The sequence below is a fragment of the Entomoplasma ellychniae genome (assembly GCF_002930155.1).
Classification (GTDB): domain Bacteria; phylum Bacillota_I; class Bacilli_A; order Mycoplasmatales; family Mycoplasmataceae; genus Entomoplasma; species Entomoplasma ellychniae.
Genome location: NZ_PHND01000001.1, coordinates 807396 through 865066, shown reverse-complemented (window position 1 = coordinate 865066; position 57671 = coordinate 807396). Strand labels below are relative to the sequence as shown.

Here is a 57671-nt window from a genome sequence, read left to right as displayed (position 1 = left end):
ATAACATCTATTTGAGAGTTATTATTTCTAGCATATTTTTTTCATTTTATTTTTTTATTTGAATTAGAAATGTTTTTTATTTTATCATTAGTATCATAGTCTTTAATATTTGTGGCTAAATACATTCAATGTAAATTAAATTGAGGATTATTTAATATTTTTTTTATAGTTTTTCATTCATATGAACCTTTATCTTCATTTGAAATTTGAACTATCATACATGGGTTAATATTGAAGGTTTTTATGTATTTTTCTTTCACACTTATAAAGTGTTTTATAGCTAGTTCAAATTCTTCAATACCTCCATTTCCCATTTCTTTAACTTGTTTAATTAATCCAAATCTTTCAGCATCATATTCAGATATTTCAACATCAATCAAAAATTTTGTAGTTTGAGGTGTAGCAGAAATATTAAGAATTTTATCAAAAAAATGATTTAGTTTTGACAAATTAGTTGTTTCAATATGACATTCATCTCTAATCAAAATTATTTTTTTTCCCTTTAGTTTTATATTATTTAAAAATGATTCCAAAATTCCTTTGAATAATTTACCGTGTTTATTATACAAATTTGTAGGCAACGAATAAACGTTATATTCACAAGGAATTTGCAAAGATGCTTCCTCTGAAGTCTCAGAATTTATATAAAATGGTTTAATAAGCGGGTTATCCACTGAGAAATTAAAAAAAGTTTCATGATTTTGAAGTGCTAATTCACTTTTTGATAAAGAAGAAACTAAAAAAATTAATTCTGAATTTTTGCTTATCATCGAATTAATTAATTTACATAGCATTATAGTTTTACCAGAACCTGTTGGAGATTTAAATGTCACAATATTTTTTACATCAAGTGTTTGTTCAATCTTATTTATAGCAAATAATTGTAATTTTTCTATTTCTGGATTCATTTTATTTTAGCACCTTTGCAGTTTTCTCAAAATTTTCACATACTCATTTTATTTTTTCTTCTAAAGACATTTTTTTATAACCGTAATTTGTTTCATCTATTTTATTAAAAATATCAATATCTTTATTATCAGCAAAAAATATTTCAAAAACTTCCAAATTACCCCCTAATTTTTCATTGTTTTTTATTCATTTAAAATTGGAATTACCAGATGTTGCTATTCCTGTCATCACTCTCCTCAATCTTTCAACAGTCACATCGTAAGCAATTCCTCTTGGATGCAATTTAACGTCCTTTTCATTATTTGTACACAATATGAATTTGTACTTTTTCCCCAATTCTTTATTTATTTCACAAACCGCTTGCCCCGTTGTTCCTGAACCTGCAAAAAAATCTAAAACAATTGTATTTTCTTCTTCTGGTATTATCTTTATTAAATATTTAATTAAATCAACAGGTTTTGTAAATTTAAATACTTTTTTCCCAAAAATATCTTTTATTTCTGAAGAAGATTTCTGATTTGTTTTAACATATTCTTTAGGAAGGGAAGAGGTTGGCGCACCCATTCCATCACCCAAATAATCTTTAACAGATATTGTTCATTCTGTATTAGAACCATCTAAATTAGAAAAAACTGATTCTTTAGTTTTTTTAAAAACTATAATTCCATTATCATTTCACTTATTAAATGTTTCTTTTGTTGTTCTGTAAATATATCCTTCTTGTGGTATTATTTCTGTTCCATCTGGCGTAGTGATTGGGTATTTTTGATTTAGTCCTTCAGATTCATTTTGTCAAGCAAATTGTTGTAATCTATAAAGTTTGCCTCTATCATCTTTAAGTTTATAGCTTGATATCGCAGAAGGCGATAAAGGCGCTCATAATTCCTCAATATTTTTTTTATTTTTACTATAAAATAAAATATACTCGTGTGTTTTATTAACGTGTTTAGATCTTATTCCCCCACCAGTTGTATTATTTCAAATGAAAGTTGAAATGTAGTTTTCTTCACCAAAAACCTCATCAAATAAACATTTTATATATGCATAATTTTTATCATCAATTGAACAATATATTACTCCATCATCTAAAAGTAAAGTCCTAGCTAAAATCAATCTTGGGTGTAACATTGACAATAAATTATCTCTAGAAATAGCATTTTGATAATTAGTATCAGCAAACTCTCCTAAATCGTTTGAACCATATGGTGGATCAATATATATTATTTTTATTTTTGACAAATATTTAATTTGCAAATTCAATAAAGAATCGTAATTATCTCCTATTAATAATTCATGCTGAATTTCTCCAGATTCAACAAATGAAAGAATATTATTTTTGCTTAAGTATTTTATATTATTCTCTATTTTTTCTGTTTTTTGATCATAAACTAATCCTGTATTTTTAAATATCATACCCATAGAAGCTAAAGCAAAAACTTCTTGACTATTATCTGCTTTTAAAATTATTTTCTTTAATATTCTAAAATTACTTTCCTCTAAAGAACCTTCAGAAACTCTTTCTTGTAGTAATGATATTTGTTCTAGTTTAACTTTATTTAATTTTTCCATTTTCATACACCTTATTTCTTAATTTCTGATTCAATATATCCTTCAACAATATCGCCTTCTTTAAGGTCGTTGAAGTTTTTAATAGTTAATCCACCTTCTGAATTAATTTTGGCTTCTTTAATATCATCTTTTAAATGTTTTAAACTTGATAACTCTCCAGTATAAACAACAATCGAATCTCTTATTAGTCTAACTTTTGATTTTCTAGTTAAATATCCATCAGTTATATGAAATCCACCAATAACACCAACATCAGTATGTCTGAATAGTGCTCTAATTTCTGCTTGTCCTGTAATTTTTTCTTCAAATTCAGGATCTAGCATACCTTGTGCTGATGCTTCAAGTTCTTCAATTAGTTTATAAATAATATTATAAAATCTTATTTCAATTTTTTCCTCTTCAGCTTTTTTTCTAACAATAGCATCTGGTCTTACATTAAATCCATAGATTAATACAATCCCTTCAGTGACAGTTGATGCTAAAGTAACATCACTTAATGTAATTCCTCCAACACTTGCTCTAATAATATTAATTTTAACTCCATTAATTTCAATTTTAGCTAAACTACCTTTAATAGCTTCAACACTACCTTGTGTGTCAGCTTTAATAATTAAGTTAATAGCTTTTAATTCACCATCATCAATATGCTTTTTAATTGAAGCTAAACTAAATGAATTATTTTTTTGACGTTCTGCATTTAATTTCTTTTCAGCTTGAGCTTCAGCAATACTTCTAGCAGTTTTTTCATCATTAATAACAATGAATTTATCACCAGCTGAAGGTACTTCGTTTAAACCATATATAACAACTGGTTTACTCGGACCTGCTTTTAATACTTTTTTAGCATGTTCATTTTCAATTAGTTTAATATTTCCATAAGTAGTACCAGCAACTATCATATCTTTAATTTCTAAAGTTCCATCTTTAACTAAAATTGAAGCAACTGGTCCTTTTGCTTTATCTAAGTGTGCTTCTAAAACAACACCAGATGCTAATTTATTTGGATTAGCTTTATAATCTTGCATTTCTGCAATAAATAAAAGTGTATCTTGTAATTCTTTTAATCCAGTTTTGGCTTTAGCTGATCCTAGTACAAATGGAATATCCCCACCATACTCTTCAGCTAATAAACCATATTTCATTAATTCAGATTTAACTCTTTCAGGATCTGCTCCTGGTTTATCACATTTATTAACAAATACAACAATTGGAACATTTGCTAATTTAGCATGATCAATAGCTTCTTCTGTTTGAGGCATAACACCATCATCAGCTGCTACTATTAAAATAACTATATCAGTTACATTAGCTCCACGTGCTCTCATTTCAGAAAAAGCCTCATGACCTGGTGTATCAATAAAAGTTATTCTTCGACCATCTTCAGTTTTAATACGATAAGCACCAATTGCTTGAGTAATACCCCCAGCTTCACCAGCAACAACATTAGTATTTTTAATTGAATCTAATAAAGTTGTTTTACCATGATCAACATGACCCATAATTGTTACTATTGGGTTACGCATAACTAAATCTTCTGGTTTATCTTCAACAGTTAAGTCTAGAGCATCAAAAAAGTTTTCTTTTGATAAAGATTCTTCTTTTCTAAAGTCAAATCCTAATTCTAAAGCAAGTTCTGCCATTTGTTCTTCTGATAAAATTGCATTTTGATTTAGCATTAGTCCTTGTGCGAAGAAATGTTTTAAAATCACAGCAACACTTTGCCCAATTTGAGTGGCAAATTCTAAAACTGATAATGTTTGAGTATATACAAATACTCCATCAATTAATCCAGTTGCTACTGTTTCATTTAATTGTTGTTTAATTTGTTTTGTATGATCTTTAGACATTTGTTTTTTGTTTGCATGTGCTGGTCTATTATTTGTTTTTTTAGCCATAAAAACCTCCTTCTTTTATTTAAATTATATTCTTATATATTTGATTTAATTAATTTAATAAAGTTAGGATCATTAACTCCTAATGCAACTACATTTTTATTTGCAAAAGATGTTATCATCTCTTCAACTGTAATTAAATTTGTATAATATTCAATATTATAAAAAGTACACTTATCAATAAATTTCTTTTTTTGACTACTTCCCATATTACTTGATAAAATAACTAGTTTTACTTTATTTTTTTTAATTGCGTCCAAAAGTTGTTCACCTTTAATAATTTTATTAGCAGCATAACACATGCCAATAGCATTTAATAATTTGCTTTTATTCATTAATTATCTTTTCTAGTTCATCATAAATAGACATATCTATTTTAGTTTTAAAACTTTTTGCTAGCAAATGTTTTTTTCTAGCTTGTTCAATAGAATCTAAATCTTTTAAAATATAAGATCCTCGACCATTTGCTTGATAAGTATGATCAACAAATACTTTATTATCTTTAGTCAATACAACTCTAAATAATTCAAATTTATTGATCATTTTTTTACTAACTATTTCTTTTCTTAAATTATTAATCGTAGTATTCTTCATAAAGATCTTCTTCATCTTCATCAATTTCTTCAACAACTTTTTCTTCAATAACATTATTAAATGATTCTAATTCAGCTTGAATTTCTTTTAAATCAATAGCTGGCGAATCAACTGCATTGATTGCTGCTAATAATTCTTCATCAATTTCTTCTACTCCTGAATTGTATTCTTCACCAATTTCGTCTTGAAATGCTGATAAAGCTTCTCTATCAATGTTGTATTGAGGTTTTTTAGCAACATAGTTATCTCTTGGGGAAAAATTTTCTCTTGAAGTAGCATCAGTTCTAGTTTTTCTCTTGTTAACTTCACTTAAGAATGCTGGATCATTTACTTGTTCTTCTGTAATGTTTCCATTTCATAAAACAGAAACATTTGCTTCTTTAGCACTTTCTAAACTATAAATATTAATTCTTCTTTTTAATAAGTTAGCAACTAATTTAGCAGCCATTCCAAATTTACCAATAGCTAATGACAATTGCTCATTTGGAACAACAATATCATATTCACCAAATACTTCATTAACTGAAATAACCTTAACTGGTGCCATTGCGTTGATTAAATATTCAGTGAAGTCTTCACTATATCTAATAACATCAATTTTTTCACCATTTAATTGTGCAGATATTTGATTAATTCTAGCACCTTTAACTCCAACAATAGCTCCAATTGGTTCTACATTCATGTCGTGTGATAATACTGAGATTTTAGCTCTTTTACCAGCTTCTCTTGATGCTGAAACAATTTCAACAACTCCATCATGTACTTCACTAATTTCTCTTTCTAATAATTTAATTAAAAAATTTGGAGCAATTCTTGATACTGATAATTGTGAATATTTATTTTCTCTTGAAACTTCTTCAATTAAAACATCAACAAATTGATCAATTTTAAATGTTTCCCCATTAATACATTTTTTGTTTCATAGTGATGTTTGCACACCTTCAATGTCTAATAGGTAAGAAGTTTGATTATCATTAGTCCCAACAATCTTACCAGTTACAATTTCATTTTCTAATCCAGCAAATCTTCTATAAATGCTTTCTCTTTCAGTCGCTTTTAATTTTTGTTGAAATATTTGACGTACTTGTCCAACAGCCATTCTTGAGAATTCATCACCAAATTTAATTTCTTTGTAAACATTTTCTCCAACAATAGCTGTCTTGTTAATTTGTAATGCTGCTTCTAATTCAATTTCTAATCAATCATCTTCAATATCATTAATTGTTTTAACAACTTTTAATTGTTGTAATAATTTAATATCACCTGAGTTGTCATCAATTTCAACTCTAATAATAGCATCTGTATCATAAAATCTTTCAAATGCTTTTTGAAATCCTTCTTTGATTCCTTCTAAAGCAATTTCTCTATCAATTCCTTTTTCATTTTCAATTGAAGCTAATGCTTCTAATAATTGCGCTCCGTTTACCATTATATCTCCTTAAAACTTTACTGCGTATCTAATAGTCTTAACTTCATTAAATGTGAAGTTGTGTTTTTTCTTTTGACCTTTTAAAAAGTATCCCAGTATAAATGAGTCATTAACTTCATCATAACTTAGCAATGTGCCTTCAATTGCATTTTGATTATTTACACTTTTATTTAATTCTAAATGTATGTAATCACCAATTGCTTTAATAAGTTGGTCTTTATCTTTAATGGGCTTTTCAGCCCCAGCACTAGCTATTTCTAACATATATGCATCACTTAGTTCTTCTAATTGATCTAATGCTTGTGAAATTAACTCATTGCTTTTAGTAATATCATCAAAATCTAATGGTTTATTAGGTTTTGCTAAATCTTCTACTAATATTTGTAAGATGTCACTATCAAAATCAAAATAATTATTTATCTCATAAATTTTTAATCCAGATTCTTTTAGAATTGGTTCTACAATTTTAATTATTTGATCTTTTACAGTTGTGAAATTTCTCATTTATCTCCTTTCGCAATAAATAAAGCAAGACGGTTAAGCCTTGCTCAATTACTTATTGATATTTAAATGATATCACATAAAAATACATTAGTTAAAGATTTTAGTTATTTTTTCAGTAGCTATTTTTAATATTCATTTTTTTGTTGAATTAGGAATTTTTATGAAACTTTTATTTTTACCCTTTGAATATACCGAAATTATTTGAGAATGATTAATTCTTAAAATCGAATCAAACATTAAGTAAGAAATTTCCAAATCAGAAATTATTATTTTTTCTCTTATTATTTTATGTACTTTACTATTTCTTATTTTTTTCGTAGTGAGTGGTATAACTAAATATTCACCATTTTGAAATGATTTTAAAATTATTGCAGGCCTTTTCTTAATAAACTTTTTTTTTACTAAAATCTAAAATCTTTTTATCCTGAGAAATACTTCTAAAAATTTCATTAGCATGTATTTTACTTATTTTTACTATATCAAATTTTCTATAAACAATTTTGTTTTCCATTTTTATTCCTTAAAAAAAGTCTCCCAATTTTAAAATTGGGAGGGACGTGCCTCTAGGGCATAGAAAGGAGGAAATACAGCGATAACACTATATTGTAATATCCAATTATTATAATTGAACCCTCACATATATTATTACATAAAAAATATAAAAAATTATGTTTTTGATTGGTGTCTAGTGAAATTTTTTGTTTTAGTTTTCAAATTTTTTAATATATCATTAACACCAAATTGTTGTTCATAATAAAGTATTTCATTTAATATAATTTTAGTTGGCTTTATTTCAGTACCAATTGTTGAAACAAAAGTGGTAGTATGTTCATGTGTTCTCATTTATTTTGTTTATAAAATTTATGAAAAATATTATAATAAAATATAATTTAAATAAAAGGGGTAATATGTTTAAAAAGAAAAAAGATATAGATTTTATTTATGATAAAACAGATTATGTAAATCGTATTGCTAATACTGAATTTAACAATTTAGAAGAAGTTATTTCTTCTCCTATTGGTTTAGATAATAGAATAGATAATGTAAATAAATTTGGAACTAATACAGTAGTTGTTAAAAAGTTTAATTGATTAAAAGAATTTATTGGTTCTTTAACTGAATTATTTAATTTACTTTTATTAGCTATTGGTACATTAGAGTTAATTATTTTTTTAACTTTAGAAACTGGGTTTATCACTTTAGTTTCTGCTTTAATTATTTACTTTATGGTTATATTAGCAGCATGTGTTGATTTTCAACAAGAGTATAAAGCATATAAAGAATCAATTCAATTACATCATGAAATTGAAAATGAAATATATATATTGACAAATAGAATAGTTGATATAAATACATTAGATAATCAAAAACAAAATTTAGTTAAAATTAAACAATCTGAATTAACAATTGGGGATGTTATTTATCTTTCACCAGGAGATATAGTTCCAACTGATTGTAGAATTATTAAAAGTAATGATCTATATATGGATCAGTCAACACTTAATGGTGAAACTGAATATATTTTAAAAAGTATTAATAACACTAAAGAACGTTTATTAGATTTAGAAAATATCTTATTTGCTCACACAATGGTTAAGCAAGGTAATTGTTATGCAGTTGTTATTAATATTAGTGTTAATAACTATAGTGATTCAATTGGAAACACTATAGAAGATATGGATGATGAAAGTGATTATGAAAGATCACTTAAAAAGATATCACAAATTTTAATAGGTTTTATTTTAATAATTACTCCAATAATTTTTGTTATTTCTTGATCAACAAGTGGTTTTGCTAAAAATGATTTTGTAGATCCATTAGTCTTTGCTCTTTCAATTGCAGTAGCATTAGTTCCAGAAGCACTACCAGCTATTATTTCAGCTAACTTAAAACTTGGAAGTAAAGTTATATCTAAAAATAAAGTTATTATTAAAAACTTAGCATGTATTCAAAATATGGGAAGTGTTAATGTTTTAACAACTGATAAAACTGGAACATTAACTTTAAATGAATTTGAAGTTAATAACATAGTTGATTATAGTTTTAACCAATCAGATTGATTAAACACTATAACTTCAATTAACGCACATGCTTCTAATATGTTAAATAATAAAATTGATTCGGCCATAAATAATCACTTCAAAGATTTAAAGATTAAGTATGAACTTATTTCTACAATTGACTTTAGTCATGAAAATAAATTATCTGGGGTTATTGCTAAAGTTAACAAGCAAAAACTATTAATTATAAAAGGAAGTTTTGAAGAAGTTATTAAACTTATTTCTAAAGTTAGAAATAATAATAAAGTTGAGGATGTAAAACCTGGTTTTGTAGAAAAACTAAATGAGTTTAATAACCAACAAGCTAATTTAAATAATAAGATTCTTATTGTCGCTTCTAAAGTTGTTGATTCCAAAGATAATTCTGTTAGTGAATTAGTATTTGAAGGTTTTGTTGGATTAGAAGAAAAACTAAAACAAGATGTTATTAGAATAATCAAAATATTTCAAAATTATGGAATTGATATTAAGGTTTTAACTGGTGATAATGAAAAAGTTAGTGAAAATTTAGTTAAAAAAATTGGATTAGACGTTAAAAAAATAAGTGGTGAACAAATTGTTTCAGTCAGTGAAGAACTTATTAAGAGCTTTAATTTATTTTATGAACTTTCTCCCTTAGATAAAGCACAAATTATTTCTATCTTACAAAAAGATAATGTTGTGGCATTTTTGGGTGATGGGGTTAATGATGCTATTGGACTTAAAAAAGCAGATGTTGGGATTTCAGTTAATGATGGTTCAGCTTTAGCAAAACAATCAGCTGATATTATTATGTTAGAAAAAGATTTAGATGTATTAGAGCAAGCATTCATTCAAGGTCGTAAAACATTTGCTAATGCTGTTAAGTTTGTGAATATAACAATCGCTTCTAATTTAGGATTATTAATTACTTTATTAATTTCAAGTATTTGATTTTCATTAACTTATAAAGCAAATGATTTTATATTTTTACCAATGTCTCCAATACAATTGTTATTACAAAACTTAATCTTTGATTTTGCAAATTTAGTATTTGTATTAGATAGTGTTGATGATAATAGTATTAAATCACCATCAAGGTGATCAACTAAAAGTATTATTCCTTTTGCTTTATGAAATGGAACAGTACATGTTATTGTTAGTTGTATTAACTTTTTAATTATAGGTTATGGGTTTAAAATGTTTCAACAAATTACAAATGGTAATGTTGAAACTTTACATCAATTTCAGACTGCATTCTTTATTGAAGTGGTAATCACTCATATTATATTGATAATGGTTTATAGAACAAGCAAGTTTAGTCTCACAGGGCCAAAAAGCAATAGTTTATTTAATGGATTAATGTTAATGTTTGCTTTTATACCTTTTTTAATCATTTTAATAGATCTACCAATACACAAAATGGAGTTAGAATTTATAAAAAATGTTTTTTGATATTTAACATTGCTAGGTTTAATAACCTTATCTTTTGGATTAGCTGAATTATTTAAGTATAGTTATATTAGAATCAATAATAAATGAATATAAAAAATCAAAAATTATAATTGTTCACTTCTTAAAATTTTTATCATTTCATCAAAACTTATATTTTGCTTTTTGTAAGTTTCAAAAAAATTTCACATTTCATCAATTAAGTCTACATGGTAGAGAATAACATCATAGAATAAATGACAAAATTTTTGGTTATAAATTAAATTTTTTTTCTCTTTTTCTAAATTTTTGGGATTTGTACCTTCTTTAGTTGTTATTAATTTAAGAGATTTTCGAACAATAGGAAAACTGAAAGATGCACTCATTTTAAATCCATCTAATTCAGTGGAAAATTTTTGATTAAACATTTGACAAATTTCAGTAGCTTTTTTATAAAATTTAGTTTGTTCTTCACTTACTCTATTAGTGTTTTTGTCGCTTATAATACCAATGATTTGTTTTGAAATAGAATTACCTTTTTTATTGTATTCTACATTAATAAAATCATTTGAAGTGATGTACATATTTTGGAAATTAATTATTTTCTCATTTATTACAAGTGAAGTACTGTATGATCGGATTATATCATTAAAAATTTCCACTATACAACACGAAAATATATAATTATCTTGTAAATCACTTTCACTGTATTTTGGGAGTTTGTGTGCTATATTGTTTCTTTGATGATTTAATTCAATTAACTTATCTCGTTGATTGTTATTTATCACTTGTATAGAGTGTAACTCATTTAATAATATTGAAAAATCTAAAATATTTCCATTTTTTGAATTTATATATACTTTGTTGTATATTTTCATAAAAAAAACTATCAATCTATTTAGAGCTATATGTGAAAAAATAACAAAATTTTCATATCGATTAACATCTAATATATTATTATAACTTACGATTGATTGCCTCATCTTTTCAATAGATGTTTTCAAAAATGGATCAGCTTCTATAGATACATGCTTTTTTAAAAGCTCTCTTTTTTCATCAAAAAGTTTTTCAATTATTTGTGAGGCAAAATCAATTGTGTAATTTTCTTTTTGTTCCAAAATTAAAAGAAAATCTATTTTCTTTGAATCATCTAATATAAGTATTTCTTGTATAAGTTCAGAAATTAAATTAGCTTGTGGTGTAGAAATTTTCATATAGTCTCCTGAATTTTAAATATTAACTATTTTCTTCTTATAAAATATTTTCATTACTCAAAATTTCTTGTCAACTTTTTTAGCATATCAATTGGTTATTGATAATTGTATGGTAGAATATCATATCATTTAATTAATAATTCGATTTGTAACTTTAGTACCAAGAAATTTAAACATATTTTTTACATAATCATTAAACGGTTCATTTAATTTTCTCATATAAACTTTAATTGCAAGTATTTGAACGTTTTTAATATTAGTATCTTTTAAATAACTCTATCATCAATTAATCCTTTATAAGTAAAATTCATGTTATCAATTGTTACATGAGCAAAATAGTTTTTTATATTTAAGGAATACCTAAATTTACCATTCAAAAAATTTATAAATTTTTTGAATTGGTGTAATTGATCAAGAAAACTAAATAATCTTTTTAATAAAAATAACTTGCAATGTTATTTCTTGATAGTAACTTTTGATACATTCAGATTTGTGTTAAATCTAAAAGAACGAATTCATCATTTAAATAAGTTTTTTATATTCTTTTAAGAAAATTGAAATTACTTTTGAGTCATAATGATCCAGTTTTTATGTACTGGAATTTATAACCAAAATTTTACTCATTTTCTTTTAATATAGATAATGAATTATTTTCAAATTACAAATTCATCTTCTTCTAATCTTAATTTTTCACCAGTAAATCTAATTGATTTTCCACATACCATTGATATGTATGGTGATTCATTTTCATTAATCATTTTTCTCTCAACTAAATATGATTGTAATTTTTTAGTATCATATCCTTCAATGATACATGTGTCAATACCAAGATTAGCAGCAGCCACTGTTGCGACCCCAGAACTAATAAAAGATTGTTTTATACTATACTCATTTTTAATTTGATCACTAACATCATTATCAACTAAGTTTTTAGTAACATTGATAGTAAACTTTTCTCTCATTTCACTTTCAATACCAACACCAAACTTTTTATCTAAAGTAATTTGTACTTGTTGGGCTAAACCATTTGGTGTTGTTCCTATAAATAATAATATTGCACTAGCAGTTACAAAATTTACTTGATTTCAAAATAAAGGCGCAAGTTCTTTTTGAATGTTTTTATCTTGAATAACTACTAATCTTTGGGTTAATAATCCAAAAGCACTTGGAGACATTCTAATCGAAGTAACTAGATCTTTTAAATCTTGCTCTGGTATTTTATAATTTGTATCAAATTCTCTTGCGCTTCTTCTTTGAAGCATTAATTCATTAACTCTTGTCATTTTTTCTCCTTTTTAAAATAATTCAAATGATAATTGATTATCTTCTGCTAGTGAATCTAAAATTTTTAAATCACCAAATATTTTTAATTGTGTTTTAGTAACAATTGTTCTTGATTCTAAGTCTTGCACTGAAACAATTGGTTTTTCTTTTCTAGCATTAACAATAGACATGGCCACTGCTTCTCCTAATGAATCAATAATATTAAAAGGAGGAACTAAGTATTTATCATTTGTTTTTTCATCTATATCAATTCTAAATTTAAAAGCCTCAGATTTTTCAAAATGAATATTTTTAATTTTAATATTTCTACTATACATTTCTAATCCTATTTCTAAAATAGGAATTAAATTTTGTTCTTTAGCACTTATTGGCATATTTCTCTTTTTCATAGATGTTAGTTCATTTAATTTTTCTTTAATTGATTCTAAACCACCTAAAAAGACTTTTAAATCAAAAGCTTCAGCTCTTGTTGATAAAAATGTTGCATAATATTCAGCAGGATAATAAACTTTATATCAAGCTATTCTATAAGCCATTAAAACATAAGCAGTTGCATGTGCTTTAGGAAACATATATTTTATTTTTTCACATGATTCAATATATCATTGTGGGATATTATAATCTTTTAACATTTGTTTAAATTTACTAGGAACTCCATTCCCTTTACGAACAGATTCCATAACTTTAAAAGCAGAAGTTGCATCAATTCCTTGGCGCATTAAATAAACCATAATATCATCACGACAACCAATAACTGTAGAAATATCTGCAATTTCATTTTTAATTAGTTCTCTAGCATTTCCAATTCATACATCAGTTCCATGCGATAGACCTGATATTTGCACTAAATCTGCAAATGATGAAGGTTTAGTTTCACTTAACATTGTTCTTACAAATGTTGTACCAAACTCTGGAAGCCCAAAAGCTCCTGTTGTTTCACCATTAATTTCATTTGAATTAATACCTAATGCTGACAAATCTCTAAATAACGAATAAACTTTCTTATCATTTGTTGGGATTTTAATTGGATCAACTCCAGTCAAATCATACAACATTTTTAAAGCCGTTGGATCAACATGACCTAAAATATCCATTTTTAATAAGTTATCATGAATTGAATGAAAATCAAAGTGTGTGGTTAATCATGAACTAGTCGTATCATCAGCTGGATAGTTAACTGGAGTAAAATCTTCTATTTCATATTCTTTTGGTAGAATAATGATTCCCCCAGGATGTTGTCCAGTTGTTCTTTTAACACCTTCAACTTGACTAGCTTGTCTTTCAATTTCAACTTTTCTTGGCATGTTTGATTCATCATAATCATTTTCTTCATAAAAGGCCTTAACATATCCAAAAGCTGTTTTTTCAGCCACAGTTGAAATTGTTCCAGCTCTAAAAACATTATAATCACCAAACATTTGTTTAGTAAAGTTATGCGCAATTGGTTGATATTCACCAGAAAAGTTTAAATCAATATCAGGAACTTTATCTCCGTCAAATCCTAAAAATGTTTCAAAAGGAATATCATGTCCATCACCAACTAATTCAATATTGCAATTCGGACAATTGGCAACTGGTAAATCATATCCACAAACAATTTCTTTTGGTGTATCAAAGTTTGAATACTTACATTGTAAACAACGATAATGAGCTTTTAATGGATTAACCTCAGTTATTTTACTTGTTGTAGCGACAAAAGAAGAACCAACACTACCTCTTGAACCAACTAAATATCCATCTTCATTAGATTTTTTAACTAATAAGTGTGATATTCAATAAACAACTGCAAATCCGTGCTTAATAATTGCATTTAATTCTTTTTCTAAACGTTCACTTACAATTTTTGGTAAATTTTCACCATAAAGATCATGAGCAGTTTGATAACATAAATCTTTTAGTTTTTGATTAGCATCTTCAATATTTGGTGTAAACAAACCTTGTCTAATAATATCAATGTTTGGTTCTATTTGATCAGATATTGCATTAGTATTTTTAATAACAATTTCATTTATTAACTTTTCATCATTTAATCATGAAAACTCTTGTAGCATTTCTTTGGTTGTTCTTACAAACTGATCAGGATGATCAATATTGTTAGATTTATTTTTAAAAGAAAATAGTGGGTGTCTGATTCCTCCTAATCCTTTAGCATTGATGTAAACATCTCTAATTTTTTTCATTTCAGGTCTTGTATAATGAGCATCACTTGTAGCAACCACTGTAATATTGTGTTTTTTAGCTAATTCTATTATTTTTAAAATGCAAGTTTTAAGTTGTTCAATATCAAGTGTTTCATTAACTATTAAATGCTTATAAACAGACAATGGTTGAATTTCTACATAATCATAAAATTTAATTTTTTCTTCAAGTTGTTGATATGTTCCTGTTTTAGCTAAATCAAAAATCTCTGAATTAACACATCCAGCTCCAATTAAAATATTATTATTCTTTCTAATTTCTAAAATTTTTTCTCTTAATATTTTTGGTTCACTAAAAAAGTTTTCAGTATGAGATATAGAAACTAATTTAAATAATTCTTTTAAACCAACTTGGTTTTTTACAAGTATGTTTATATGCATACCTCTAGATTTTTTTAAGTTATTATTTTCTTTATCATTAACTGGTATTAAATTATTTCAGTCATGATCATATATTATATTTAAACTTGGTTTTAAGTAAAAAACAATTTTTTGATACAAATTAAATAATACTTCAGCATCATAATCTGCTCTATGAGCAATAGTGTCATCATACATTATTCCAAATTTTTTACAAATAAACCCTAATCTAAAATATTTAAAATCTGTTCTTGCTAAACGTACAATAGCTAAGGTGTCAAAAATAGTATTTTGTATAGGACCAAATCCCGCTTTTATTGATGCATTATTTAAAAATCCTAAGTCAAAATTAGCATTATGCGCTACTAATATAGAGTCTTTAATTATTTCATGAATTTGACCATAATCTTCAATTATATCTTTTCCTTCTTTTTCTAACATTTCATCAGTGATTTTTGTCAAATCTTTAATAAAATTTTTTAAAGGCTGTTTGGGTTTAAAAAATATACTATGTTTTTTTTCAGTACGATTAACTGGATCATAAACAATAGCTCCAAATTCAATAATTTCATCCATTTCTGGTGATAAACCTGTTGTTTCTAAATCAAAAAACACAATTTTTGTTTCATTTAGTTTTACGCCTTTAGGATTTTTAACTAATCATAAATTGTTTTTATCAATCATATTCATTTCAAGACCATATATCAATTTAATTTTTTGATCCTCAGATTTTGTTTTATTTATTTTTTTTAATGCATTATACGCATCAGGAAAAACTTGTACATTAACATGATCAGTGATGGCTAAAGATTTTCACCCATAATTATCAACTAATTGTAAATAATCATGAATTGATGAAACACCATCCATTGCACTCATTTTAGTGTGAGTGTGTAGTTCAACTCTTTTGGTTTCATAATCATCAACAATCTTGTGATCTATTTTTTCAATTTTTCCTATTTTTTCAATAATAAAGTTCTGCTCTTTATCTCATTGTGAATAAGAAGTTTTTCCTTTAAGTGCCACCCAATCACCAACTTTAATTTTTTTAGCTTTAATGTCTTCAATTTTTGGTGAGTTTAATTCTTCTTCAGTCAAAGGTTCAAAAAATTCTAGATTATTACCATTGCTAAAATAAATAGCATTAATTGAAGAATGCTCATCACTAACCGCTATTTTATAGATTTTTCTACCTGGTGCCTTTGAATCTCTTATTTCATATTTGTTTACTTTTGCGTGAATAACAATATTTTGAGCATCATCTTCAATATCAGCTAATGAATCATATGTTGGTTTTTCTAAACTAACTGCATAAGCTTTATATTCTTGTTTAGTAATAGAATGATTTGTAGAATATTTGTTTTGAGATATTTGACGATATTGTTCTTTTGATTTTTGCTCAAATTCTAAAATGCTTTGAGTATATTGAGCACTATTATCTTCTATTTCAATATAGTATTTAAGATCTTCAAATCCGAATTGTATTAGTTTTGCAAAACAATATTTTAATTCATCTTCAAGTTGATCTTTCAATGAATTAGAGTCTACAACAAAATATAGACATTTTTCCTCTTTATTATATTTAACATCTCTATCACAAACAAATTCTCACACAACAGTCTTATTTTGAGCCTTATTTTCTTTAATAAAATTAATATATTCTAAAATAAGTTCTTTATCTAATCTTTGATTTTTAACTTCTAAAATTAACTTAAGTGGAATACTTGGGTTGTTTACAAAATTATGATGTACTTTATTTAAAATTCTTACAGGTAAAAAGTTTTTAACTGATATTTTACAATGAATTTTATTTTTCTGCGTTTTTAAAACTGGTTTTTGTAGGGTAGCTTTATCAAAGTATGCCATTTCAGTATCTTCAAGATTAATATTACATTTTGTAAATAAATCTATTAGTTTTGAGTCCATCTTATCCTTCTTTCTTTTTAAATTATAATATCTTTTATTGTAACAATTATCATTAGTCCCAATAAGAATATAGCCCCAACTATATAAACAATAGTTTTAAGTTTAGTATTCATCTCTTTTTTGGTAATTCATTCAATTAATGCTTCTCAAAACTTAAAACCATCAAGTGGTGGAAATGGCAGCATATTCAACATAAATAAATTAGCTGAAATACCTGCAATATACAAAGCATAATTAGTTTTAACAGATGTAGTTGCCCCAGAAGTATTAAACATCCCCAACGGCCCACTAATCGCGTTAAAATGACCAGTAAAAAATGATCCTAACCCTTTTATTAAAGATATTGCTTGATTTCATGTTTCAACAAAACTGTATCCAAAAGCAGACCAATTGTTTTTAAAATACTTGTGAGGTGGTTGAATCCCAATTCTCATAACTTTCTGGTTTTTTCAATTTTCAAGAATATCTTGATCAACTTCTTTTAAACCAGTGTCTTTAATTTCTCCATTAACTTTTTGTGTATATTTATCTATCTGTTGATAACTAAAAGCTAAGCTAATACTTGAAAAAAAATCAGGTTCAGTTTTGATTAATTTATTTGTTTCGCTTAAATAATCAGATACCTCTTGTACCATTATAGAATATTTAGTTGAAGTAAAATCTTTTTCTTTTTTTAAATCTTCATTTCACTTAATTTGTATTCCTGTTAAAACTATATTTTGAGCATCACTTTCAAGATTTGGTTCTAATTCTTGAATAATTTTTAATGCTACAGAATCTTTTGCAAATATTTGCCCATTTGAATTCATATCATTTGGTTTATATCCATTTGATAAAAATACTGACATTATCAAAATAAAAGCAATAAATAAATTGACTATTGGTCCAGCTAAAATAAATAATGCCTTTTTTCATTTAACAGCATAATCAATTTTGCGTTCATCAGGAATGGTTGCAAATTCTTCTTCCCTACCATTGGGTGGTGGGGAAAAATCACTAGCAATAGAAACAAAACCTCCAAGAGGTAATATTCTTACTGAATATCATGTTTCTTTGGTTTTAATAGTAAAAAGTCTTGGTCCAAAGCCAATAGAAAATTCAAAAACGTAAGCTTTAGATCATTTAGCAAATAAAAAGTGGCCTAATTCATGTAACGTGATAAGAACTAAAACTATTACAACGCCCACAACAATCATTAATAAAGAAAATAACACACTCATAAAATTACCCTATAAATGAATCAATTAATATTATAAAAAACATTAAAGAAAACACCACCATGAAAGAATCTAATCTATCCAAAATACCACCATGCCCAGGAATTATATTGGAAAAATCTTTTATACCCATTTTTCTTTTAATAAAAGAAAAGAAAAGATCCCCAAATTGACAAGTAATAGAAATTAGAACAGCAAATAAGACATAAAGCGTTATTATTTGACTTTGTGATAAAATTTCAGCAAAAACAAAAACGTTAAATACATTATAATCACTTTTTATAAGCAGTAGCATTACAGATAGTGAAATTAAAATAATAGTTGATGATAAAAATCCACCAATGGCTCCTTCCCAACTTTTTTTTGGACTTATTTTTGGTGCCATTTTATGCTTACCAAATTTACCACCAAAAAAATATGCAAAAGTGTCAGTTAATATAATGCCTATTCATATTCAAACCCCAGTTATATATCCCATATTAATGGCAGAGTATCCATTTTTATCAGTATAATCAACTGATAAACAAATTGTTGTAAAACCTTTTAATCCAAATACAATTACTAAACCTATAAATACAATTCACAAAGCATCAAGTGTTTTATAATTTATTATTTTCAGAACAAAAAACATTGCACCTATTAAAGTGAAAAAAACTGCAAATTGAAAAAATGGATTACCAAAAAAGATAATAGCTGCTTTATGAAAATTGTAGATAAATATACCGTCTGCTAAAAATGCTGCATCGCCTAATGGCATTAAATATAATAATGTACCAAAAATTATTAAAAAAAATTTAGCTCATACTTTTTTTAATTTAAATGTATTGAATAATTCAACAAAAGTAGCAGCTAATATTGCAATTGATGCAATTATAAATAACCAACCAAAAACATAACTTAAATTTTTTGAGCCTTGTTGAACCCACAATTCATTATTTAAAACTGCAAAAGCTACATAAAGACCAAATATTCAAAATAAAGCAGCACCGGAAATAACTCTTAAAAACAAATTATTATTTTTAATTTTAAAGTCTTTAATAGAATGCATTGTTACCTCTTATCTTATATTATTTATATTTTAACAAAATAAACTATCAATAGTTTTAATCTATTTTTTATTTTTTTTATTTCTTAACTTCTTTTCTTTTTCATTCATTTTTTTAAGTTTTTTATTAGAAACAAAAGTTTCATACTTATTATCAAATTGCATAATCATTAACTCATAACGATTGTTTTTTTCAATTATATCGTTATGAAACTTATTAGCTTTTTCTAATCTTTTTAGCTCTTGTTGAGTTAAATTTTTTTTATTATAATTTTCTATGAAAAATTTCTCATCTTCTTCTTCAATTAAAAATCTTCTATTTCTTAGAAATGTAGTTATGAAAACACCAATTAATATTCCAAAAAAAGCAAATATAAACATTAAAGCTAACCTAACTGGTCAAATAAATGACATTGAAACTTTGAATATTCAAATATCATTTACAATAAAACTAAAAAACATTAAAGAAATTGCTAGTGTAAATGTAAAACTATCTTCTTTTTGAAGTTTTAAATAGTATGAAATGAAATTAAGTAAAACTACAAACAAAATTGTTAAAAAAGTTATGAATATCAGTATAACTTCTCTAGCTGGTAAATTATCATAATAATTTTTAAACCTTGATGCTTCATTAACTGACAAGTTTCAAAAAGGGCCTATGCAAATTCATATAACTAAAAAAGGAATAATCACAAAAAAAGTTTCAAACAAAATACTTATAAATATATTTGTTCTTTCATGATCAAACTTTCTTAACTTTTCAAAATCTATTCTTTTATCACTATCTATTTTCATATACATATAATTATACTATTAAATAAAAAAACAACCCTAAGGTTGTTTGGATTTTTAATAAATGGAGCAGGTGAAGGGAATCGAACCCTCACAGTCAGCTTGGAAGGCTGAAGTTCTACCATTAAACTACACCTGCAATAAATAAACACATAAATATAATATTACATTTTACTATATGTGTCAATTAAATGCTTGATTAAAAATTATTATTATTTTCTTAAACCAAGCTTAGCAATAATATCTTTATATCTTTGTACATCGTTTTTAATTAAAAAATCTAATAAGTGTCTTCTTTGAGCAACTTTCTTTAAAAGTGTTCTTCTTGTTGGAACATCTTTTTTATGATCTTGTAAGTGCACTGTCATATTTTTAATATCTTCAGTCAATAATGCAATTTGAACTTCAGCTAAACCTGTGTTATTTGCATTACCTCCAAATTCACTAATAATTTCAGCTTTTCTTTGTTTTGAAATCATGTTTCCCCTTTGTTGTGATTTTTTTGTTGCATCATAGATAGATTTGGGAAAAAATCTTACCTCTGGTGAACTGTCACTTTAAAGATTATAAAACATTTTTAAAAATAAAACAATATCATTTATCCTTTTTTTATTAAGTTAATGTCAATTATATCAATTATATCTTGTGAATTATTTTGTTTAATTTTCTTTTTAACTTCACTGGTTGAGACTGAATTATTTCTTTGAAAAATAATTACATTGTCAATTCCAAACTCTTTTATTAAATAATTAACATCACCAGTTTGATTGTAAGCAAACTTAAAATCACTGCCCTCAACTATTTTGATAACACCTAACTTATTTTTTAGAATATTTACAAATTCTTCTTTTGAACTATTAGCTAACTGTTCATCAACTTCGATAATATATAAAAAGTCGATTTCAAATTTATTTTGAATATATTTTATTTTATCTTTCTCGTTTAGAAAAAAATCATAATCTTTTTTTCCTGGCTTTTTATTAAAAGTAAATATGATTCTAAACAAATTTTCTTTTGTTCCTATTTCAACTACTTTATTGATAATCATTTGATGATAAATATGTAAGCTATCAAACATGCCAACTGTAATAATTGAATTACTTGCTATTTTTTCTAAATTTTTTATTTTTGTTTTAATTACTTGCATCGTTTAACCCACCACGTCTACATTTATAAATATCGTTTTCTATTTTTTCATAACAAGCATAAACATTTTGATGACTATCGCTTATAAAAACTATTTTATCTTCTGAATCTAACTTTATTTTTTTACCATTATTTACATCAACTAATTCGTTTAAGTGAACAATTGATAATTTTGCTAATTTTAATGAGTCATATATATTTATAATATCTTTTTCATCAATTTTATCTAGTTCTTTTGAATCTTCAATTAAAAACTGACCAGACTGCATTCTTCTAAGTTCACTTACATAACCTATTGTTTTCAATGAGTTTGCTATATCACAAGCTAAAGATCTTATATAAGTGCCTTTTGAACAATTAGCTTGTAATTTAATTGAGTTATTTTTTTTGTCATAAGATAATAGTTTTAATTGATTGATTGTTATTCTTCTTTTTTTAATTTCAACTTCTTTGCCTTCTCTAGCATATTCATAAAGTTTTTTTCCATTAATTTTTATAGCAGAAAAAATTGGGGGTTCTTGGTCATAAGTTAAACCATCAAATTTTAAAATTACTTCATTCAGGGTTTGTAACTCTATTTCTCGAGTTTCTTCTTGATTAATGATTTCTCCCTCAGCATCATAAGTTGAAGTTGACTTAAAAAGAGTTATTTCAAATTCATAATTCTTGTTTTCATTTAAAAAATAATCACTTAATTTAGTTGCATTATTTAATAAACAAATAACTAAACCAGTAGCTAAAGGATCTAAGGTTCCTGCATGGCCAATTTTTTTGATATTCATTTTTCTTTTAAGCAATTGTATTAGTTTATTTGTAGACATTCCTTTTGGTTTGTCTACAATTATAATTCCTGATTTATTCATATTTATATTTTACTATTAAAAAAAATAATTAAACTTAATTAAGTCAATGGTAAAAGTAATTTTGTTATTTGTTTGTCTTTATATTTTTTATTTCAAAAATTATTTTTTATTTTTATTTTTTCAATACTTTTAAATTTTGATAATGCTTTAACCTGCTTTAAATAAATACCTAGTGTTTCTTTTTTGGGCCTTTTATCTCTTTTAAAAATTCTATAAGTAGCAGTTCAAAAACAAGTTTTGATCTCTATGTACAAATCTATATCTAATTCTAACTCTGGTAATAAAGCTGCATCAATAATAAAGTTTTTATTTTTATCTCCAACAGTTTTTATAAGATAATTTTTTAACTCAGGTCATACAATAGCATTTAATTTAACTCTTTCATTTTCATCATTAAAAATCAGTTTTCTTAATTCATGTCGTTGAAGTTTATTATCTTCAAAGCATTGAGGAAAAACTTTTTGTAAGGCCTTTTGAATATTTTTATTATTAACTATTTCAGATGAAATTTTATCACATTCCAATAAAGTGAAACCAAACTTTTCAAATCTTTTTGAAAATGTAGATTTACCACTACCTATTGTTCCATAAATACCAATAATCACTTTTACTAACCTCCATACAAACTTAACATTTTTTCAGGTGAAACTTTAGTAACTGTTATTAAAGTATTTGTGTTCATATCAATAACAAAATATATATCACTATTAGAAGCTGATACATAAACTGTGTTTTTTTGATCAAAAGATTTTGTAGAAGCTTGCATATGTTTTTTAATTGCTGCTTTCACTTCTCAATCTGGTTTATCTTTTAAATTTAATCTTTCTTTTGCTCTTTGTAGTGCATGAGACGTATAGTTGATAATAGGTTTATAATAATAACTCATCTCACACCACCTTTATAACAAATATTTTATATGTTTTTTACTTAAAAAACTTTACTATTTATAACCTCTTTTAAATCAATTATTATTTTTTGCAATGTAGATTTTGTTTTAGAAATAGAGATGTCCTCTTGTTTTGCTATTTTTGTTAAGTGCGTTCCATTAACATGCTCATTAAAAATACGCCTTTCTAAATCGGTTTTGAATTTAGAAAAATACTTATCTAACAAATCATTTCAACCAACATTATCTATCAATTCTGTTTGGTTTTCATCATGATAATTTATATTTAAATGATAATCATCATTTAATAAACTAGCATTCCTCATGCAATTATTAACTATTTTAAATTTATTATTTACATATTTTGAACATATATTTAATGTTTTTCAATAAACAGCATCAACCAAACAACTAGTAAAACTTTTACGCATTTTTCTTTTATAATAAATTTTTATTAAGTCATTATAAGCTTCTCAAGCATAATATTCCATATCTTCGATTTCCAGTGGAATAGAATCAAATTTATTATATGCTCTTTTTATAGCAAACAATACTACTGGTTTTAGTTCCTTAAAAAATTTATATTTTTCATCATCACTAAACTTTTCAATATTATACATATCTTTATTCATAATTACCTCCGGACATTTTTGTCCTTATTTAATAATTAAAACAAAAAAACAAAAAAGATGTTTTAGTCTATCACTTTAACATCTCTTTCACAATCTATTAAGTTGGCTAATGATTTAATTGATGCGATGATTTGATTTAATTGCTCAACTGATTTAACTTGCACAGTTAAAACCCCAGAAGCAATAAGTGTTTTAGGATCAACTCCCATTTTAATATTAATAGTTGTTGCTTTAGAATTAGTTAGCACTCTTGATATGTCATAAAGAAGATTAGGTCTATCTGTAGCAAAATAGCGGATTTTAGTTCTATAGGTATTATTAATTGTAACAGCTTCATTTCATTTAACTTCAACAAGTCTTTTATTTTGTTCTACTAATGAATTTAATGAAAAGCATTTGCGCATGTGAACTTTAATTCCGTTTCCAGATTTTGTAACATAACCCACAACATCTTCATAGGGAATTGGCAAACAACATATTGCAATTGATGTTTTAATATTTGTTATTCCCTCAATAACAATATCATTTTTTAGTGTTTTATCATTTATTGTTCTTGATGCAATTGTTCTAAGTGTTTCATCATCTTTAGAATAAGATTGATTAACATAATACTTATCTACAGCTTCAGCTATTGGAAATTCTCCACGAGCAATTGAAATTAAGAATTCTTCTAAACTTGCATATCCGTCTTTTTTAACTAATTCAGTTGTTTGATCTATACTTATTTTCTTTCATTTTCAATCTTTTTGATTTATAAATGAATTAATAATGTGCTGTGCTTTAATCGCAGCTTCTTTTCTTTCGTTTTCAAAACCTTTATCTTCATTAAACTTATTATTAAGATATTTTCTAATTCTATTTCTAGCATTCGTAGTGATCACGATTTTTAGTCATTCATGAGTTGGTTGTTGTTTGCTTGAAGTTTTAACTTCAATAACTTGACCAGATTTTAGAACTGTATTAATTGGTGAAAATGAACCATCAATTTTAGCACCAGTTGTTTTTTCACCAATTTCAGTATGAATTCTATAAGCAAAGTCTAAAACAGTTGCACCATAAGGCAAAGTAATAACTTGTTGATTAGGAGTTAGCACATAAATGGTTGAAGCAAAAATATCTTGTTGTAATTGTTTTTCTAAATCTTTATTATTTTCATTTTCATCAGCTTGATCTGTTATGTCTAAAATTCTAGTAAAAACATCAATTTGCTCGTCAATTTCTTTTTGCCTTTTAGCAACATCAACAATTTCGTTATCTTTATATCTTCAATGAGCTGCAGCTCCTGACTCAGCAACATCATCCATTTTATTAGTTCTAATTTGAACTTCAAAAATCATATTATTGTTATCAGCTACTGTGGTATGCAATGATTGATAAACCCCATTTTTAGGTGTTGCTATATAATCTTTAAACCTTCCAGATAAAGGAATATATTTTTGATGAATAAAACCTAAAACTTTATAACAATCATCAATTGACTTTGTAATTATTCTAATAGCAGTTAAATCGTGAATTTGTTCGAATTCTTTACCATTAACTGACATTTTTCTATAAATAGAATAATGAGTTTTTTCTCTTCCAAAAATAGCTAATATTTTTACATTTTTTTCTTTTGTTAAAAATTCATAGATATTATTAATTGTTTTTTCAACATCTTTTTCTCTTGTTTGTTTATTTTCATCAAGCAACTTAACAATGTATTGAAAATCTTTTGGCTGTAAAACAGCAAAAGACATATCCTCTAATTTAGATTTAGCATTTTTCATTCCAATTCTGTGCGCAATTGCAGAATAAATATTTAAAGTTTCTTGAGCTACTAACTTTTGTTTTTCTAAAGACATATTAGATATAGTTAACATATTGTGTAATCTATCAGCAATTTTAATAATAATAACTCTGATATCTTTTGCCATAGATATATAAAGCTTTCTTAAATACTCCGACTTAATTTTTTCTCTGTTATCTTCTTCAAAAAAACTTACTTTTGTTACAGAATCAACTAATTCAGCAACTTCTTCTCCAAACATATCAGAGATCTCTTTTTTAGTAATTGGGGTATCTTCTATTACATCATGCAACAATCCAGCAATTATAGTTTTTGGTCCCATTTCCAGTTGAGCTAAATAATAAGATGTTGATAAAGGGTGGTAAATATAAGGATCACCATTTTTTCTTTTTTGAGTTGCATGCATTTTTTCAGCAAAAATATATGCTTTATGAATGTCATTAATAATGTTTTCATCCTTAATATATTTTGAAACTTCTTGTTTTAAAACATCAAATTCTTTAATTTCAATAATATTAAGATTAGTTGAAGCTCTATTCGTATTTTTAATTTTTGAAGCGCTCATGAATTTACCTGGTTCTATATGTATTACATTATATAATATTTTTATCTATTTGGATAAAAAAATACTAAGTGATTTCTTAGTATTTTAATATTTTTTGTAAAGGGTATTGTTTGAATAACTCCTTTTGATGTAATGATTCTAAATCTATCAAAAACGATATGCCAGCAATTATTCCTTGCTCTTTTTCAACAAGTTCAATAATAGCTTCAGTGGTTCCCCCAGTAGCTAATACATCATCTACAATAACAACTTTATCACTTGGCTTGATATCATTTTTATGCAGTTCTAAAATATTTGTCCCATACTCTAAATCATATTTAACACTAATAACTTGTCTTGGTAATTTACCTGGTTTTCTTATTAGTACAAATCTTTTTTTAGTAGCATAAGCAACAGCACTTGCAAACAAAAAACCTCTAGCTTCTGGTGCTACTATCACATCAGCTTTAGTTTTAATTACAAACTCAGCCATTTGGTTAATAGCAAATTCAAAGGCTTTAGCATCATTTAATAAAGGCGTAACATCTTTAAAACCAACACCATCAATTGGAAAATTTTCAACATTTAAAATATAATCTTTTAAGTTCATTTAATTTCTTTCTAATCGTTAATGTCTTTTACGATTTGTTCTTCATGAGACGTGTTAATAGTTTTAATAAAATCGTGATAAGCAAATTTCTTAGCAATTCTTCTTTTTTCTAAACTAATAGTCAAAGGCACAGCAGTTGAAATAATAAATATATAAGTTGTAAATATACCAATTAAAAGTGTTAGTCCAACCCCCACAATGCTTGGAACTGTGATTGCTAATATTAACGCAAATAGTATATAAATTATTCCTATTATTAGTACTTTTTTAATTGCATACTTCATTGTTTCATTTAAAACTTCTAACATATATTTGTTTTCTTTAATAAGCTTATTAAATTCAATATTATTTTCTTGTTTTGAAAGTTCAATTTCTTTAGAAATTGGTTTTATATCTAATTTTAGTTGTTTTTTCAACATTTTAATTTTAGCTTTTAAAATTTTAACTTCAGGATTTTTAGATTGAATAATAAATAAAGACTTAAATTTATTAATGAACTTAAATTTACTTACTTTATTTAATTTAGCATTAATCATTTCTTTTGTTAAATCATTTTTACTTAATTGATAAGTTTTTTTTATATTTAAGATTTTGTTTTTAAGTTCAGCATTTGACTTATTAAACTTAGTTTTCAAATCAATTTCTGAAGCAAAAGAAGATGCTAATTGGTCTTTAGTTTTAGAACTAATTGAACTTCTAATTTTACCAAGCATCAATATTATTGATAGCAATGCAAAAGATATAACACCAATAAAAGTTGATAATAATTCATAACTGATAGGAACTCTAAATACAATTATTAATGATGCTGTTATTGCTGCAATAATAATTACCCCTAAAGCTAGAGCAACATAGTAGGTTCATTTGAATCTTATTATGATATAAACTAACAACCCCAATAACAATATAGCCATCGCAATTAAAATTTGTGTTATTTGACCAATAGCAGTATAAGGTGATTGATCCATCCCTAATATACCTTTATCAATCGTATTTTCAATTTCACCACCTTGTCAAATTGCATTAACGTCAAATAAAACCTTTTTCATTAATAGTCGGTTTTTTGCTAAAGAAGTTCTATTTGAAAATCTAACTTGTATTCAGCCAACATTTGAATTGTTTGAAATAACATAATCATCACCATAAATAATTACTGGATTAGATGTTTTTGCAACAGATTTATTAACAAATATTTTTGTTAAATCATTGTTATAAACAAATTCTAATGTTTTAGCTGACAGTTCAATAGATTTTTTAGCATCAGAATTAGAACTTGATTCATTCATGATTTGATTTTTAAGCTCTTCTAACTCAGCGGCTTTTGTTTTATTTTGCTCATCGATTTTGTCATGTACTATAGAATATTGACCATTAGAAAAAGACTTAAGATTTTCACTATAAATGATAAATGTTTTATCTTTACCAAAATCATTTGAATAAGCTGGACCGATTGTCATAGATAATATTGAACCTATTATTGATAATACCAAAGTAATAAGAATTAATATTTTTGATACATTTAAACTATTATTAATTTGTTTTGATTCATATATTTTTTGGATAACTTCATTTGGTTCTTGTTGAATAATAGCTTCTGAATAGCTTTTGCTAATCTGTCTTGAAACAATCACAGACTTCATAATTCAATGCTTAAATTTTATAAAAGGGTTTTTAGTTTTTGTTTCTTGTAAGTTTTCTTTTAAAACTTTTGATTCAAGTTTTAAAATTCTTGCTTTATGTTTTGCAATATTCTTAGTTTTAAACAACTCTTCTTTTTCAAGAATTAATTTGTTCAATAAAGTTTTTTGATCGTCCATTTTTTTAATTTTTAACAATTGTTTTGAGCTTAGTTTTTCTTTATTTGTTAACATGTTTATTTTAAACTCTACTTTTGATAACTGGATTTTTTGTTTGATAGCATAATTATTTTTTAAAAATGAAGTATCTAATGGCAATAATAATGGGTTTTTTTTCATTACATCGCCTTTAATTGTTAATCAAATAAGAAGTCTAAATATTATTATTACTAAAATAAACGTAATTGCACTTGACGCAACAGCAATGGTAGCCAAATTTTTAAGCGAACCACTGCTTATTCAAAATAAAACTATATTAAATACAATAACTAATAAAGTTAAGTCAAAAATTGAAGATGTTGTATCTTTATTTGCCAATTTAAAAGATTCTATTTGTGATCTTTTATTTACATTTAAATGTTTTTTAAATGCTTCAATAAAAATAACACAAGAATCAATGATGATAGCTAATGCTACAAACATTAAAGTTATTGTTTCTATACCAATAGCAACCCCAAAAAATGTTGGGGTTCAAATTGTTAGAACTATTGAAGTTACAGCTATAATTAGTGTGTATATACCAAGTAATCTATAAAAAAATAATAAATAAGTTATTGTTATTATTGAAAGAATTAATAAACAGACCAATGATGCTATCAACATCAACAAAGTTACATCAGCATTAAATGCAACAGTTCTGATAACTTTAAAACTAAACCCTGAAGTTGTTTGTTTTATAGAAGCTTCAATGGTTTTTGCAATAGTTGCGGATTTAGCTGCAACCTTTAATTGATTACTAATGAACGACACTTTTTTTGAATATGTATTTGAACTAGAATCATTAGATTTTATAGACAGATAGTTAATTTCATCATTTGCCATAATAAAGTTTTTGGAAAAAATATCACTATCTAAATTTTGATTGAATGGTTCAGTTTTATTTGGATCGATATTAGCTAATAAAATATCTTTTACAATTAAAGCATTTATTGTATCAGCAACTGTGTATATTTTCATTTGTGGAGCTGACTGATTTAGTGAAAATTTAAAATCCTCGTGATATTTACCTGTTGCATCATTAAAATCTTTAGTTACTGAGTTTGAATCTACAACATATTTACTTGCACTATTTATATATGAAAACTCATGATTAGATATTGTATTAATAGCATCATAAGTTCCGTAAATTATACCTTTCAATTGTCTCACAACTTCAACATCACTACCTTGAATTGTATGATTATTTGAGTTATTTTCTCATCAAAAGTCTAATTTATCACCGATTAATGAACCGCTTTTAATTGTTTCACCGTCATCATGTTTCACTTTATAATTTATTGCAAAGAAATCATCAAGAATAGCTTTAACATTATCATCACCTGATTTGTATACGGTTTGAGCAGGAATAATAACTCCTTTATAAAAAGACAACAAATAATCATCTTGATTAATTGATTTTGGTGCAAGAGTGTAATACTCTCTCAAATTATTAATAATGGTTTGCATTGAAGATATTAAAGTTAACTTTTGAGAATTAGTTGGAGCGTTTTCACCTTCAGCTGTTGTTGAAGAAGCTAGTTTATCTAAATACCCACTTTTTTTACCTTCTGAAAAATTTAAAAAAGGTGTATTTTTTTGTGCTCCTGAAGGATCAGGTTCTGGAGAATAATTTACATCCCCAAAAATGTCTGAAATAGCAATTTTTTCCTTTATTTGCTTATTATCATCAAAAACACCAGTTGTTTTAACTTTTGTCATTGTTGAATCATCAAATAAAATATCTTTGTAATCACTATTTAAAGCAAGCAAACCACCATCTTGCTCAATTGCATGTTCAAAATTAGTTTGGTTTGAACCATATTGTTCTTTTATTGAAGTTACCATCAAACGGTTTTTTCCAACAACTTTAATATCAACTGTATTATCTGAAAAAGGTGATAATTTTGTTTCTAAAGATTTAGCTGCAACTCTTGCATCACCATTAGCAATTTGAGAGCTTCCAGTTTCTTGGTCTTTATTTAAATCATAAACTTCTACCAAAGATTGATACCCACCAGAATATCTTGAGTTAAATAACGTGTTAGCAGAAACACTCATTGATGAAAAAACTATAGATATTGCTAATCCAATAACAATAATAAAAATACATAAAATATTTAGAATTTTTCTTTTGCCTTTGTTATTAGACTTCATTCAAACTATTCTCCTTTAAAGGTTTATTTAGATTAAAAAAAATAAAAAAATATAATCTATTTAGATTATACATTATTTTTATATTTATTTGCTTTTTGGATTTTATTATAAGTCTTAATAATTGACTCATTTTCAATCTTTTTCATTATTTTTAAATTAGCAACCATTTCCTCACTAAGCGCTCTATCTCTTGTTTCATTATCTAACTTATAACTAAAATGTTTACCTTTGACTGACTGAGTTCCTGTAATGTTAAGAATCATATCTTCATCAATATTCAGTAAATGTTGTTCTATTCTTCTTCAATACAATAATGGTAGACTAATCATAAGTAAATCTTGTTCTTGATCTGAGAATGCATTTTTTTTAGAAGTTTTAGTTTGTCATACAAAAACATTATTGTTATATCCTATATTATATAAATACTGTTGTACTTCTTGATTTTTTGAAGTTGATATCATAACGTTCATGACTTTATTTTTGGGATAACTTTTATCTACAGTTATACCTTGAACAATAATTAATATTAATGATGAAAATAAAGATGGCCCAAAAATAAATTTAAATTTGAGTCAATTTATCATTGACTTTGAATAAGCATCATCAAAATCATGATTTCTTGCAATAATTTCTGTAGCTTTTAGTCATTGATCTTTAAAATTTTCTGGTTTAATAAATACAATGTCTTTGTACTTTTCTTTATTGTTTTGTGCTATGGTTGAAACTTCATTTCAAAAATTAGTGTTTTTTAAACTTTCAAAATCTTTAAACTGATAATATATTTGATTCATTTTAAATGAAGCTTCAATATCTTTTGTTTGCATAATTAAAGTATTTAAAATAATAATTGTAATTAAAGTACAAATGTTAATTCGAACATTAATCATGCCTATGCTTTTGTCTTTTTTAACTGAATAATAATAACTAACTCAATCTGATCCACCAGTTGATGCTCCAGCTCTGTAAGTCATTGAGTATGCAATTCCATTAATGATTCCTGCAAAAACTGCAAAAACAAATAATCATAAAACCATTGATCCCATTGTAGATGTTTTAAAAAGAGTTCCAATTGGTATTAATAAAGGTAAGTCATTTGGGTTTATATATGGTGTATTTTGAATAATTAAGTCAAATATAATTGTTAGAACTAAATATATTATAGTTGAAATTGCAAATCTACCACCGATTTTAAAATATCCAAATATTGCTAAAGGGACATTTATCATGAAGTAAATCAAAAAATAAGTAGTGGATGATGGTATTTTTAAAGTGTTATTTATTAAAATCGAAAAAAATCTTGCAATAGCTCCAAAACCTCCAGGAAACAACCCAGCACCACCACTAACTGATATAAAAAAATCTACAGCAATAGTTGTTAACATAGCAGCTAAAACAATTCATAATAAATCTCTTCAAAATAATGATGAATAGTAATGTTTTACTTCATAGCGATGTTTTGCTTTAAAAAATTCATTCTCATGAATTTTATCAAAACGTTCATCAGTTTTTATTTCATGAATTTCTTGTTCAGTTAATGATAAAAGTTTTTTGCCATTATAAGAATAAATCTTGACCCTTCTTTTTTTTGTCATTTTTTAACCCTTAATCAAAAATTTCTTCACGACGTTTTCTGTATTTTTCTTTTTTAATTTTATCAATACTTTTTTTAATATGTTCACGACGCTTTTTCTTTTTTATATCTTCTAACTCAATTTTACGTTTCTTTTTATACCCTGGTTTAACTTTTTGATTAGAATATTTAGCAATTACTTTTTTAGAATCATCATCTAAATTTTCATAATTATTAATTTTTTTAGATTTTTTTTGTTTAACTTCAATTAAAGCATCATTAGCGATTTTTGTCATCATAAAAGTTATTCCACTTTTTTGTAAACTCTCTATTTTAGATTGATTTTGGACATTATATAACACATAGCTTTCACCAGTCATTTTGCCCCTGCCTGTTCTACCACTTCTATGTACATAATATGATAAATCAATTGGTAAATCAATCGATATAACATGACTAACACCGTCAATATCAACACCTCTAGCAGCAACATCAGTTGCCACAACATACTTGAATTCATTGTTCTTAATTTTTTTAAGCATATTCATTCTTGTTCTTGGTTGTAAATCTCCATGCAATTCACCTACATGCTCATTTGTTATTAGGCGAATTAATTTAACATACTTTTCAACTTCATCTTTTTGATTAATAAAAACTAAGCATAAAAATGGGTTAATTGATTTTACAACACTTGATAAAAATAATTCTATTTCTTTATTTTTAGTATCAATCAAAATATGCTTGATATTTTTAGTTGTTTTATCATTATTTGTTACATCTACAAAATGAGAATTTTTCAAATATTTTTTAACAAATATTTGAAATTGTTCAGAAATAGTTGCGCTAAATAGAGATATTTTTATATCCTTTTTAGCTTTTGAAATTATAAAATCTACTTCTTCAAAAAAACCAAGTTCAAAAATCATATCACATTCATCAATTACAATAAAATCAGATGTTGTTACTTTTAAACTATTTGCTTCATAAAGTTCTTTAATTCTAGTTGGTGTTCCTACTGCTATTGTTGGCTGTGTTTTTTCTAAGTGAGCAATTTGTTTATTTATATCTTCTCCACCAATAAACAATGATGCTTTTATTTCTGGCTTATTTTTTATAAATGGTTTTATATTGTCAAAAATTTGTTTTGCTAACTCTCTTGTTGGAGCTAAGATTAAGGCTTGAGTTTGTTGTTTTTCTTTATCTTTTAAATTATTTAAAATAGGCAATAAAAAAGCATGAGTTTTTCCAGTTCCTGTGTGTGATAAGGCAACAACATTTTGATGTTTTTTGATTAATGGAATAATCTTTTCTTGAATTTTTGTTGGGTTAAAAAAATCTATTTCAACTAAAGTGTCGTTAATAAATTTTTTAAAACCAAAATTTGAAAATGACATTTTAATTCTCCTTGTACTTTTTATATTGATTAGTTATATCATAACTTTTTATTTTTAAATCTTTAAAATTATCTGATAGTTTTTTATTTAAATCTTGAATAAAGTAATTTTCCATATAATGACCCACAGTTATTAACTTAACATTATTGTCATTAGCATAAATTCAATCACTTCATTTGGCTTCTCCAGTTACAAATGTGCAGTCAGATAAACTATTATTTGATATAGATGATGCACCGCTTCCTTGATTAATATATATATTATCAATGAGTTCTTGCATAACAATATTTTTGCTTATTTGAATATCATCAGTTTCAAAAGTTTTTTTAAGTTTTTTTATTAACTCATTTTGGTTGATACTTTTTTTAAATTTAATTTCTAAAAAATCTTTTTGTGAATTAGGTTTTTCTATTTTTTTAACTTCAAAATCACTACATGCAATTTCTATAAAAGTTTGATAGGCACAATAATCATAATTTGTGTGAATAGAAAAAACCAATACATTATTATTTTTTAAATATTTAATAACCTCTTTTTTAAAAGGGTTCTTTTTTTCTTTATCTAATTCTTTAAATATAAATGGATGTCTTGTGATTATAAAATTAGGTTTAGTTTTTTTAATTTCTTCAAAAGAACCTGATGTTAAGTCCAAGGTAATAAAAATATTGGAAATTTCTTGTTCAAAATTAATCATTTTTTTATCAAATAACTGAAACCCTACTTTATCTCATTCTCCAGCTTTATTTGAAGGAAACTTTTTTTCTAAATATTTAGCTAATTTTATTAATTGCATTTACATAACCTTCTATTAATTTTATTTTTTTAACAGTCTTTTTATATTGTTCGCTATGATTTTTTTTATTCAATTTTAAAAGTATACTTTTATATTTATTAATTTCATTATTTAAGTAAAATAAATAATTTTGATTATTTATAAAATAATTTTTATTTCCAAGCAGTAAATCTTTTTTTAAAATTGAACTTTTGAACTCTGTACTTATTTGCAGCAATCAATAATGTTTTTTTTGATCAACAAAAAAGTCTTCAAATAATATTTCAAAATTATTTTTAAAAGCTCATTGTCTTATAGGAGAAACTTCTGTGTTAGAACAAACTATAATTTGACCTTGTGGTTTTTTTCAAGATGACAAAATATTAACTATGGTAGGAGAGCCTAATCCACAAATTGTAACTACATCTAAACTAATATCTTTATTATTTATAAAATCAAATCCGTTACTTTTGATTGTTGTTATTTTATTTGTTAAGTTTGCTAATTGAATGTTTTTTAAAGCTTCTGCTAATGGTTCGCTATTTACATCAATTGCAAATGCACACTTAGCTTTACTGTTTTGCACTAAAAAAATGGGTAAATAAGCATGATCAGTTCCAATATCTGCAACATTATTACAGTCATTAATTAAATCTGCCACCTTACTCAATCTTTTACTTAACATACTTATCCTTTATAAAATTCTTTTAAAACTTTTCCAGTCTTATTATTTGATGTTGGTTGTTTTAATTTTCTAATTGTTTTATTTTCTATTTGTCTAATTCTTTCTCTTGTAACATTTAATTCAATACCAACTTCTTGTAATGTTTTTGAAGCTTCGTATTTTAATAAATGCTCTTGAATGATTTTAGATTGAATTGTTCTGATTTTTTCTACAGGGGTTTCTAAATGAATATCAAATTTTGCAATATCTTTTTTTAATTCTTCAGAAGTTGTATCGCCACTTTCTTCAGCAAGTCTTATCAAAGTTCTAACTTTTGTTGGTACAATCCCATATCTCATTCTTATAACTTTTTCTTCTCTTGCTGGCATTTCTTCAAATATTTTGTCAAAAATATTTCTTAATACCTCCTTTTCAGTAAAGTCAGAAGGTGAAACCATGTCTTTATCTTCAACAAAATCACCAAAATGAGTATCGTCTTCATCGCCAAATGGTTTTTCTAAACTTACAGGTTCTACTGCTATTTTTTTAATTTCAACAACTTTTTCAGGAGTAATATCTCCACCCATTCTTTCAGCAATTTCTAAAAATGTTGGTTCTCTACCTAATTCTTGAGTTAGTTGTCTTTCAATTCTTGCAAGTTTATTAATTGTTTCAACCATATGAACTGGTATTCTAATAGTTCTTGCTTGATCCGCAATAGCTCTTGTTATTGCTTGGCGAATTCATCAGGTTGCATATGTTGAAAATTTAAAACCCTTTAAATAATCAAATTTATCAACAGCCTTAATTAAACCAATATTTCCTTCTTCTATTAAATCAGCAAAATCTAATCCTCTATTTAAATGTTTTCTAGCAACTGATATAACCAACTTCAAGTTAGAAGTAATCAACATTTCTCTTCCTTCTTTAATTTCTTCAGGAATATTAGATTTTGCAAGTTTAGCATAAACAGTCTCTTGATCTTTGCTTAAAATTTTTGTCTGTCCAATAGCTGAAAAGTATGTTTTAATAATATCTTGAATTTTAGTTTCATTTGAAATACTTCCGACTCTATACTTAGTGTTACCTGAATCTTTAGGTCTTCTTCCAGGACCTCTTCTTTCACCAATTAAATCATCTACAGAATCAGAATCATCTTCTATTGTTTTATCTTCGATATCTTCAATTAAAGCAATTTTTTCTAAATCTTCATCCAAATCAATATCATCTTCTTCAAGGTCAATAAATGAAATTCCATTTTTTTGAACTTCTTCTAATATTTTTTCATACTCATTGTCACTAGCATTTACAAAAATTTTACTAAATTCTTTTTGAACTTCTTCAGATGTTATTTCATTATTATTTGCTTTGGCTCATTGAATTGTATATTTTAAAAACTCATCTATAGTTTTTATTGAAGATAGTTTAGCTTTGTCATTATATTTTTTCATTATTTTTCTCCCTGTTTTAAAAAATTTAATTTAAATTTTTTTCTCATTGCAATTCTTGCATTTAATGTATTTGTTAGTTTTTCTCTTTCAAGAACGGTTATTTCTTTTTTGTTCAATTGTTGTTTTATTTCAAAAATATCTTCTTCATTATGTCTTTCTTTAATCTTAATAAAAGCATCATCTAACCTTTTTAATGGATCTGAATATTGCATTTGAAAGTCTAATGAATTAATTATTGACTCAATTATTTCGTTAAGCTGCGGTGAATTTTCACTTTGCAATTTATTCAACATTTCTTTTGAAGAAATACCTATATTGTTTTCATATATTTTTAAAACCTTTTGAATTAAATGTCTACTATCTTGATTTTTTAATTCAATATCTGAAATATTTTTCTTTATATAATTCAAATGCTGATTACTTTTTAATAATTCTTGCAATATTGCATTTTCACTATTTTGATATCCTCTTATCTTATTTTCAACACTTTTATTAAATGATTTATCAATTGGATTTTTTGGTTCATCCAAACTTTCATTTTTATTAGAATGAGTTGTAAAATTTCTTTTAGACTTAAATATTTCAATTATAGCAGGCTTTGAAACTTTAGATATATCTTGAATTAACTCAAGTGATTTATCATAAAGTATTTGATTATTTGCACTTAAAACAAAATTAGCTACCAAAGAAATAAATTTAGCAATAGAATCATAATTATTAGAATCAGTTGATTTTCATAATTGTTTAATTACAAATTCTAAAGGTTCAATTGATTCGCTTATCATTTTTAAAACTAAATCTTTTTTATTTTGATTTATAAGTTCATCAGGATCATTAGTAGTAATGTTGTAGACTATTGATGTTTTAATTTTATTTGCAATTAATAAACTAGCAGCTTTTATACTTGCTTCAACACCTGGTTTATCACCATCCAAAAATATTTTAACTTCACAATCTTTAATTGTTTTGAATAACTTAATGTGAAAACTTGAAAGTGATGTTCCCATTAATGCAATAACATTATCAATACCAGCACCACACATACTTATAACATCCATATATCCTTCTAAAATTATTATTTCTTTTTTAATTCTGGCATTTTTGCTAGCGGATAAAAAGTTATAAGCAATTTTTCTTTTTTGAAAAACTTCAGTTTCTTTAGTGTTTAAGTATTTAGGTCTTTCTGACTTATCTTCAATTTTTCTACCACTAAAGCCAATCACATTATTTTGTTCATCTGTTATTGCGAAAATAATTCGATCTGAAAAAATATTTTTTATTTTTTTATTATTTTCATCATAATTACCCAAACCAGACTCAATAATATCTTTTAATTCAAATCCCTTATCCATCAGGTGTTGGGCTAAGTTTGATTGTTTTGAAATATATCCAATATTGAATTTGTCTATTTGCTGAAGATTTATGTTTCTGCTTTTTAGATATTCAATAGCTGATTTACCATCTTTTGTAGCTAAACCTGATTTAAAAAAAGACATAGCTTCAGAGTTTAGTTTATATATTTTGCTTAAAAGATTATTTTGAATGGTGCTTAATTTTTTTTGATATTGACTTATATCAAAATTTATGAATTTTGCAATTTTCTCAATTGCTTTGTTAAAACTAATATTATCAAATTTTTTAACAAACTCAATAACGTTACCACTTTCTTGGCAAGAAAAGCATTTGTAAATCCTTTTTTCATTACTAACTGACATTGAGGGACTAGTATCTTGGTGAAAAGGGCATACTGCTCAAAAGTTTCGACCTTTTTTCACAAGTGTTATTCTCTCTCCAACAACACTTACAATTTCTGTTTTTGCAACAATATCATCAATAACTTCTTTTGGCAACATAAAACCACCGCCTCTCTTTTAAGCTAAATTAAATTTCAAAAAATCTTTTAACTTATCTTTTGAGACTCTTTCTTGTTTCATAGAATCTCTAAATCTTACAGTTACACTGTTATCTTCTTGTGAGTCGAAATCACAAGTAATAACCAAAGGAGTTCCTATAGCATCTTGTCTTCTATACCTTTTACCAATATTTCCAGTTTCATCATAAGTAGCATCAAAATCAACAATTAGATCTTTAAATAATTTATTTGCTTCTTCTGATTGTTGTTTTTGTAATGGCATGATAGCAATTTGATAAGGAACAATATTATTAGGTAATTTCATCACTATTCTAGAATTACTTTCATCGATTTTTTCTTCTTCATATGCTTGACATAATAAAGCCAGTATTAATCTTTCAACTCCAACTGAAGGCTCAATAACACTTGGTATAATTTTTGTATTATCTATAGGATTTAAATAAGTCAAATCTTCTTTTGACAATTCTTTGTGAACTGTCAAATCAAAATTTCCTCTATGAGCAATACCCCAAAGTTCACCTCAACCAAACGGAAATTTAAATTCAATGTCGCTTGTCGCTTTTGAATAATGTGCTAACTCATCTTGTTCGTGTTCTCTAATTCTATAATTTTCTTTTTTAATTTTAATAACATTTTGCAAAAATCAATCCACTTCATTAACTCAATACTTATATCAATCATTTTCATCATTTTCATTAAAAAAGAATTCTAACTCCATTTGTTCAAACTCTCTGGTTCTAAATATAAAGTTTCCCGGTGTAATTTCATTTCTAAAAGATTTACCAATTTGTCCAACTCCAAAAGGTAATTTTTTTCTTAAAGATCTTTGAATATTTTTAAAGTTTATAAAAATACCTTGAGCAGTTTCTGGTCTTAAATAAACAGATGATGCAGAATCTTCTAGCACGCCTTGATTTGTTTTGAACATCAAAGCAAATTTTCTAATTTCAGTATAATCACATGAACCACACTTAGGGCATTTTATTTGATTTTTATAAATAAAATCTTTAATATCTTTTTCATTCATGATACCTGAATTAATACTTGAATCAAACTCTTCAATTAATTTATCCGCTCTTCATCTACTGTGACAGTTTTTGCAGTCAATTAATGGATCATTAAACCCATCAATATGACCACTGGCTTGCCAAACTTTTGGATTCAATATAATAGAACTATCTAAACCAACATTTAAAGGATTATTTCTTACAAAATGATCTCATCAAGCTTTTTTTAACTTATTTTTTAATTCAACACCCAACGGACCATAATCTCATGAATTAGCAAGCCCTCCGTATATTTCAGATCCTTGAAAAATAAAGCCTTGACTTTTAAGATGATTAATTAATTCGTCCATTTTAACCTAATTTCTATTTATATAAAAATACAAAAGTCAGGCAAAGCTGACATTTCATATTTATTGATATTCATTTAAATAATAAACTAAAACACTAATTTGTCAACACATTATAAGTGTACTCAACAAACTCTTTTTCCCTGTATATTTCTTTGGCTAGTAATTCATCTATTGATTTTGAAAAAATTCCAATTTCATCTTTCAAATATGTTAACAAAACTCTTAATAAGATGATTTCATAAGCTACATTCATTTTTTCATGAAAAATTGAATTAAAAGTATTTTTTTGTAAATTCATTAAATAATCAATAAACTCAACTGATTGTTTTTCTTCTTTTGACGGGTCAAAACAATTAGCGCAAACTAAACCATAATTACTGAAATCAAATCTTCTATATATACGGTTCTTTTGGTTACATACATAACACTTACTTAAATCTCATTCTCCACCAAGAAATTTTAATATATAAAAAATAAACCAAACAAGATTTGAAAAAGGATTTTTATTATTAGCTATGTTATTTATGCTTTTTTCAAGCATTTTATAAATTGTATAGTTCTTACCTATAAAATGCTGTTCTTGCAACATAATGGTGCTTATAATGCTTGCAAACAAGTAATTATTATATATTTTAGTTAAACCTAAATTGGATTCAAGCAATCTTCCTGTTTTCAACTTTGACAATGAATAAACACTTCTTGATTTAAATATTTCAAATTCTGAAAAGGAAAAAGAATTTAATGAATACATATTTTTAGAAGTTGGTTTATTAACACCTAAAGCTATAAAAGACATTTTCCCAAACTTATCAGAGTAAATAGTGACAATTTTGTCGAAATCTTGAAAATCAAAACTTTTTAGTACAATGCCTTTAATAACTCTTTCACTCATTATTAATATTTATCCTTATCATAACCCAATCTTTTAATTAATGATGCTGAACTTCTTCAATTTTCTTTGACTTTCACAAAAAGTTCAAGTGTGATTTCTTTGTCATATAGTTCTTGAATTTGTTTTTTTGACTTATAACGAATATCAGATATTTTTTTACCTTGATGGCCAATAATAATACCTTTTTGAGACTTGCGTTCAACAATGATTGAAGCAACAATGTTTACATGCTCTTCGTCTTCTTCAATTTCATCAACTAAAATAGCAACTGAATGAGGAACTTCTTGCCCAGTTTTAAACAAAATATTTTCTCTAATTATTTCTCTTATTGAAAATCTAGTTGGCTGATCAGTAATGGTTTCTGCATCATAAAATAAAAATCCATTTTCTGGCAAATACTTTTTGATCATTTCAATCAAAAGATCTATATTAATGTTTTTTATAGACGAAGTAATTAAAACTTCATCAAATATTTTTCCAAATTCCGCCCATTCGTTAGCTTTCAAAAACAATTTCTCTTTAGTAACTGCATCTGATTTTGAAATAACTAATATTTTAGGCACTTCTTTTTTCTCTAATTCTTTTAATATAAATAAATCATTTTTTCCAATGGTTTCATCAGCTGGAGCCATAAAGATAATAATATCAACATCCTTCATGCTTCTTAAAGCTGAGGAATTCATAAACTTATCAATTTGGTTTTTAGAAGTGTGAATTCCTGGAGTATCAACAAAAATTAATTGCGAACTTTCATCAGTTTTAATTCCTCTAATATTATTTCTTGTTGTTTGAGCTTTTGAAGTTACAATCGATATTTTTTGCCCAATAATTTCATTTAGTAAAGTTGATTTACCAACATTAGGTCTTCCAACAATTGCAATAAATCCTGACTTAATATTACCCATTTAATTCTCCTCTCTTAAGTAATCTTTTTCAATAAAAGTTATTTTATATTCAACATTATTTAAATTTAATATTTGGTCTTGAAGCTTAAACATTATTTCTTCTTGTTCTTGATTTACTTCATGATCATAACCCATTAAATGCAAAAAGCCATGAACTATTAAAAAAGCCATTTCTTCTTTATCAGTATGGTTATATTTTAAACTTTTTTTATGCGCTTCTTCAGGACAAATAAAAATATCTCCAATTTCTTGAATTCCCACTATTTCGATTTCTTGTTTTGACATTTGAATCGGAAACGAAAGAACATCAGGTATATATGTTTTGTTTCTAAACTTTTTATTAATTTCAAGAGCTTCTTTTGAATCCACAAAATTAATTGATAAATTAACTTCGTTTTTTAGCTTCAAAACTGTATAAGCTGTACTTAAAAGCTCAATTGCCAACTTTTCTCAATCTTTTGTTTTCTTATTTGTGCTATTTGAAAAATAAATATCTATCATGTTTTATACCTTTAATATATTTTAAGGTAAAATCAAAAATTTATCACTAAATAACTCATGGAATAATTTTATTACACTTTTTATTTCTTCTTTTGTAATAATTTTGAAGTTTGTATCTAAAATTATCATATCAGCTTTATTAAAAAATATTGACATTAACTGTATAAACTCTGCTTCAATGTTTGTATAGCAATTAGGTTCAACAATTTTTTCAAGTTTGATATTATACTTTTGTAGTAAAGATTTTATTTCTAGATTAGTAAATATATCTATGCTAGTTTTATTTTTATTAGTAATATTTTGAAAGATAGTGCTATAAGTCAAACATAATTCTTTGATGTAAATTATTTTACTTCTAAGACTTGAAGAATCAATCTTTTTAATATTTACATTATTGATAAAAATATCAACTGATGGTTGTTCAAAAGTTTTGTTCAATAATTTTAAATTAATATTTTGAATTTGATTTGTTTGATTTGTTATCAACATAATTTGAGTATTTTTCTTTTTTTCATAAATCATTACTTTTTGAATTTTATCTATAATTAATCCTTGTTTTTGATTAGTAAATAACTTAAGATACTTTATTTTGTAGGTTTTGTACGTTTGCCAATGTTCATTAAAATGATAAAAAGTAATTAAAAAGCTTTTATTAAACGATTTAAGTAAAAGAATTATAAAAAAAGAATTAAAATCTAGTGTCTGATCTTTTATCAAACTTCAGCATATAAAATAAATTATTAAAAAACTGCATTTCTCTAAAAAATTTATTGAAGTAGAAAATAGTTGACTTTTGTTCATTGGTTTGTAATTGTTCATCTTTTCATAAAATTCATTTTCTTTCCCTAAATTTTTTAACAGGGAAGGATTATTTAATATCAAAAGCCAATCCATAGATTGCTCTTTTTTAAAAATATGCACCTTGTTTTTATTCAAAATTATAATAACAATTATAATATTTATAATAAGTAATATAATAAGGGCTTCTTTTAAAATAAATCCTATATAAATTAAAGTAAAAACATTTGTAAATAAAGATGAAATTAATGAAGTTATTTGTAAACTTTCAAACTTACTCATTCAACTAATTTGGTTATATATTATATAAAATTCTCTTTCATTATTATTTGCGATGTAATAAGTCAATTTCTTAATATATACTTGATTATTTTTTTCATAAAATTTAAAAATAAAATACTCAGACATGTTTTTAAAAATTAAATTTAAGATAAATACCATAATAAAAAATGAATAAAAAATTAAATTTTGGTTTTCATTAGTAAAAGTAGAACTATAAAGTTTTATTATTCTAGTTTCAAAAATTATAAGAATGCTTAATATTAAACTTATAAATATATAAAGTGTAGTTTCTAAACTTAATAAATTTTTAAATGTAAATCAGTGTAGTTTATATTCTTTATTAAATGCTTTTTTGTTTGGTTTGAATAATAAAACATTATTTTGAAATATACTGATAAATTCTTCAAAAGTATATCTTTTCTTATTGTTGCAGCTTGGATCTAAAATTACAACTCTTAATTCTGTTAAGTTTTCAACAACAACAAAGTGTGAAATATTTTCTTCATTAATTACTTGTGCAATGAAAGGGGTTTTGTTTTTCAACTCTTCAAAATCCATATCAACTTCAAAAGCTTCACCTTTTATTTTAAATTCATTAGCAATATCTATAATGTTATAAAAACTTAATTGCTCGTCTTTTAAATTCGATTGTTGTTTAATAAAATCTAAATCTAATTCTGTTTTGTAATAATAATTAACAAGCATAGCAACACAAGCAACTCCACAATCTTTATAAGTCTTTTGCCTAATTAATTTCAAAAAATCACCTCAATTATTATTAAGGTGATTTTATTAAATAATGGTGAAAAAAATAAATAGATTATACAATTTTTAAAATTAATATTATTAAAAAATAACTAATTGTTGTTTAATTTTTTCACTTTCATCTTTACCAAGTAAATACTCAACAATTTTTAAAGCAAAAACTACACTAGTTCCGATACTAACACCAGTAAGTATATTATTATCAACATATACATTATTTGGTTGAACATTTTTTAAATCAATGAATTTATTAGATAAAGGGTGCTTAACTAATTTAACTTTTTCTAACACACCAGCTGCACCTAATATCTGTGGTGCACCACAAACAGCTGCTACTAGTTTATTTTGATTATTAAATGCTATTATTACTTCATGCAAATCATTGTGGTCTAATAAATCATCACAACCAGGTCCCCCAGGCAAAACTACACCATCATAATTAGCAATTTTTAAGTCTTTAAATAAGAAATTCGCATTAATTTCAATATTGTGAGATCCAGTAGTTAATAATTTATCATTTAAAGTAAATATATCAACTCGAATGTTTGCTCTTCTTAAAACATCAATTGTTATAACTGCTTCACCTTCTTCAAAATTAGAATGCAATATCAATGCAACTTTTTTATTCATATTATTCATTAGCCTCTTTCAAAATTTCTGCAGGTTCGTGTGTTCTTACTTTCAATGAAGTAAATCAAACACTAATAAGATATGTTGCTACAATAACAATAAAACTTGTATAAATTGGTCATGCAGTTAAAACAAACGGTAATTGAATTCCTATAAGATTTCTCATGACAAATATTACAAAAGAAATCATTCCTCAAGCCCCAGCAGTCCCACCAATTCATGATAATAATGATAATATAGTAGCTGGGCCAAATGAGTAATTCATAACTTTTCAATTTGAATACCCAAATGATTTCATTAATATCATAAACATTCTATATTTAGTGATATAAATGTCTGCAATTAAAATAATTAATAATGCAGACATAATAATAACACTTACAATAATTAACATTGCAATCGAAACAGCTAATTGTGTAACTTGTGCTATTAATTGTTTTTCAGTAGTTAAAAGCTTTTGTTTTTCTGGCATCATTTTTAAATTACCAGAACTAATATTACCTGTCTCATCTTGAGATAAAAGTAATATCCCATTATTTTCAGTATTAGTTGTAACAAATCCTGTTGTTAACTCTGTTGGTTCTGCAATGTTAGAAAACTTAGAGTTATTTCACATCATTTGTGTATATTTCAATGTTTCTTTACCATCTGCTCACATTTTGGAAGCATCTTGAACATAAATGTCTTTAGTTTCATCATGTGTTGAATATCTATCATATTGGTTAATAAAACTTTTCCCAGAATCTGAAACAAGTTCTTCCCCAGCTTTATGAACTATTTCATCACCTAATGTATCATTTTTCATAGCATACTTTTCAATGGTTGAGTAATTGTTGATTAAGTTTGCAAATGTTTGATCAACAACTGTAAAATTACCATTATAAGAATCTAATTTACCAACTTGTAGTAAATTAATTTTTAAATTATTATTTGTATATTCTAAATCGTATGTGTCTTCTTTTAATAATCCAGCATTGATTGCTTTAGAATATCAAACATAATCCTTGTTTGTATCAGTAAGATTTATAAGTCCTCTATTTTTTGCAGCTGTTTCTTGCATGCTAAATTCTAAAGCATATGGATTGATTAAAACATAATCATCATTATCATTTACACCATAAATTTGTTTTCATGCATTTTTAACTGAATCAGGAACTTCGCTAGACTTAATAGTGTCTTTAAAATATTCTTTTAATTCTCCATTTCCTTTATTTATATAATTAGCTCACTTATTTTCACCATTAATACCAATATCATTTTTGATCATTGATTTAGGGATAAATAAGTTGACATTTTTATATTCATAATATGGTCTTATGTATGAAATGATGTTTTGACTACCTTTTGCAAAATCATTAAATAAGTATGAGCTATCAGTTAGTTTATAATTTGAACCATCTTGGTCAAAAAAGTTTCTAAATGTAAATTTATTATTGTCTAAATCTTGCAAATTTAAATATCTAGATTTATTTTCATAATTTTTATAAGTACCAATTCTTGAACTTTTTATAACATCTCGATTGCTATTAGTTCCATAAGCTTTATTAAAATAATCAGAACTTAAAAAATCATTATCATCATATACTCATGCATCTTTTGGTAACACTTTAAAACTTCCATCACTTGTTTCAAAAGAAAGTTGTCTATCTGAACTTTTAATATTTGATAAAGTGTCACTTTTATTCTTTTTAAACATAGCAGATGACTGGTGATTTGTCATTGTTGGTATAAACAATTCATTTGAATTGGCATCATATATTTTTAAACCTTGATAATAAATATCATCTTGTGATTTTTGATCAAATACATTGACTATTTTTTCTTTTGTTGCATCATCTAAAAATACTTTATCTTCAATAGTTGAATCAATATTAAAAGCTTGTTGGTGTTTGTTTAAACCTGTTAATTCAAAATTATATTTATTGCTTGTAACATTTATTTTTGTTGCAAAAGTTTCTTTGTCTTTTACTATCCTTTTAGCATTATATCCAAAAGCATATTGTTCAATTCTTGAAGGATCTTGAATATAAGCTTGAATAAACGGAGGTGCCGCTTTAGTAATTGTTTGTACTATACTTTCTTTTCAATCGCTAGAATTTCCTTGTGAAACACCTAATATTGCAGATAAAATAAGTGGTATTGCTTTAGTTAAATTATCAGCTATTTTTTTGTATTTAATTAAAAGTTCATCATCTGTTTTTAATTTATCATCCCCATTAGACCCATCCACAGAATGAATTATTGAAGCCATAATTTGTTCAATAGTACCAACTGAAAACTGCTGACCTACAGATTGAGCAAAATTATTTCCAAATTGTTCCATCACCACACCAATTAAACTAGTTGGAACTGGTGATTTGTTTTCTAAGTTTGTAGTGTCGTTTATATTAGATTCATTTGCAGAATCAGATGATAAATATTTAAATGTATTTTGAATTTTTACGCTATTTTCACCTGAACCTAAATACATATATTTGGCTATTGGTGATGAATCATAAGTTGAATCAAAATAAAATTTTGGATCACTATAAATGTAATTGCCTCCAACTTTTTTATAATCTTTATCTAAAACCTCTGGTGCTGTAACATAAACTACACTGCCTTTTGATAATGGGGCATTAGACACTGGTTTAACATAATCATAACTGTTAGCGTAATTAACATTTTTATAATATCCATCTTTCACTGTTTGAATTGTAGCTGGAATAGATAAACCAATAGATACCATAAATGAAGATAACAGTACTATTACAGTCATAAGCACAATATTTCTTTTATTTGTTGAAGCTAAGTTAACACTAAATCTAATTGAAAATTTAGATTTTTTTAACATTGTATTATTGATTTTATCTAGAGTTCAAGACCTATTTCTTTTTTCTTCAACGTGTTTTATTATTTCTTGTATTGGTTTGTTTGTTAATTTATAAGCAGTATAAAAAGAAACTAAAATACTTAATAAACCTAAAAATATATAAGCTATTATTAATGGGGTAATTGAAAATTGGATTTGATGCAACTCAATACTAAAGTATGGAATAAACAATCGAATGTAAATTGACTGTGTCACTAAACCCACAACCCAACTTATAGGGATGATAAATATAGTAACAAACAATGCTTGAGCAATGTATGAAGAAGCAATTGAATAAGAATTAAAACCTAAAGCTTTTAAAATACCAATTTGTTTAGAATTCTCTTTAATTGTTTTTTTTGTTGATATAACTAAACCAATAATGGCAACCAACATAAGCACAAGCGATAAAAACATGGTAGAAACAGTATAAGTTAAAACAACCAAAGGTTGCAAAGTTCAAGACATAGCATAACCAGATTCATCAAATGAAGTAGTGTTAGGGGATGAGGTATATAACTTATTAAAAGTCGCAACATCTGATTTATTGTTTGATCAAATTAAATTTCTAATATTAACTTTTTCTAAATTCACAGCTTTATTTGAATCATTAGTTCTTCTCATAGTTTCAAATGTGGAAGCAGTGGCATAAATTAATGCTGATTTTTTATATTGAGGAACAGGCAAGTCTTCATCAGCAATTGGATAATAAGATAGAGTATCTGTAGCAAAGCCAGAAATATTAAATACCCCAGTACCGATATTAATATTATCATTTAACTTCAACTTGTGGGCTCTAGCGAATTGTTCTGATACTAAAACTTCACCCATTATAACCGGCACTCTACCACCATCATAACTATTTAAAATTTTTGTTTTAGTTTTAGTTTGCTCATCTAAAATTATTCCTCTATATTGAATTTGAGAAATGTTGTCAAAAAAGTTAAACTCTCTTCTAACTTCAACTTCAAGATTTGCAAAAAAAGAAGCAATTTTCAAATTATAATTATAAGCACTTGCAAGCACTTGAGCAATTGGTTGGTCATCATCTGAAGAAAAAGACCTATTATTTAAAATTCATGAATATTGAGAATTTGCAGAAGAAGAATCATAAGGGTTGAAGAAAATTCTTTTAAATGTTTCTTGTTTTAAATCTCATGTTTCAAATCCTGATATTTTAGCTGACCAATCTTCTTTTGAACCACTGGGTTCTAATCTAAAAGCGGAATCTTCTACCAGTGTGTTAGAATATTTAATTGCACCATTTTCAGTAAATTTAAATATTGGGTTACTTATACCTCTTAATCCTTGTTCTAGTAATTTATCTTTAATTTTTTGTTCAGAAACGTCATCAATTATAATTAAGTTTGGTTTTTCTGTATATATGTCAGTTGAATACTGGTTTGTGTCATTTACTATTCAATTCTTTGCTCTATCAGTTTGATTAGAGTCTGATATTTGGTTACCTGTTACAAAGGTATATAAATCTGAATTAGTTAATGATGGATTATCTTTAATTAATCATTCATCAAAATATGCAAAATAAGCCATTATGCTTTCTGAAACTGTTGTAGCATAAACATAAAAATTAATATTTTGTAATTGGTCAAAATTTATTTTATTTTGGCTTTTTCATTCTATTATTAATTTTTGATCTTTTTTTAAATTTTCAACATCATTTTTTAAAAATTTTGCAACTGGAGAATTTATTTTTTGATTTATAACTTCATTATAAAGATTATTTACTAAAATGTTTCTACTATTTATTCTAAAAGATACATCATTTATAAGTTTTGAGTTATTTGCATCTAATTTAGTAAATAAACTCTTCATTTCATCAGCTTTGAAAGAATTAGTAATAAAATTTGAGCCATAATAAGCTTCATTAAACGCTATATTAATTTCAAACTTTTCATGATCAATAATGCTTTTATTTTTATTAATATCAATCGAAGTAAAAACTGGTTTTTGAGAAATTCTTTGATTAGATGTAAATCCGCTTCCATATGTAAAATCTTCTTGATAATAATCAAATTTATCTACAGATCTAACAACATCATTATATGTTTTGTTTAATCTATCCCTAAGGTTGATAGAAGATGTCAAAATAAATACTGATAAAAAAGCCAAAATTATAATAATTAAAAATTGAATTTTAAATCTGAATATACCTTTTTTACCTTGTTTTAAAAGCAGATAATTTTTTGACTTTTTCATATTACACCCTTTCTAATTATTTAATTTCTTGTTATATTGAAAACCTTATAATTCTTATCACCATATAAAGCATTGCTTTTAGATTTTTCTCTAAATAAAGTTACTGTATAAGATTCATTTATTTTATATTTACTTATCTTGTAATCTAACTGATAATTAATATAAGAATCACTGTAAATGTTTTCATAGTTTGTTTGATTAATAAATTTTGTATATCAATTTTTTTGGTTAAAAAAGTCACCAAAATTATCATTAGTATATTCTGCTTCTGAAACATTTATAAATCACGAAGAAAGATCAACTAATCCAGTGATTAATTTAACAGTATTTTCAGCTTTTGAAGGATCTTCTGATTGGTTTCCTTCCAAATTATGACCATATGCTTTACTTATTGTTTCAAAAATACTGTTTTTTATAAATTGATTCCCATCAAGTGTTAAACCTAAAGCAACAAGTAGTGCTTTTTTAGGTTCTTTGACAACTATATTCCCAATCGTGATTTCATTATTTTCAAGTGCAGCAATCAAAGATTTGATCATCACTTCGATGTTTGAAACAGTTTCTTTTGTTCCTTTGTATTCAACTTCTTGGTTTTCAAATAATGATAATAAAATATGTCTAAATGAACCATAATCAAAATAATATGATTCTAGTGAGCTGCCATCATTTGGTTTAAAATATTTATCCAGTTGTTCTACTATATTCAATAAACTCATATTTCTTAATCCATATAAAAATTGGAAATTCTTGTTGAAATCTAATCCCAATAATTCAAAAACTTCATTCATTTTTAAGCTTAATAAAGTTTTTAAGTCTGGTGCTATTTCAATAATTAAATTGGAAATAGTGTTTGGTTTAAAAACATTAATTAACTGGAATAAACTTTTAAACAATTCCCCATTGTAAATCGCTACAAATAAATCATTAGGAACTCCACTAATTGAAGAAATAGAAGATAATCCATCTAAATTAATTTTATTATCATTTGGCAATTTGGAGTTTTTAAACATAGCTAATAAATATAAAATATCACCAATTATAATCGGTTTTTTGCCTTCTTCTGTCAAAGATTTAAACAATGTTTCATTTAATATAAATTCAATTAAGTCATAAATGTTATTATACTTTTTCTTTTTTATTAATTGGATTATCATAGTTATAGATTGTTTAAGTGAATTAAAAATGTTTGCGGGTAATGAATTAGGTGTTTTAACTCATTCTAAAACATCTAGAATTAATTTTGCTCAGTCCACGTTTTTAGGTAATGAACTAATGGTTGTTTTAACTGTTTCTAAAACATCTTTGATTAATTTTGTTCAATCAATGTTTGAAGTTGATGAATCTGATGAATCAAGGTTTGTAACCAATTTAAAAATATCTTGAATTAATTTTTTTCAATCAAATGATTTTTTTGATGAATCTGTATCTTCATTTTCAATTGCTTGTGTATTTTCATTCAAGTCATCTTTTGTATCTTCTGATTTAGCATTTCTTTCTTTCAACATTTTGAATAAAGGACTCATTATAATGTTTGAATTCATTATAATGTTTGAACCCAAATTATTTGTTTCTGCACTTTTTGGAATACCAAATAAAATATTAACCAAACCTCTAGCACCTTTAAATCCATAACTTGGTTTTAAAAATTTTCTAACTAAAGTTAAAATCTTTGAAATATTGATTTCATCAAAAGATTTGATAACATCTTGGTCAATTTTTTTATTTAACACTTTAGCTAAATCATCAGAAGTTACATTATCAGTGTCGAATTGTTGCAAATATCAAACTATACTTAAAAAATAATTTAACAAAGGACCAAATTTTTCAATAATTTCAATAATTTTACCTGGGCTTTTATTTTCACTACTTTTATCATCACTTGACGCTTTTTTAGGAATCAATGTTGATCAAAAATTTTGACCCACATGCATCATAACATCATTAACTGTTGTCTCTGAATTTCACTCTTCGCTTTCAAATGGATTATTTAGGTATTTTTTTAAAGTTTCTATTGTTGGAAGCTGGTCTTTAAATAAAGATCATATAACTGTTAAAACATCTGGTGTTAATGAATAATTTCCTAATAAATCAAAAATTAGATTCGAGTTTTGATACAAAAGTTGAGCTTGTCCAACATTAAAGTCTGAACCAAACAAAATACCAAGTAATGAAGATATTAAAGATAAAGTACTCGCAGTTGAACTATTACCTTTTTTTTCACCATCAGTCAGTTTAATACCTGTTAAGTTTAAAACTTTAGCTTCTTTTTTTCAAGCAACATTATAATTTTTATTTAGTTGTTGTTCCATTGTTATGGTTTGATCTCATGATTTATCAGAATTTAGCTTTTTAACTCAATCTGATGATGGTAAAAAATCAACCATTTTTTGGGAAGACATTTTGTTGATTGTGTATTCGTAATTAATATTCGCATTTGTTGAAGATTTTTCAATACCTTTAACTTCAACTGATTTAATGGTATTGTTTTCAATAGTCGTGGGGTTTGATAGAATTTGAGCTTCTGCTGAAATATTTGTTGTAGTAATCAACTTTTGAATACTTGCTTGAAATTCGCTTCTATATTTTGAAGTAAATGTGAAAGCAGTTATAGAAACAGAAGCTGAAGATAAACCAAATATCGATAAACTTATTAGTAATTTTTTCATAAAGCACCTTTTATAAACTAATATTATTTTACCATATTTTAAGTTTGATTTTAAAAAATAAACACTTTTACAAAAGTTGAAAAATAGAGTTTTAATAATTAATAAAACAATTATTTATTTAATTTTATTAAAGGTGAAAAAAATAATATCTTAAATGGTGTTTTTATACTCTTTGCGCCAAATTTTTTAACATTTTTACTTACTATCTTTAATTTTATGCATTAAAATAGAAGCTGCAATTGCGACATTTAGTGATTCAACTTCATTAGACATAGTTATTACAACATTAATATCAACTAGTGGTTTTAGTACTTCGCTAATACCTTGACCTTCATTACCAACAAGTAGTGCTATTTTACTTTCTGGTAAAATTTTTAATTCTTTAATTGCTAGTGATTTTTCATTTAAAACAGTACCTATTATTATATAATTTTCTTTTTTTAATTCAAAAATTTTATATTTTAAATCAACATTTTTAATATGCGATTTAAAAATTGTGCCTTGTGTTGATCTTATGACTTTTTCATTAAAAAAACTAACAGAATTTTTTGATGCTATTACATTAGTAAAATCAAAACTGATGGCACTTCTCAGCATAGTTCCCATATTACCTGGGTCTTGAATATTGTCTAGTAACAAAACGTTTTTATTGGGATTAAAGGGTTTTGTTTCAATTTTACAAGTTGCAAAAATACCTTGATTATTTTTTGTAAGTGACAACTTATTAGCGATTTGTTCATTTATAACAAAAACTTTTTCATCAATATGATTGATGTGATGCAAATTTTCAATTAAAGTAAATATTTCAGAAACTAAATTATTTTTTAAAGCTTCATTAACTAAATTTATTCCTTCAATAAAAAACATGTTTTCTGTTTCAATTAATTTTTTATCATCTCTTAATTTAATTAGCTTTTTTATTTTAGGATTAGTTAATGATTGAATGATATTCATTAATAATTTTCAACCTGTCTTTGTTGGTTTTTTGCATGTTTCTTTTTATAAGTGTTAATTAAATCATTTTCAGAATACTTTTGTACATGTGCTATTTGTAAAAAAGAATTAAATATTAACGAAAAAGTTTTTATGCTTTGCTCATTAACTAACAGTGTTAAGTTTTGAATTAAATCAAAATAACAATCAATATTATTTTTATAACCAAGATCCTTGAACTCAAAAGTAGTAAAATCATATTTAATTTGATTTCCTAAACTAACAATAAAATGAAGTCCATCTATGTATTCTTCTAATTGAACTTCTCTTGGTGCAGCAGCTCCTTGTTTTCAATATTTAAAACTCTTTTCTTCGTTAGCATATTCACCTAGTTCAACTCAAAAAGCAATAATTTTCTTTTTGAACATATCGTTATCTATACTTAAACTGTGTTTCTCAATTATTTTGCTATCTAAGTATTCTTGTTGTTCGCTTAATCACTTAAGAGTTTCTTGTTTAATCATAAATGTTTTCCTTAATTTATTTTGCTATATAAGTAATTTTATCACAACCTTACTTACTAAGTAAATAGTCAATTTAAAAATAAAAAATCAGATTAACTGATTTTTGTTGTCAATAATATTTTATTTTTATAAATCAACAATACAATTACCAAGTTACTAGAATCTAAAAAAGGACTTTAATAACTTCATTATAAGATAATTTAATTGTATGAATTTTTTCACATGAATTCTTTATAACTAATTATTTAATTCCTGGTTTACCAAGCAATTTAAACATATTGTGTTTATAAACTTCAACACCTGGTTGATCAAAAGGATTAATTCCCATCATGTATCCGCTCATTGCTACTGCTAATTCAAAGAAGTAAACCAAGTAACCAAATTGTTCATCATCCATTTTTTCAAATTCTAATATGATATTTGGCATTTTACCTGCATTAACGTGTGCATCAATAACACCTTCAATAGCAACTGAATTTATTTCATGAAATGATTTGCCAGCTAAAAAGTTTAAACCATCATAATTATCTTGATCTAACTCAACACTTAAATTACCAACAGGATTTTGAATTTTAATAATTGTTTCGAAAATAACTTTTCTAGGTCCTTCTTGTACTCATTGTCCCATTGAATGTAAATCAGTTGAAAAAACCATGGAAGTCGGAAATAGACCTTTACCCTCTTTTCCTTCAGATTCCCCAAATAATTGTTTTCATCATTCATTAATATATTGCATTTGTAATTCATAGGTTACTAAAGCTTCTGCTTTATAACCCTGTTTGTATAGTGCGTTACGCGCTGCTGCGTATTTATAAGCTTGATTAGTTAAATCATTTTGAACTAAATTGTTTTTAGCTTTAATAGCACCTTTAAAAATATTATCAGTATTAATGCCAGCAACTAATAAAGGAAAAATCCCAACTGGTGTAAGAACTGAAAAACGACCCCCAATATCATCTGGAATAGTAAATGTTAAATATCCTTTTTTATTAGCAAGTGTTTTTAAAGCACCTCTTGATCCATCAGTTACTGCCACAATCAGTTCTTTTGCTTTTTCAATACCCGATTGTTCGATCAATTGTTTTTCTAAAGTTCTAAAAGCAATGCCTGGTTCTGTTGTTGTACCTGATTTTGAAATAACACAAATTCCAAATTTTTTATTTTTTAGATATTCACTTAATTGAGCAATATAAGTTGAACTCATTGTGTGCCCAGAATAAATTATTTTAATTTTATCTGAATGATTAAGCCCTCTAATCATTTCATCAGCTGCTCTAATCCCTAAATAAGAACCACCAATACCAATAGTTACTAAAATATCTATTTTACTTCTTAATGAATTGGCCACTTTTTTCATTTCATCATATTCATTTTTATTAAATGCTTCTGGTCATTCTATTCAACCTAAAAAATCATTACCCGCTCCACTTTTAGTCTTGATTATTTCATGTATTTGCTTAACCTTATTATTATCTAATTCAACTGTTTTTAAACTTGAATGATCTAAATTGACTTTAATCATATATCTCCTTTTATTAATTATTAAGATTCCAATATTATTATACTCTTTGTAGTAAATTAATAATTTAAATTACATAAAAAAGAAACACTTTTAATGTTTATTTACAAGTTTTTAATCTTCAAATTTTTAATGTTTGGCAGTGATTATAATGCTTGTAAATGGTCAATAACTTTTGGATTTTAAAATTAACTTAAAAGTTAATAAATTTTGACTATCAACAGTTTTTCATATTTTATTATTGAATCATATTTGGGTTTTAAAACCTTTAGTAACTTATAGTTAAATGATATATTAAATGATTAATTTATTATAGTTTCGTCATTAAAAACAGCATAAGTTATATCAAAATTTGAGTCTTCATCATCGTTTGATTCTAATGGGACATAAATTTGTTTTTCAGTAATTATTGAATTTAATGCAACATCATGTGGCTCAACATCAATAATTTGATTAGAAAGTTGCGATGATTGGCATATTCCAACCTTAAAACCTTTATATTGATTTTCGTTGAATCAACGATCATAATAACCTTTTCCAGAACCAACTCTGTTTAAGTGCTTATCAAAAGCTACTAATGGAGCAAAAATGGTTGATATTTCTTTAATGTTTTCTAATAATTCACATTCAATTTTAGGTTCAAAGATATTGAATAATTCGTTTTTAACAATATCTGATTCAATGTTTTTAATTTTTCTAAACTCGATTTTTTCTCCATTAACCCTTGGTAAATAAACTTCTATACCTTTTTTAAGAGCATCAACAATTATATGATGTGTAAACGGTTCATCAATTTTACTTATAAATATAGCAAAAGCTTTTAAATTATATCTTTGAATATAATGATTGATTTTTCTTTCAATAATTTTTGAAGAATTTGTTTGATAATCTTTTGACAAAAAAAATCTAGTTTTTAGAAATGATTCTCTGATTTTAGCTTTGTTATTCATTATTAACCTCACCATTGTATTTTATAAATAAATGATATATTATTATTGAAGGTTTTTGATAACTTTTATAGCAAGTTCAGCACAAATAATACGGTTTTTTTGATTATGAATATTTTTAAAAACAATTAAATCTCCTATTAAATCAATACTATTACAATCACCAGTATTTAAAAAAAGTTGATATTCTTCAATAATAGCATTAACTTCTTTTAAGGTTTTATTTAAGATTAAGTTTAAAAAAATGTCAGCCGAAGCTGTTGCTACAGCGCACGCTGTACCATCAAATGAAACCTGCTTTATTGATTGATTTTTTAATAAAATTTCTACAACTAATTCATCTGCACAAGTATTTGATTTTGCTTCCATAATTATAGAATTGGGATTATTTTTTAAAGGTTTATAAAGTGGTTTTGTAAAATGTTTCACTATTATTTGACGCAATAAAGCGTCATCATCTATATTAATCATATTTCTCCTTTTTATATAATTGTTGACAAAAAATCTTCAGAATTACTTAATGCTTCAATTAGTATGTCAACTTCTTCAAAAGTATTATAAATTGCAAAGCTAATCCTTACAGCTATTTCGACTCCAATTACACCATTAATTCTTCTAGCACAATTAGCACCACCACGAGCTAAAATATTGTATTTTTTATCTAAAAAAGTTGTTATATCTTGAGGATTTACACCTTTAACATTAAATAAAATTATTGGTGAATTATTGTTTAAATTATAAAAATCAATTTTGCAATTTAATTTTTTTTCATTAACTTTTTGAACAAAATATTTTTTCAAACTAGTTTCATGACTTATGATGTTTTTGAGTTTTATTTTATTAATAAAGTTTATTGCTTGTTCAAACCCGTAAATTGCCTGAATATTTGGTGTTCCACCCTCAAGCTTATCTGGTAAAGATTTTAATTTATAATTAAAATCTGAATCGATTTTTAAATTCATTCCACCACCAAATAAAAAAGGTTTTAACTTATCTAATAAATCATATTTCCCCCATAAAACACCAAGGCCAAATGAACTATAAATTTTATGTGTAGAAAATGAAATAAAATCAACACCTAAATTTTGAACGTCAATTACTTCATGAGCTATTGATTGAGCACAATCAACATGAATAATGATCCCAGAATTAATATTTTTAACTACCTTCACTATCGCGGCAATATCATTTTTAGTTCCTAAAGTGTTTGTAACATGTGATATTGTAATAATTTTTGTATTTTTGTTTATTTGGTTTTTTAAGTCGTTAATATCTATTGTAAAATCATCAGCTAAAGTTATTTTTTTAATTTTTGCACCAGT

45 protein-coding genes and 1 tRNA gene (2 of these 46 cut by a window edge) are annotated in these 57671 nt (G+C 25.3%); 1 reads left to right on the top strand and 45 read right to left on the bottom strand.

Annotation, left to right across the window (positions count from 1 at the left end; translation table 4 throughout):
- The 9 genes from EELLY_RS03960 to EELLY_RS04190 form a co-directional block, all read right to left on the bottom strand.
- Positions 1-908: the start of a DEAD/DEAH box helicase gene (locus EELLY_RS03960; protein WP_104206161.1), read on the bottom strand. Its footprint begins 1060 nt before the window's first position; 908 of the gene's 1968 nt are visible here — the first part of the coding sequence; its start codon is at positions 906-908; the stop codon falls past the left edge of the window.
- 1 nt (position 909) lies between these two features.
- On the bottom strand, positions 910-2478 hold the full coding sequence (locus EELLY_RS03955; RefSeq protein ID WP_181021063.1) for a site-specific DNA-methyltransferase: 1569 nt from the start codon (positions 2476-2478) through the stop codon (positions 910-912).
- An 11-nt stretch (positions 2479-2489) separates the two neighbouring features.
- Positions 2490-4373: a translation initiation factor IF-2 gene (gene infB, locus EELLY_RS03950; RefSeq protein ID WP_104206159.1), complete on the bottom strand. Its 1884-nt coding sequence runs from the start codon at positions 4371-4373 to the stop codon at positions 2490-2492.
- Between the two features lie 32 nt (positions 4374-4405).
- A complete protein-coding gene (locus tag EELLY_RS03945) occupies positions 4406-4705 on the bottom strand; it encodes a L7Ae/L30e/S12e/Gadd45 family ribosomal protein (protein ID WP_104206158.1) in 300 nt (99 codons plus the stop codon).
- A complete protein-coding gene (gene rnpM / locus EELLY_RS03940; protein ID WP_104206157.1) occupies positions 4698-4964 on the bottom strand; it encodes an RNase P modulator RnpM in 267 nt (88 codons plus the stop codon). The genes EELLY_RS03945 and rnpM overlap by 8 nt, the downstream gene beginning before the upstream one ends.
- Positions 4945-6393, bottom strand: a complete 1449-nt coding sequence (gene nusA, locus EELLY_RS03935) for a transcription termination factor NusA (RefSeq protein ID WP_104206156.1) — start codon at positions 6391-6393, stop codon at positions 4945-4947. The genes rnpM and nusA overlap by 20 nt, the downstream gene beginning before the upstream one ends.
- 9 nt (positions 6394-6402) lie before the next feature.
- A complete protein-coding gene (rimP, locus tag EELLY_RS03930; protein WP_104206155.1) occupies positions 6403-6897 on the bottom strand; it encodes a ribosome maturation factor RimP in 495 nt (164 codons plus the stop codon).
- A 382-nt stretch (positions 6898-7279) separates the two neighbouring features.
- Positions 7280-7408: a hypothetical protein gene (locus EELLY_RS04370; protein ID WP_281253998.1), complete on the bottom strand. Its 129-nt coding sequence runs from the start codon at positions 7406-7408 to the stop codon at positions 7280-7282.
- Between the two features lie 155 nt (positions 7409-7563).
- Complete coding sequence (locus tag EELLY_RS04190) at positions 7564-7740, bottom strand: hypothetical protein (RefSeq protein ID WP_181021062.1); 177 nt, start codon at positions 7738-7740, stop codon at positions 7564-7566.
- Positions 7741-7805: 65 nt separating this feature from the next.
- Here EELLY_RS04190 and EELLY_RS03925 point away from each other — a divergent pair, with 65 nt between their 5' ends.
- The gene (locus EELLY_RS03925) at positions 7806-10463 is read left to right on the top strand and encodes an HAD-IC family P-type ATPase (RefSeq protein ID WP_181021060.1); all 2658 of its coding nucleotides are present in this window, start codon (positions 7806-7808) and stop codon (positions 10461-10463) included.
- 11 nt (positions 10464-10474) lie between these two features.
- Here EELLY_RS03925 and EELLY_RS03920 read toward each other — a convergent pair whose 3' ends face one another.
- The 36 genes from EELLY_RS03920 to EELLY_RS03745 all read right to left on the bottom strand — a co-directional run.
- Positions 10475-11560 (bottom strand): hypothetical protein, encoded by a 1086-nt coding sequence (locus EELLY_RS03920; protein ID WP_104206153.1) that lies wholly within the window; start codon positions 11558-11560, stop codon positions 10475-10477.
- Positions 11561-12207: 647 nt separating this feature from the next.
- The gene (locus EELLY_RS03915; RefSeq protein ID WP_104206152.1) at positions 12208-12843 is read right to left on the bottom strand and encodes a nitroreductase family protein; all 636 of its coding nucleotides are present in this window, start codon (positions 12841-12843) and stop codon (positions 12208-12210) included.
- Between the two features lie 12 nt (positions 12844-12855).
- The gene (locus EELLY_RS03910; RefSeq protein ID WP_104206151.1) at positions 12856-17328 is read right to left on the bottom strand and encodes a PolC-type DNA polymerase III; all 4473 of its coding nucleotides are present in this window, start codon (positions 17326-17328) and stop codon (positions 12856-12858) included.
- Between the two features lie 17 nt (positions 17329-17345).
- Positions 17346-18548: a M50 family metallopeptidase gene (locus tag EELLY_RS03905; RefSeq protein WP_104206150.1), complete on the bottom strand. Its 1203-nt coding sequence runs from the start codon at positions 18546-18548 to the stop codon at positions 17346-17348.
- Positions 18549-18552: 4 nt separating this feature from the next.
- Positions 18553-19593, bottom strand: coding sequence for a phosphatidate cytidylyltransferase (locus EELLY_RS03900; RefSeq protein ID WP_104206149.1), 1041 nt, complete (start codon positions 19591-19593; stop codon positions 18553-18555).
- Between the two features lie 60 nt (positions 19594-19653).
- Positions 19654-20385, bottom strand: coding sequence for a DxFTY motif-containing membrane protein (locus EELLY_RS03895; protein ID WP_104206148.1), 732 nt, complete (start codon positions 20383-20385; stop codon positions 19654-19656).
- Positions 20386-20447: 62 nt separating this feature from the next.
- Positions 20448-20521, bottom strand: a tRNA-Gly gene (locus EELLY_RS03890).
- A gap of 73 nt (positions 20522-20594) precedes the next feature.
- On the bottom strand, positions 20595-20861 hold the full coding sequence (rpsO, locus tag EELLY_RS03885; protein ID WP_104206147.1) for a 30S ribosomal protein S15: 267 nt from the start codon (positions 20859-20861) through the stop codon (positions 20595-20597).
- Positions 20862-20980: 119 nt separating this feature from the next.
- Positions 20981-21529, bottom strand: coding sequence for a nucleotidyl transferase family protein (locus EELLY_RS03880; protein WP_104206146.1), 549 nt, complete (start codon positions 21527-21529; stop codon positions 20981-20983).
- Positions 21516-22391 (bottom strand): tRNA pseudouridine(55) synthase TruB, encoded by an 876-nt coding sequence (truB, locus tag EELLY_RS03875; protein ID WP_104206145.1) that lies wholly within the window; start codon positions 22389-22391, stop codon positions 21516-21518. The genes EELLY_RS03880 and truB overlap by 14 nt, the downstream gene beginning before the upstream one ends.
- A 38-nt stretch (positions 22392-22429) precedes the next feature.
- Positions 22430-22996: a dephospho-CoA kinase gene (coaE, locus tag EELLY_RS03870; protein ID WP_181021059.1), complete on the bottom strand. Its 567-nt coding sequence runs from the start codon at positions 22994-22996 to the stop codon at positions 22430-22432.
- Between the two features lie 5 nt (positions 22997-23001).
- Positions 23002-23277: a hypothetical protein gene (locus EELLY_RS03865; protein WP_104206143.1), complete on the bottom strand. Its 276-nt coding sequence runs from the start codon at positions 23275-23277 to the stop codon at positions 23002-23004.
- Positions 23278-23318: 41 nt separating this feature from the next.
- Entirely contained in the window at positions 23319-23909 is a 591-nt protein-coding gene (locus EELLY_RS03860) for a hypothetical protein (RefSeq protein WP_104206142.1), read from the bottom strand.
- 62 nt (positions 23910-23971) lie between these two features.
- Entirely contained in the window at positions 23972-26260 is a 2289-nt protein-coding gene (locus tag EELLY_RS03855) for a RelA/SpoT family protein (protein WP_104206141.1), read from the bottom strand.
- A gap of 76 nt (positions 26261-26336) precedes the next feature.
- Entirely contained in the window at positions 26337-26849 is a 513-nt protein-coding gene (locus tag EELLY_RS03850; protein ID WP_104206140.1) for an adenine phosphoribosyltransferase, read from the bottom strand.
- Positions 26850-26860: 11 nt separating this feature from the next.
- Positions 26861-30838 (bottom strand): protein translocase SecDF, variant type, encoded by a 3978-nt coding sequence (locus tag EELLY_RS03845; protein ID WP_104206139.1) that lies wholly within the window; start codon positions 30836-30838, stop codon positions 26861-26863.
- Positions 30839-30903: 65 nt separating this feature from the next.
- A complete protein-coding gene (locus tag EELLY_RS03840) occupies positions 30904-32430 on the bottom strand; it encodes a YitT family ABC transporter (RefSeq protein WP_104206138.1) in 1527 nt (508 codons plus the stop codon).
- A gap of 10 nt (positions 32431-32440) precedes the next feature.
- On the bottom strand, positions 32441-33802 hold the full coding sequence (locus EELLY_RS03835; protein WP_104206137.1) for a DEAD/DEAH box helicase: 1362 nt from the start codon (positions 33800-33802) through the stop codon (positions 32441-32443).
- Between the two features lies 1 nt (position 33803).
- A complete protein-coding gene (locus tag EELLY_RS03830; RefSeq protein WP_104206136.1) occupies positions 33804-34595 on the bottom strand; it encodes a Nif3-like dinuclear metal center hexameric protein in 792 nt (263 codons plus the stop codon).
- On the bottom strand, positions 34573-35259 hold the full coding sequence (locus tag EELLY_RS03825) for a tRNA (adenine(22)-N(1))-methyltransferase (RefSeq protein ID WP_104206135.1): 687 nt from the start codon (positions 35257-35259) through the stop codon (positions 34573-34575). The genes EELLY_RS03830 and EELLY_RS03825 overlap by 23 nt, the downstream gene beginning before the upstream one ends.
- 2 nt (positions 35260-35261) lie before the next feature.
- Complete coding sequence (locus EELLY_RS03820; protein ID WP_104206134.1) at positions 35262-36689, bottom strand: sigma-70 family RNA polymerase sigma factor; 1428 nt, start codon at positions 36687-36689, stop codon at positions 35262-35264.
- Positions 36689-38542: a DNA primase gene (dnaG, locus tag EELLY_RS03815; protein ID WP_104206133.1), complete on the bottom strand. Its 1854-nt coding sequence runs from the start codon at positions 38540-38542 to the stop codon at positions 36689-36691. Before dnaG ends, EELLY_RS03820 begins: the two co-directional genes overlap by 1 nt.
- 18 nt (positions 38543-38560) lie before the next feature.
- On the bottom strand, positions 38561-39919 hold the full coding sequence (locus EELLY_RS03810) for a glycine--tRNA ligase (protein WP_104206132.1): 1359 nt from the start codon (positions 39917-39919) through the stop codon (positions 38561-38563).
- 94 nt (positions 39920-40013) lie between these two features.
- Positions 40014-40811, bottom strand: a complete 798-nt coding sequence (gene recO, locus EELLY_RS03805) for a DNA repair protein RecO (RefSeq protein WP_104206131.1) — start codon at positions 40809-40811, stop codon at positions 40014-40016.
- 2 nt (positions 40812-40813) lie between these two features.
- Positions 40814-41716, bottom strand: a complete 903-nt coding sequence (era, locus tag EELLY_RS03800) for a GTPase Era (RefSeq protein ID WP_104206130.1) — start codon at positions 41714-41716, stop codon at positions 40814-40816.
- Entirely contained in the window at positions 41717-42217 is a 501-nt protein-coding gene (gene ybeY, locus EELLY_RS03795) for an rRNA maturation RNase YbeY (protein WP_104206129.1), read from the bottom strand. It lies immediately after the preceding gene.
- A gap of 21 nt (positions 42218-42238) precedes the next feature.
- Entirely contained in the window at positions 42239-44056 is a 1818-nt protein-coding gene (locus EELLY_RS03790) for a cysteine peptidase family C39 domain-containing protein (RefSeq protein ID WP_104206128.1), read from the bottom strand.
- 87 nt (positions 44057-44143) lie between these two features.
- Entirely contained in the window at positions 44144-44701 is a 558-nt protein-coding gene (locus EELLY_RS03785; protein WP_181021058.1) for a DJ-1 family glyoxalase III, read from the bottom strand.
- On the bottom strand, positions 44694-49760 hold the full coding sequence (locus EELLY_RS03780; protein WP_104206127.1) for an ABC transporter permease: 5067 nt from the start codon (positions 49758-49760) through the stop codon (positions 44694-44696). Before EELLY_RS03780 ends, EELLY_RS03785 begins: the two co-directional genes overlap by 8 nt.
- Before the next feature lie 20 nt (positions 49761-49780).
- A complete protein-coding gene (locus EELLY_RS03775; protein ID WP_104206126.1) occupies positions 49781-52426 on the bottom strand; it encodes a hypothetical protein in 2646 nt (881 codons plus the stop codon).
- A gap of 195 nt (positions 52427-52621) precedes the next feature.
- Positions 52622-53380: a TrmH family RNA methyltransferase gene (locus tag EELLY_RS03770; RefSeq protein ID WP_104206125.1), complete on the bottom strand. Its 759-nt coding sequence runs from the start codon at positions 53378-53380 to the stop codon at positions 52622-52624.
- On the bottom strand, positions 53380-53883 hold the full coding sequence (locus EELLY_RS03765) for a dUTP diphosphatase (RefSeq protein ID WP_104206124.1): 504 nt from the start codon (positions 53881-53883) through the stop codon (positions 53380-53382). The genes EELLY_RS03770 and EELLY_RS03765 overlap by 1 nt, the downstream gene beginning before the upstream one ends.
- Positions 53884-54124: 241 nt before the next feature.
- On the bottom strand, positions 54125-55405 hold the full coding sequence (locus EELLY_RS03760; RefSeq protein WP_104206123.1) for a glucose-6-phosphate isomerase: 1281 nt from the start codon (positions 55403-55405) through the stop codon (positions 54125-54127).
- 299 nt (positions 55406-55704) lie between these two features.
- Positions 55705-56352 carry a 5-formyltetrahydrofolate cyclo-ligase gene (locus EELLY_RS03755; RefSeq protein WP_104206122.1) on the bottom strand — a complete coding sequence of 216 codons (648 nt, stop codon included), beginning with the start codon at positions 56350-56352 and terminating at the stop codon, positions 55705-55707.
- Between the two features lie 42 nt (positions 56353-56394).
- On the bottom strand, positions 56395-56820 hold the full coding sequence (locus tag EELLY_RS03750; RefSeq protein WP_104206121.1) for an iron-sulfur cluster assembly scaffold protein: 426 nt from the start codon (positions 56818-56820) through the stop codon (positions 56395-56397).
- Between the two features lie 11 nt (positions 56821-56831).
- Positions 56832-57671 carry the 3' portion of an aminotransferase class V-fold PLP-dependent enzyme gene (locus EELLY_RS03745; RefSeq protein ID WP_104206120.1) on the bottom strand. The gene runs 387 nt beyond the window's last position, so the window shows 840 of its 1227 coding nt (coding positions 388-1227); the start codon falls outside the window, past its right edge; it ends in the stop codon at positions 56832-56834.